The sequence below is a fragment of the Candidatus Acididesulfobacter guangdongensis genome (genome assembly GCA_004195045.1).
Lineage (GTDB): Bacteria > SZUA-79 > SZUA-79 > Acidulodesulfobacterales > Acidulodesulfobacteraceae > Acididesulfobacter > Acididesulfobacter guangdongensis.
The window spans coordinates 57,672-115,342 of record SGBC01000003.1 but is presented as its reverse complement, the minus strand read 5'-3'; the positions used below and the strand labels follow the sequence as shown (position 1 = coordinate 115,342).

Annotated in this window: 47 protein-coding genes and 1 pseudogene (2 of these 48 cut by a window edge); 1 reads left to right on the top strand and 47 read right to left on the bottom strand. The window is 33.1% G+C overall.

Features of this window, described 5'->3' with window-relative positions; translation table 11 throughout:
• The 41 genes from EVJ46_06925 to thiE all read right to left on the bottom strand — a co-directional run.
• Positions 1–1,867, bottom strand: the 5' portion of a protein-coding gene (locus EVJ46_06925; protein RZD15925.1) for an HD domain-containing protein. Its footprint begins 905 nt before the window's first position; the window shows 1,867 of its 2,772 coding nt (coding positions 1–1,867); the start codon lies at positions 1,865–1,867; its stop codon lies beyond the left edge, outside the window.
• 70 nt (positions 1,868–1,937) lie between these two features.
• Positions 1,938–2,201 carry a LapA family protein gene (locus EVJ46_06920; GenBank protein RZD15924.1) on the bottom strand — a complete coding sequence of 88 codons (264 nt, stop codon included), beginning with the start codon at positions 2,199–2,201 and terminating at the stop codon, positions 1,938–1,940.
• Between the two features lie 5 nt (positions 2,202–2,206).
• The gene (locus EVJ46_06915) at positions 2,207–2,695 is read right to left on the bottom strand and encodes an HIT domain-containing protein (protein RZD15923.1); all 489 of its coding nucleotides are present in this window, start codon (positions 2,693–2,695) and stop codon (positions 2,207–2,209) included.
• A gap of 39 nt (positions 2,696–2,734) precedes the next feature.
• Positions 2,735–3,658 (bottom strand): signal peptide peptidase SppA, encoded by a 924-nt coding sequence (gene sppA / locus EVJ46_06910; GenBank protein RZD15922.1) that lies wholly within the window; start codon positions 3,656–3,658, stop codon positions 2,735–2,737.
• Positions 3,659–3,866: 208 nt separating this feature from the next.
• Positions 3,867–5,474 carry a 30S ribosomal protein S1 gene (locus EVJ46_06905; GenBank protein ID RZD15921.1) on the bottom strand — a complete coding sequence of 536 codons (1,608 nt, stop codon included), beginning with the start codon at positions 5,472–5,474 and terminating at the stop codon, positions 3,867–3,869.
• Between the two features lie 78 nt (positions 5,475–5,552).
• The gene (locus EVJ46_06900; GenBank protein RZD15920.1) at positions 5,553–6,401 is read right to left on the bottom strand and encodes a 4-hydroxy-3-methylbut-2-enyl diphosphate reductase; all 849 of its coding nucleotides are present in this window, start codon (positions 6,399–6,401) and stop codon (positions 5,553–5,555) included.
• Between the two features lie 9 nt (positions 6,402–6,410).
• On the bottom strand, positions 6,411–7,856 hold the full coding sequence (gene aroA / locus EVJ46_06895; protein ID RZD15919.1) for a 3-phosphoshikimate 1-carboxyvinyltransferase: 1,446 nt from the start codon (positions 7,854–7,856) through the stop codon (positions 6,411–6,413).
• A gap of 16 nt (positions 7,857–7,872) precedes the next feature.
• Positions 7,873–8,832 carry a prephenate dehydrogenase/arogenate dehydrogenase family protein gene (locus tag EVJ46_06890; protein RZD15918.1) on the bottom strand — a complete coding sequence of 320 codons (960 nt, stop codon included), beginning with the start codon at positions 8,830–8,832 and terminating at the stop codon, positions 7,873–7,875.
• 147 nt (positions 8,833–8,979) lie between these two features.
• Positions 8,980–10,002 carry a 3-deoxy-7-phosphoheptulonate synthase gene (aroF, locus tag EVJ46_06885; GenBank protein ID RZD15917.1) on the bottom strand — a complete coding sequence of 341 codons (1,023 nt, stop codon included), beginning with the start codon at positions 10,000–10,002 and terminating at the stop codon, positions 8,980–8,982.
• Between the two features lie 186 nt (positions 10,003–10,188).
• Positions 10,189–11,289 (bottom strand): histidinol-phosphate transaminase, encoded by a 1,101-nt coding sequence (locus EVJ46_06880; protein ID RZD15916.1) that lies wholly within the window; start codon positions 11,287–11,289, stop codon positions 10,189–10,191.
• 57 nt (positions 11,290–11,346) lie between these two features.
• On the bottom strand, positions 11,347–12,009 hold the full coding sequence (locus EVJ46_06875; protein RZD15915.1) for a 5,10-methylenetetrahydrofolate reductase: 663 nt from the start codon (positions 12,007–12,009) through the stop codon (positions 11,347–11,349).
• Positions 12,010–12,079: 70 nt separating this feature from the next.
• Positions 12,080–12,964 (bottom strand): bifunctional 5,10-methylene-tetrahydrofolate dehydrogenase/5,10-methylene-tetrahydrofolate cyclohydrolase, encoded by an 885-nt coding sequence (locus EVJ46_06870; protein RZD15914.1) that lies wholly within the window; start codon positions 12,962–12,964, stop codon positions 12,080–12,082.
• Positions 12,964–13,872: a pyruvate ferredoxin oxidoreductase gene (locus EVJ46_06865; protein ID RZD15913.1), complete on the bottom strand. Its 909-nt coding sequence runs from the start codon at positions 13,870–13,872 to the stop codon at positions 12,964–12,966. Before EVJ46_06865 ends, EVJ46_06870 begins: the two co-directional genes overlap by 1 nt.
• A gap of 111 nt (positions 13,873–13,983) precedes the next feature.
• The gene (porA, locus tag EVJ46_06860) at positions 13,984–15,168 is read right to left on the bottom strand and encodes a pyruvate ferredoxin oxidoreductase (GenBank protein ID RZD15912.1); all 1,185 of its coding nucleotides are present in this window, start codon (positions 15,166–15,168) and stop codon (positions 13,984–13,986) included.
• Positions 15,169–15,348: 180 nt separating this feature from the next.
• The gene (locus EVJ46_06855; protein RZD15911.1) at positions 15,349–15,612 is read right to left on the bottom strand and encodes a 4Fe-4S dicluster domain-containing protein; all 264 of its coding nucleotides are present in this window, start codon (positions 15,610–15,612) and stop codon (positions 15,349–15,351) included.
• Positions 15,602–16,174 (bottom strand): pyruvate ferredoxin oxidoreductase subunit gamma, encoded by a 573-nt coding sequence (locus tag EVJ46_06850; GenBank protein RZD15910.1) that lies wholly within the window; start codon positions 16,172–16,174, stop codon positions 15,602–15,604. Before EVJ46_06850 ends, EVJ46_06855 begins: the two co-directional genes overlap by 11 nt.
• Before the next feature lie 163 nt (positions 16,175–16,337).
• Complete coding sequence (locus EVJ46_06845; protein ID RZD15909.1) at positions 16,338–17,216, bottom strand: 5,10-methylenetetrahydrofolate reductase; 879 nt, start codon at positions 17,214–17,216, stop codon at positions 16,338–16,340.
• 28 nt (positions 17,217–17,244) lie between these two features.
• Positions 17,245–18,318, bottom strand: a complete 1,074-nt coding sequence (gene pheA / locus EVJ46_06840) for a prephenate dehydratase (protein ID RZD15908.1) — start codon at positions 18,316–18,318, stop codon at positions 17,245–17,247.
• A gap of 206 nt (positions 18,319–18,524) precedes the next feature.
• Positions 18,525–19,781, bottom strand: coding sequence for an MFS transporter (locus EVJ46_06835; protein RZD15907.1), 1,257 nt, complete (start codon positions 19,779–19,781; stop codon positions 18,525–18,527).
• 7 nt (positions 19,782–19,788) lie between these two features.
• Positions 19,789–20,388, bottom strand: a complete 600-nt coding sequence (locus EVJ46_06830; protein RZD15906.1) for an alpha/beta fold hydrolase — start codon at positions 20,386–20,388, stop codon at positions 19,789–19,791.
• A 272-nt stretch (positions 20,389–20,660) separates the two neighbouring features.
• The gene (locus EVJ46_06825; GenBank protein ID RZD15905.1) at positions 20,661–22,277 is read right to left on the bottom strand and encodes an aminotransferase class V-fold PLP-dependent enzyme; all 1,617 of its coding nucleotides are present in this window, start codon (positions 22,275–22,277) and stop codon (positions 20,661–20,663) included.
• Positions 22,278–22,490: 213 nt separating this feature from the next.
• Complete coding sequence (locus EVJ46_06820) at positions 22,491–23,921, bottom strand: aminomethyl-transferring glycine dehydrogenase subunit GcvPA (GenBank protein ID RZD15904.1); 1,431 nt, start codon at positions 23,919–23,921, stop codon at positions 22,491–22,493.
• The gene (gene gcvH, locus EVJ46_06815; GenBank protein RZD15903.1) at positions 23,914–24,306 is read right to left on the bottom strand and encodes a glycine cleavage system protein GcvH; all 393 of its coding nucleotides are present in this window, start codon (positions 24,304–24,306) and stop codon (positions 23,914–23,916) included. Before gcvH ends, EVJ46_06820 begins: the two co-directional genes overlap by 8 nt.
• Before the next feature lie 196 nt (positions 24,307–24,502).
• Positions 24,503–25,741: a glycine cleavage system aminomethyltransferase GcvT gene (gene gcvT, locus EVJ46_06810; protein ID RZD15902.1), complete on the bottom strand. Its 1,239-nt coding sequence runs from the start codon at positions 25,739–25,741 to the stop codon at positions 24,503–24,505.
• 63 nt (positions 25,742–25,804) lie between these two features.
• Positions 25,805–28,240 carry a diguanylate cyclase gene (locus EVJ46_06805; GenBank protein ID RZD15901.1) on the bottom strand — a complete coding sequence of 812 codons (2,436 nt, stop codon included), beginning with the start codon at positions 28,238–28,240 and terminating at the stop codon, positions 25,805–25,807.
• Positions 28,241–28,359: 119 nt separating this feature from the next.
• Positions 28,360–30,381 (bottom strand): thioredoxin domain-containing protein, encoded by a 2,022-nt coding sequence (locus EVJ46_06800; protein ID RZD15900.1) that lies wholly within the window; start codon positions 30,379–30,381, stop codon positions 28,360–28,362.
• 184 nt (positions 30,382–30,565) lie between these two features.
• Positions 30,566–31,339, bottom strand: coding sequence for a 3-hydroxy-5-phosphonooxypentane-2,4-dione thiolase (locus tag EVJ46_06795; GenBank protein RZD15899.1), 774 nt, complete (start codon positions 31,337–31,339; stop codon positions 30,566–30,568).
• Between the two features lie 119 nt (positions 31,340–31,458).
• Complete coding sequence (locus tag EVJ46_06790) at positions 31,459–31,842, bottom strand: hypothetical protein (protein RZD15898.1); 384 nt, start codon at positions 31,840–31,842, stop codon at positions 31,459–31,461.
• 191 nt (positions 31,843–32,033) lie between these two features.
• Positions 32,034–32,966, bottom strand: coding sequence for a dihydroorotate dehydrogenase (locus tag EVJ46_06785; GenBank protein ID RZD15897.1), 933 nt, complete (start codon positions 32,964–32,966; stop codon positions 32,034–32,036).
• Between the two features lie 174 nt (positions 32,967–33,140).
• Entirely contained in the window at positions 33,141–34,127 is a 987-nt protein-coding gene (locus EVJ46_06780) for a dihydroorotate dehydrogenase electron transfer subunit (GenBank protein RZD15896.1), read from the bottom strand.
• A 1-nt stretch (position 34,128) separates the two neighbouring features.
• On the bottom strand, positions 34,129–34,665 hold the full coding sequence (rimI, locus tag EVJ46_06775; protein ID RZD15895.1) for a ribosomal-protein-alanine N-acetyltransferase: 537 nt from the start codon (positions 34,663–34,665) through the stop codon (positions 34,129–34,131).
• 80 nt (positions 34,666–34,745) lie between these two features.
• Positions 34,746–35,564 (bottom strand): acyltransferase, encoded by an 819-nt coding sequence (locus EVJ46_06770; GenBank protein RZD15894.1) that lies wholly within the window; start codon positions 35,562–35,564, stop codon positions 34,746–34,748.
• Between the two features lie 33 nt (positions 35,565–35,597).
• Positions 35,598–37,424 carry a translational GTPase TypA gene (gene typA / locus EVJ46_06765; GenBank protein RZD16231.1) on the bottom strand — a complete coding sequence of 609 codons (1,827 nt, stop codon included), beginning with the start codon at positions 37,422–37,424 and terminating at the stop codon, positions 35,598–35,600.
• A gap of 377 nt (positions 37,425–37,801) precedes the next feature.
• Positions 37,802–38,005, bottom strand: a complete 204-nt coding sequence (locus EVJ46_06760; protein ID RZD15893.1) for a cold-shock protein — start codon at positions 38,003–38,005, stop codon at positions 37,802–37,804.
• A gap of 141 nt (positions 38,006–38,146) precedes the next feature.
• The gene (rlmB, locus tag EVJ46_06755; GenBank protein RZD15892.1) at positions 38,147–38,896 is read right to left on the bottom strand and encodes a 23S rRNA (guanosine(2251)-2'-O)-methyltransferase RlmB; all 750 of its coding nucleotides are present in this window, start codon (positions 38,894–38,896) and stop codon (positions 38,147–38,149) included.
• A gap of 264 nt (positions 38,897–39,160) precedes the next feature.
• Positions 39,161–39,961 carry an orotidine-5'-phosphate decarboxylase gene (locus EVJ46_06750; GenBank protein ID RZD15891.1) on the bottom strand — a complete coding sequence of 267 codons (801 nt, stop codon included), beginning with the start codon at positions 39,959–39,961 and terminating at the stop codon, positions 39,161–39,163.
• Between the two features lie 159 nt (positions 39,962–40,120).
• Entirely contained in the window at positions 40,121–41,485 is a 1,365-nt protein-coding gene (locus tag EVJ46_06745) for a S41 family peptidase (GenBank protein ID RZD15890.1), read from the bottom strand.
• Between the two features lie 124 nt (positions 41,486–41,609).
• Complete coding sequence (locus EVJ46_06740; protein ID RZD15889.1) at positions 41,610–42,344, bottom strand: hypothetical protein; 735 nt, start codon at positions 42,342–42,344, stop codon at positions 41,610–41,612.
• An 11-nt stretch (positions 42,345–42,355) separates the two neighbouring features.
• The gene (locus EVJ46_06735; GenBank protein ID RZD15888.1) at positions 42,356–43,285 is read right to left on the bottom strand and encodes an FtsX-like permease family protein; all 930 of its coding nucleotides are present in this window, start codon (positions 43,283–43,285) and stop codon (positions 42,356–42,358) included.
• Positions 43,266–43,904 carry a cell division ATP-binding protein FtsE gene (ftsE, locus tag EVJ46_06730; GenBank protein ID RZD15887.1) on the bottom strand — a complete coding sequence of 213 codons (639 nt, stop codon included), beginning with the start codon at positions 43,902–43,904 and terminating at the stop codon, positions 43,266–43,268. Before ftsE ends, EVJ46_06735 begins: the two co-directional genes overlap by 20 nt.
• A 24-nt stretch (positions 43,905–43,928) precedes the next feature.
• On the bottom strand, positions 43,929–44,609 hold the full coding sequence (gene thiE / locus EVJ46_06725) for a thiamine phosphate synthase (GenBank protein RZD15886.1): 681 nt from the start codon (positions 44,607–44,609) through the stop codon (positions 43,929–43,931).
• Positions 44,610–45,207: 598 nt separating this feature from the next.
• Between thiE and EVJ46_06720 the strand changes: the two are divergent.
• Positions 45,208–45,318 (top strand): annotated as a pseudogene (locus EVJ46_06720) (HU family DNA-binding protein).
• Positions 45,319–45,393: 75 nt separating this feature from the next.
• Here the strand turns inward: EVJ46_06720 and EVJ46_06715 are convergent.
• The 6 genes from EVJ46_06715 to guaB all read right to left on the bottom strand — a co-directional run.
• Complete coding sequence (locus EVJ46_06715; protein ID RZD15885.1) at positions 45,394–47,091, bottom strand: cobyric acid synthase; 1,698 nt, start codon at positions 47,089–47,091, stop codon at positions 45,394–45,396.
• An 83-nt stretch (positions 47,092–47,174) separates the two neighbouring features.
• On the bottom strand, positions 47,175–49,331 hold the full coding sequence (locus EVJ46_06710; GenBank protein ID RZD15884.1) for an HD domain-containing protein: 2,157 nt from the start codon (positions 49,329–49,331) through the stop codon (positions 47,175–47,177).
• Between the two features lie 2 nt (positions 49,332–49,333).
• Positions 49,334–50,314: an acetyl-CoA carboxylase carboxyltransferase subunit alpha gene (locus EVJ46_06705; protein ID RZD15883.1), complete on the bottom strand. Its 981-nt coding sequence runs from the start codon at positions 50,312–50,314 to the stop codon at positions 49,334–49,336.
• Positions 50,315–50,368: 54 nt separating this feature from the next.
• Complete coding sequence (locus EVJ46_06700) at positions 50,369–54,493, bottom strand: DNA polymerase III subunit alpha (protein ID RZD15882.1); 4,125 nt, start codon at positions 54,491–54,493, stop codon at positions 50,369–50,371.
• A gap of 190 nt (positions 54,494–54,683) precedes the next feature.
• Positions 54,684–56,243: a glutamine-hydrolyzing GMP synthase gene (gene guaA, locus EVJ46_06695; GenBank protein RZD15881.1), complete on the bottom strand. Its 1,560-nt coding sequence runs from the start codon at positions 56,241–56,243 to the stop codon at positions 54,684–54,686.
• A 74-nt stretch (positions 56,244–56,317) separates the two neighbouring features.
• Positions 56,318–57,671, bottom strand: partial view of an IMP dehydrogenase gene (gene guaB / locus EVJ46_06690; GenBank protein RZD15880.1) — the 3' portion only. 104 nt of this gene lie beyond the right edge of the window; 1,354 of the gene's 1,458 nt are visible here — the last part of the coding sequence; its start codon lies beyond the right edge, outside the window — the gene reads right to left on this strand; its stop codon occupies positions 56,318–56,320.

The following is a 57,671-nucleotide window of genomic DNA, read 5'->3' as shown; positions in this document are numbered from 1 at the left end:
ATTCCACAAGGAGCATTTTTCTCCATGAATTAAACCTCCCTGGCGCAACTGCCATAGAATCGCACAGGCTTATAACGAATAAAAATTTTAAATGCTTTATATCTTTGCAAACATCTGCAATCATTTTGATAGTTATCGGGTCATGCAAATCCCTTCTTTCTGATGTGAGAGGCATTAAAAAATGGTTTAAAATAAGAAAATACATCATTTCATAAGACTTTTCTTTAATACCGAGTCTTTTTGAGATTTTTACCGCAATTTTAGAACCTATCTTTTCATGATGCGGAGCGTATCCTTTGCCTATATCATGCAGCAGCATAGATAAATTTAATATCAGCATATCTTCTTCATTAATATCGGAAACTATATTTTTTAAATCTTTATGCATCTTAAAATTTACAAATTCTTCCAGAATATGAATGCCGTTAAGAGAGTGGGCATCAACAGTGTAAATATGATATACATCATTGGTTGAGAGGGAATTAATCTTTTCAAACTCCGGTAATAATGCGCTTAGCAGATTAGTTTCGTGCATCAGTAAAAGAGTTTCGTACACTCTTTTTTTGCTTTTTAATAATTCAGTGAAAAAAACTATTGCAGTTTTATTATTGACTATATTATTTTTATGTAAAAAATAAGCTTTTTTTAAGAGATTAACAGATTCCATATCAAGTCTGCGTCCGGTTTTTAAAAATATTTCAAGCAGCAGAAAAGAGTTTTCCGGAACAGACAAAAACTTTTCTTTATTTTTGATATATATATATCCATTTTGTATTATTATATTATCTTGTGCGTTAACAACGCTTAATCCGTTATTTATTTTTTTTATTATTATATTCTTACTGCTGCCGCTTTTATCATTAGTAATATCTAATCTGTAATTTAATAACAATGGTTTTTTTATCAATTTATTTAGAATAATTTTTGAATTTATATGCAAATTTTTAGAATTTAAATAATAATCATGCATAAATAATTCTATCTTATTTAAAAATTTAATATCTCTGTAAAAAAAAGCAGATGCAACCTTTTCCTGTATATCAAAAGTTAATCGGTCAATTTTTTTACCTGATAACAAATGCATCATTATTCTAGTTTTTAAAATAAACTCCTTAGATTTTATAAAATATTTTATATCTTTAAAGTTTAAATCTGCATCGCCGTATAAATTTTCGTTGTTAAGAATACTGCTGTAGATATTATGATAATGCAGGAATTTTAGTGATTCAACAGGTTTATCTAAAATGTAATAAATCCATTCGCACCATGAATAATCCCTCAAACCGCCTATGCCGTCTTTTACGTCAGGTTCTAAAAGAAAAATATCGTTATCTACCAGCACGTTAATAAGTCTTTTTTTTCTGAGACTCTTCATTATTTCAGTTAAAAAAATATCTTTTGCTTTAATTTTTTTGAATTTAAATTTAAAATCATTATACAGTTTGATATTGCCGGTAATGTATCTGGCATTTATAAAAGAAGTATAGGTATTTAAATCTGTCTCCATTAAATCAACAGCTTCTTTTACCGTCCTCACGCTTTGAGAAAGATCCACCGCAGCATCCCAGAACAGATAGAAAAAATTTTTTAATTTTTTTGTCAGAATTTCATGGTCAGCCTCATTTTCTATAAGAATCATTAAATCTATATCGGAAAAAGGGCATAGTTCGTTGTTTGAATAGCTTCCTGCCGCAATTATGCATACATCGTCTGAAAAAATATTTTCATTAAACGCATCTATTATTATATTATCTATAACTGCGGAAATTTTTGCGGCAATATCGAATGACGATAAATCGAGCAGGTCTTGTTTTAAAAATTTGAACTCGGATGAAATCTTAGATTTGACAATAGAGGAAGTTAGCAAAGCAAATTATGTCCTATGCATATTGTTCTGTTAATTAATCTATTAATCTATTAATCTATTAATTAATCTACTAATCTATTTTTGGTTTTTGACTTTTATTTTTATCTGCCTCTTTTTTATTTTCTTTCTTTATTTTAAATAAAATAAAGAAATGGTAAACCAAGGCTATAGCTATTCCGAGTATAATCGAAGCAAATACGACAACAGACAGCGGCATCTTAATAGATTCGTAATTAAATAGCGTGACCCTGACAAGAGCATGATTATATATAGTAAAAACAAGAACAAATATTACAAATATAACTAATAATATAAAATTAATAATTTTTATCATATAAATTAAATTTCCATCTTTTTAAAATAGTCAATTAATTTTGCATATGTATCATCGAGAAGTTCAGAGACGACTCTTAGATCGGAGCACGCGGAATAAAAACTGACGTCTCCTTCCCACCTTGGAATAATATGAAAATGCAAATGCTTTTCAATGCCTGCGCCGGCAGCCTTGCCGATATTTAGTCCGACATTGATACCGTCGCATTTATACGCTTTCGTTAATATATCGCATGATTTAGAGATGAGCCGCATAACTTCAGCGCCTGCTTCATACGTCAGCTCACTCATTTCTTTACTGTGAACATACGGTATAACAAGCAAATGTCCGCAATTGTACGGAAACATATTTAGCTTTACGAAAGAATATTTGCCTCTGTAAAGCATATACTTATTGTCAAATGACTCGTCGTCAACACAAAACACGCATTCATTTATTTTAGATTTATCCTGCATAAGATAATCCATACGCCATGGAGCATATATAATTTTCATAATCTAATTATTTAATTTTTGCCAAATTATAAAATTATACTACAAATTTAATCTTAAAGAGGTTATAGCATCTAATCCCTGAAAACTGCTTTCCGTTCCAATTTTATGAATAAAGGTTTCAATAGCTTTTTTAATAAATGATTGAAAAATAGGCGATTGTTTCTTAATCGGATAAATAACCGTCGGTTTACCTTTAATATTGGATAATTTTGCAGCCAATTTAACAGCATCCTGAAAATCTCCGAGCTTATCTATAAGATGCAGCTTTAAAGCCTGTTCTCCGGAATAAACCATGCCGTTGGCATACTTTTTAACATAAGAAACTTTTAGATGCCTCGCTTTCGCAACGGCGTGAACAAACTGACCGTAAACGTTCATAACTACTCCCTGCATTTTTTTTCTTTGAGCAGGCGTCATTTTTTTAAACGGAGTGCCTATATCTTTATAAGGTCCGCTGACAATATAATTATAAGAAATACCTACCTTTTTAAACAGTTTATAAACATTAGGCATTTCCATAATCACACCTATTGAGCCGGTCAGGGTTCCTGGTTCTGCAACAATTTTATTTGCGGCAGACGATATATAATATGCGCCAGATGCAGCAACCGAACCCATAGATACAACCACTTTCTTATATTTTTTGAACTTCATAAGCTGTTCGTACATAGCCTGCGACGGTGCGACTTCTCCTCCCGGAGAATCCACTTTTATAACAATTGCTTTAACGTATGAATCGTGTTTATAATGATTTAATAGGGATATAAAATTAGAAGAAGATGTTATAGGACCGTCTAAATTTATTACGCCTATAGCATAAGCGGAAGTGCCGCGTACTACATTATATTCTGCGGACTTAGATTGAAAATTAAACAAAATAAAATATATTCCTAAACCGAAAACAGCGACAAAAACAATCAAAAAGACAAATCCCGTAATAAACGGATGCTTCGAATTACTCATATTATGAACACCTGCATATTAAAAATGGAATATATTTTACAATAATATCTTATAACAATTTTCTTATATTAAATATTACATATATAATATATTCCATTATATTTACATTATAAATAATAATACTATTCTTCCCATAATAACAGTAACAAAATATTTATTTAATCAAGTTAGTTAAATATAATAATTTTATATTGTTATTAATGATATTTTAACCGGCATTGACAAGCGAAAGGCCGATTTTCTGATCGTCAGATTCTATTGAAATTACTTCAGAAACTATATTGGAACCAATTTCAATATTATTATCTTTAATAAAATTTTCAGGAATTTTTGAATTATGTATTAATCCCTCTATACCTTCCTCGAGACATACAAAAACACCGAATTCCGTAATATTAGAGATTTTTCCTTCAACTTTTGCGCCGATAGAATACCGTTCATTGACAGTTTTCCACGGATTTTCCGTTAACTGCTTAATACCCAGATATATCCTCTGGCGCTCATCGTCAATACTGATAATAACAGCTTTAACGGCATCATTTTTTTTATATATTTCCTGCGGATGCTTAGGTCTTTTAGTCCATGAGATGTCGCTCTGTTTAATAAATCCGTCAAAGTTGTCTTCTAACTCGACAGATACGCCAAATTCAAATATATTTTTAACTTTTGTATCTACGATTGTCCCCACAGGATATTTGTTTTTAATGCTGTCCCATGGATTTTCCGTTAGCTGTTTCATGCTCAAAGACATTTTTCTGTTTTCAGGTTCAATGCTGATAATAGCGACTTTAATTTTTTCTCCTTTAGCAACAAACAGTTTGGGGTCGGATTGTTTCTTATCCCAAGCCATTTCGGAAATATGGATTAAACCTTCAACATCGTCTTCTAATTCTACAAAAGCGCCGTAATCAGTGATATTTATTATTACTCCGTCCACAACATCGCCTACTTTATGTCTTTCGGTAACATTTTCCCACGGGTCAGGGAAAAGCTGTTTATAGCCAAGCGATACTCTATTTTTCTCTTTATCGTATTTAATTACCTTGACTTTTATCTTTTCACCCAGATAAAGAATTTCAGACGGATGCGAAATTCTTTTCCATGAAACATCTGTTATATAGATTAAACCGTCCATACCGCCAAGATCGACAAAAACTCCGTAATCGGTTATATTTTTGACTATACCTTCTATTATATCGCCTTCGTTTACTTCCGTAACGACATTCTCTCTTATTTTTTTAAGATCGTCTTCAATAATCTTACGTCTGGAAAGAATAATGTTACATGTTTTCTTATTAAAATTTATTATTACAAAATCAAGCGTTTTACCTAAATAGCTATCGAAATCTTTTGTAAGTTTAATATCAATTTGAGAGCCCGGTAAAAAAGCGGTAACCCCGTTAAGGTCAACTATTAATCCGCCTTTAGTTTTAGATACGATAGTTCCCTTAATAATACCGCCTGAGGTATACATTTCCTCTATATCATCAAGAATAGATAAACTTTTCGCTTTTTCTTTAGATAGTCTCAAGTAGCCTATTTTATCGTCGTATTGACCCACAAACACATCAATTGTTTCTCCAACGGTGACCGTAATATCTGGTTGACCTTCTTCAGAAACAAACTCTTCTATAGAAATAATTCCGTCGGACTTATCGCCTACATTGACATATATATACTTGTCGTCGATGTTGATAATCTGCCCTTTTCTGATTAATCCGGGATTAGATAAATTATCATAAGATTCTAATAAAAGTTCAAACTCTGAAAGTTCACCGCCTGCGTTAATTCTCTCTTTAAAATTTTTTTGAGCCATATAGTAGTTGTAACCTCCTAAAATTAATAAATCTAATCTATCACACCTTTAATAATTTAGCAAATATTTTATTTTTAATTATAATACATCAAAACTTCGTATTTTTTCAACAACCTTTTCTATAATCCAATCCGGAGTGGAAGCTCCTGCTGTAATTCCGATATTTTCAGCGTTCTTAAACCATTTAGATTCAAGCTCCGCTTCAGTTTCAATATGATATGTATTATTTTGAATTTTCTTGCAGATATTTTTAAGTTTATTCGTGTTAGCGCTATTATATCCTCCTACTACTATCATTATGTCGGATTCTGAAGAAAGCAGGGCAGCTTCTTCCTGTTTAAGTTTTGTAGCATCGCAAATAGTATTAAAAACTATAATCTCTTTACTTGTTTTTTTAAATACCTCGCAAATTATAGACAGATAAAAATTAATATCCTGCGTTGTTTGTGAAATAAGCGCTATCTTTTCATTAAATTTTATCTGCTCAAGCTCTTCTATTCTGTTTACGACTTTATACCTTGCAGAATCTGCAAAACTTATAACGCTTTGAACTTCGGGATGCTTGTCGTCCCCGACCATTATTATAAAATAACCTTCCTGAAAGGCTTTTTTTATATATTCCTGTGACCTTTTTACAAATGGGCATGTTGCGTCGATTATAGTAATATTTTTTTGTAAAATTTTATCTTCGACGTCAGATTTAATGCCGTGAGACCTTATTATAACTTTATCTGATTTAATTTCATCTACGGTATCTACCGGAAATATTTTTTTGTCTTTTAACTGGCTGACGACTTGAGGGTTATGTATAATAGGTCCAAGCGTATTTAATTCGGAATCGAACTTTGATGCGCTGTCTATTGCAAGATTTATTGCTCTTTTTACGCCGAAACAAAAACCTGCGCTCGGAGCTACCGTTATTTTCATTATTAAAAATTAATCAATAATATTGTTTAATATATTAAAAAAATTAGGAAATGACGTATTTATACATCTAACATCCTTAACTTCCGTTTCTTTGTTTTTTAATAAAAGAGCCAAGATTATCATAGACATGGCTATTCTATGGTCGCCGTAAGATTTAATATAAAAGCCGGCGGCGTCTTCTTTTTCGGTCAAATTGTCTAACCCCGCAAAATTATTTGACTTATTTATAAGGGCAGGCTTTCGCTCGGAATTATTGAACTTATATAGTTGTCCTGAATAATCAGGATTGCCTTCTATTTCAAACCCGTCATCATATTCTTTGGATTTAATGCCGAATTTATTTAAATTAGCCGCTATAGCTTTTATTCTGTCCGTTTCTTTTACACGCAATTCTTTAGCGCCGCGAACAGCGGTGATGCCTTCGGCAAAAGACGCTATTACCGCAAATATAGGAAATTCATCAATCATATCCGGAACGTCTTCCTCGGTTATACTTATTGCCGAAAGCTTAGAATATGACGCTTTAATTGTTCCGACTTTCTCAAAATCTTCCTTATAATCAATTATTTCAACATTTGCATGCATTCTTTTCAGGATATTAATAAGTCCAACCCTTCTATCGTTTAAAAGCACATCTTTTATAGTTATTTCAGAATCTTTCAATAGAAGTCCAAGGGCAATAAAAAAAGCAGCGCTGCTGAAATCTCCCGGAATTTCGATATTAAAAGGCTTTAACTCTCCGCCGCCTTTTACATTTATTATATTTCCGCCGTCAGCCGTATCTTCTTCCGTAAACGGATAATCTTGAAGCGATAAAAATTTTTCAGTGTGGTCTCTTGTTTTATTTTTTTCATAAATGACGGTGTTTCCGTCCGCATATAATCCTGCAAAAATTAGACATGATTTGACCTGCGCGCTGGGAATCGGCACATCATAGTAAATAGGATTTAATTTTGAACCTATTATAGATAATGGCGGATAATTATTTTTTCTGCCGAAAATTTTAGCGCCCATAAGCGACAAAGGGTCTATTATCCTTGCCATAGGACGCGAATTCAAATATTTGTCGCCGGACAGCACAGAAAAAAAATCGTTTCCCGCTAAAATACCTGCGATAAGCCTTGTCAGCGTACCTGAGTTATATGTGTTTATTACGCTTTGCGGCTCTTTCAGTCCAAACAGACCGTTGCCGTGAACTTTTATTTTATTTTCCTTAGTCGTTTCTATTCTTATGCCGAGTTTTCTGAATGCTGCAACGGTAGCGAGATTGTCACGCGATACTGAAAGCCTGCCGACAATCGAATTTCCGTTTGCAATCGAACCAAGCATTACTGCTCTATGCGAAATTGATTTATCTGCAGGAACGGTTATTTCCGATTTTAGCGGTTTATCTAATCCTTTAACTAATACACTATTTGCATCGGTAGATAATTTAATCAAATTTCCTCCAGACATAATTTTTTTTAAATAGTCAGTTCAGCATTTTTCTTTGCTTAGATATTTCGGCAATTAGCGTGCTGAGAGCATTTTCATCGCTATTTTTCAGCAAGACTCTAAATTTATTAAGATTATTTATATAATTATCTAATGATGAGATTAAATTATCTGCGTTTAATAAAAAAATATCAGTCCAGATATTTTCTGAAGATGCGGCAATCCTCGTCGTATCTTTAAAACCGGAAGCTATATATTTTAAAGAATTTAAAGTTTGGTTTGCATCTGCGGCATCCAGCACTGTTTTACTGAGACAGAAAGAAACAATATGCGGTAAATGACTGGAATACCCTACCATATAGTCATGAAAACACGCATCGGCATATACAATTTCCATTCCTAACGCTTCCCAGAATAAAGTAATCTTTTCTATAAAATTTAAATCACAATAATTGTAATTATTTATTTTTGTTTCTAAATCAGAAAAATTATTTGATGCGTTATTATTACGAATATCATCGTCATTAGAATTTTTATTTAAATTATTTTCTCTGATTACAATGCATGTTTTGCCATGAAACATATTTATATCTGCATTTTCCGCTCCGCTTTTATCAGAACCGCACATAGGATGCGAACCTGCAAAATTATTTAATCCTATGCTTTTTGCGGTAGAAACAATTTCTTTTTTTATACTTCCTATATCCGTAATCAATTGAAATTGAGAAAGAAAATTTTTATGAACGGACAAAAAATTTAAAATTATTTTAGGCGGAATGCATAAAACTGTAATGTCTGACTGTTTCGGATTATATGCGGAAGGTATGTTATTAAGCAATACTGCTCTATCAATAAAGTTATTTTTAAAACAAAAATCAATATTTTTTTGATTTACATCGAGACCGTTAATAAAGATATCGGGTTTCAGAGATTTTAAAGCGCCTGCCAAGGAAGCGCCCATAAATCCCAAACCGATTATAGTAATTTCTTTAAACATTAATGATTAGTTTAGCCGCTTTAATTTCTAAGACAATATCGCCGCCATGAATCATTGCTTACATATTTATATTTATATGCCAGATATTGTAATATTTTATATATTATTGTTTTATGCTATATGCGAAATATTGTATAATATTGTATATTATATACTTCTTCCAACAGCCGCTGCAACTTTTCTGCCTTTAGTTATAATATCCTGAAAAGTGTCATATTTTAAAGATTGAGCTCCGTCGGAAAAAGCTTCTTCAGGAACAGGATGTACTTCAATCATGAGACCGTCGGCGCCTACGGCAATTGCGGCTAAAGAAAGAGGTCCGACATACTGCCAAGTTCCTGCCGCGTGCGATGGGTCAACTATAACCGGTAAATGCGAAAGTTGTTTTAATACCGGAATAGCGCTTAGGTCTAAAGTATTTCTCGTTGCGGTTTCATAGGTTCTTATGCCTCTTTCACAGAGTATAACCTCTTCATTGCCGTTGGACATGATATATTCTGCAGACATTAAAAATTCCTGAATAGTAGAACACAACCCTCGTTTTAATATAACCGGCTTTTTGACTTTTCCTACTTCTTGAAGAAGTCTGAAATTTTGCATATTCCTTGCGCCTATCTGCAATATATCAGCGTAAGAACATATAAGATCCAAGTCTCTAGGGTCCATAACTTCGGTTGCAATCAGCATACCTGTCTTTTCTTTAGCTTTCTGCATATACTTAAGTCCTTCTTCGCCTAATCCCTGAAAGCTGTAAGGGCTGGTCCTCGGTTTAAAAGCGCCCCCCCTTAATACTGCAGCGCCGGCTTCTTTGACGTGTTCGGCTATTCCTATAAGACCTTCAAGTGATTCAATAGCGCAAGGACCTGCTATGAGAACTATTTTTTCAGAACCGAAAGCTACATTATCGCCTACCTTAATAACTGTTTTTTCTTTGCCTATTTCTTTAGAAGCTAATTTATAGGGTTTTGTAATTCGTATAGCTTTGTCAACACCTGGTAAAGCCTTCGCCTCACTGAAAAAATCTTTAACGGCATCTTCAACACCTATGCAGCCTATTATAGTAACCTCTTCCCCCTTTGAAATGTGCGGTTTTAACCCTGCTGATTCAATCTTTTTTAATATATAATTAAATTCATTTTCCGTTGTATTTTTTTTAAGCACTAAAATCACGTTATCTCCTTAATATATTTAAGATTTTATTTATTCTCTTCCGTATATTATCTGTCAAATTATTTTATATATACAATTATATAAAATTATAAATATCAAACTGCAGCTAATTAATATACATTGTATATCAAACAAACAACTTGCGCTCTATTTATCATATTACATATTGAGATAAACTTCAATAAATTATTTTATTATAACTTCTTTCAGGGCATTTATCAATTTCAAGTTTTCATTATGTCTGCCTACCGTTATTCTTAGCATATTTTCATAGCCGAATCTGTTCATTGGTCTGACGATTACGCCTTTATTCAATAATTTTTCATTAATATCAACGGCTTTTTTATCTTTTAAATCAATAAGAATAAAATTGGCGCCGGTTTCAATATAATTTATATTTAGTATTTTAAAAGCATTGTAAAGATATTTTTTTTCAGTTTCATTGGATTCTATAACTTTTTTAATAAATTCTTTATCTTTTAAGGCTGCCCGTCCCGCTTCCAATCCTAAAGAATTTACGTTAAAAGGCTCTCTGACTCTATCCATAAGCGACAGCAGCTCATTGCATGCAATACCGTAGCCTATTCTTAATCCTGCAAGACCATATGCCTTTGAAAATGTTCTCAATACAAGAATATTGCTATATTCTTTAATAGAAATCAAATCTAATACAGATTCGCCGGCGATATATTCTATATAAGCCTCGTCAATGATAACCAATATATCCTTTCTTATATTATTAATGAATTTTAATATTTCTTTTGCTTTATAAAATGTACCTGTAGGATTATTAGGGTTAGACACAAAGATTATTTTTGTTTTATCGTCAACTAATGTCAGCATTGAATTTAAATCAAGTTTATAGTCAGCTGATAACTTTGAAATTTTTAATTTTATACCGAGCTGCTCCGCCGCGAGATAATAAGCGACAAACGACGGAAAAGGCGCAACGACATTTTCGTCGTTAAAGCAAAATGTTCTTACCGCAATATCTATAAGTTCGTTTGAACCGTTTCCGAGTATAAAATTATCCTGTTCTAAGTTAAAATATTCGCTTAAGTCTGTTTTTAAATAAAATCCCGAACCGTCAGGGTATCTATTTAAATTTTTCAAATGTTTCCTGATAGCTTTAACTGCAGACGGAGAAGGTCCGAGCGGATTTTCATTGGATGCAAGTTTGACAATATCCTTAATGCCTCTTTCCCGTTCTACTTCTTCTATCGGCTTTCCGGGAATGTAGGGCTCAATTTTATATATATAGTCCGGGGCTTTAATGTCAAAAGACATATTAATAAATATCCTTTTTTTTGACAAAAATTAAAATTATTTATAATACATAACGAATTAATGCGAACCCTTAAACTTAATCGCTCCGACAGGCTGTTTCACAGAATAGTCTTTTGGAGAAGCAATTTTTTTTATATCTTCTAAAGAATTTTGAATTATTGACCTTTCATAAATTTTAACCCAGGCGCAATCCAAATTTTCATCAACTTCGCACTTATAATTTTTCATCCCTCCGCAAGGACCGTTTAAAAGTCCTTTAGGGCATAATGTAACGGGACAGATTCCGGCTGTTTCATTTAAAACGCATTCTCCGCATAAAGAACACATCTCTTTCAGCGACGACAATGATTCTATATTTCCGATAAACATCGTATCTACGCCTGAAATAACTTTCTTAGTCTTATCTATTGAACTAAGCGAACTGACTGCGGACTGAACCCCGCTGCCGCATGACAGAACCAGAACAGATTCCGACAATTTTATACTTTCTTCGTTATCTCTCACCGCTTTTTTAACTTTTTGCAGGTGGCACATTGCGTCAATAATATAGGTACCGGTGACTTTAATATTATTATCTTCTAAAATTTTTCTCATAGCTTCAACTTCTTTGGGTCCGCCCGTTCTTGACGTATCGGAACATATTCCGCAACCGAATATAAAAGTAGAGCCTTTAATTTTTTTAATAATATTTTCTAATGTTTTCTGTTTTGTTACTATCATATGTAATTGGCTTTATACTTAAATATAAAACAGTTTTGCTTGAGGCGCTAAATCATTTTACTATTTAACTTTAATTATTTGATAAAAATTGCAAAGCGGCATTAACGGTATTTTCCATAAGTACCGCTACTGTCACGGGTCCTACTCCGCCGGGAACCGGCGTTATTTTTGATACCTTCTTGATAACACTGTTAAAATTAACATCGCCGCATATTTTACCGTTCAGTTTGGAGATACCGACGTCGACAACCACGCAGCCGTCTTTCACAAAACTTTCGTCTATGAGATGCGCCTTGCCAGTAGCGGAAATTAGAACATCAGCCATTTTAGTCCAGCATTTTATATTATTTGTATGAATATTAAGAACGCTAACCGTCGCATTTCTGTTCATAAGCATAATAGACAGCGGCTTTCCCACAATAATACTTTGACCTATTATGACAACATTTTTGCCTTTTAATTCTATATTTGAATAATCAAGCATTTTTATAATACCGAAAGGCGTGCACGGGTAAAAACTTGAATCTCCGGTAAATATTTTCCCCTCGTTAAACGGATGAAATCCATCAACATCTTTATTAGGGGAAATTGCTTCCATTATTTTATTTTCGTCTATGTGTAAAGGGATAGGAAGTTGGACCAGTATTCCATGAACCAGCGAATCGTCGTTTAATTCATTTATTCTATTTAATAATTCGCTTTCTGAAATATTAACGGGAAGAATAATCTTTTTTGACATTATGCCGCATCTATTTGCAGCGTTTTCTTTATTCCTGACATATATAACGGAAGCGGGGTCATCCCCTATAAGTATAACGTATATACAGGGGATAATCCCGTTATTTTTTAAACAATCAACTTTTTCCTTTAAAGATGACTCTATATGGGCAGCAATTTTTCTGCCGTCAATAATTTTATCTTCAAAGTCTGCAATACAGCTATCTTTGTCGGACATCAAAGCAAACCGTACTGTTCGATATTTTCATCGGCAATTTTTTGGATTTTTTCAATTTCAGCCTTGCCTGCTTCATTTTTAAATAAATGTTTAAACCTTCCCTGAAGCTTAAGATATTCTTCAACAGGGACTCTCTTGCTGATTTTTTTTACGGAAGTAATTTTACCGTATTCAGCTTCAAATAACGGATAAAGACCGCTTTGAACTGCAAGCTGAGCTATTTTAATCGAATATCTGGGTTCATATTTCCAACCCGGAACACAAGGAACATCTACCTGTAAATATTTAGGACCTTTTATAGATAAGGTTTTTTTTACTTTTTTTTGCAAATCTATAGGATATCCGGCCGAAGCAACGGCGGTATACGGTATTTTATGTGCCATAGCTATTTCCGGCATATATTTTTTAGGTCTGTTATTGCCAAAAGATATTTTGCCTGAAGGGCTTGTTGTAGTAAAAGAGTCATATGGCGTTAAACCGCTTCTCTGATATCCGGTATTCATATATGCCCCATTATCATAACAGACATAAAGTACATCATGTCCTCTTTCAAACATTCCGCTAAGAGCTTGAAGACCAATATCTGCAGTACCGCCGTCGCCGGCTTGCGACAATACGGTTGTGCCTTCTTTTTTACCGGTAATCTGCAATGCAGCTTCAATTCCTGAAGCAACGGCGGCTGAATTTTCGAACAAAGAGTGAATCCATGGAATATTCCACGACGATTCGGGAAACTTTGTAGAAAAAACTTCTAAACAGCCTGTAGCCGATGTTGCAATAGTATTTTTTCCAAGAACCTGCATAATAAGTTTTACAGCCATTGACTGTGCGCATCCGGAACATCCCGTATGACCCATTGTAAACAGCTGTTTATGCGTATCTTCTTTTGTTAGAATATTTGTTAGCATAATTTATATACCTCATTATTAATTTTAATTTCAGCAAAGATATAATACAAAAACACATCGTTAACCATTTTTTATGAATTTTGCCGCAAACAGTTTAAAATTTATTTAAATTTAAAAAACTTTGTTTAATAATTCATTATTTAAGCCAAAAAACTCACCATCTACATCTTCTTCTTTTTCAGCTTTAATTATGAGGTCGTATATGTTTTTTGGCGTTATATCCCTTCCTCCAAGTCCCATTACGTAACCATTCACATTAACTGAATTAATTCTGTGCTGGTATAAAGCGTCCCTGATTTCACAGGACAATATTCCGCCTTTTCCGAGGGATACCGCTTTTTCGATAACAATAGCATTTTTAATATTTTTTAATGCATTAACAATTTCATCTGTGGGAAAAGGTCTGAACGACCTTATTTTAAGAACGCCTATTTTTTTGCCGGACTCTCTTAATTCATCCACAACATCTTTTATAGTGCCGAGAACCGAACCCATAGCAACGATGACCGTGTCGGCATCATCCATTTTATAGGGGTCTATAAGCGCACCTTCATATTTTCCAAACATTTCTTTATAATCATTTGCAGCATCAACTATAACGCTTTTAGAATTATTTATAGCGTTTGAAAGCCTGTACCTTGTTTCAAGATATACCGAAGGCTCTCCGACAGTGCCGAAAGAAAATGGATTATTCACGTCAAGCGTGTACTTCATATTTAACGGCGGCAAATATTCCCTAACTTTTTCAATATGGTCAATAGTTTCGACAACTTCAAAGGTATGAGTCAATACGAAACCGTCAACGCACACCATAACGGGAAGCATGACATTAGGATTTTCAGCAATTTTATACGCTTGAATATGCATATCATAGGCTTCTTGATTGTTTTCCGCAACTAACTGAATTGCTCCAGAGTCACGCAATGCCATAGAATCCTGCATATCGTTCCATATACTGATAGGAGCCGATACGGCTCTATTGGCAACGGTTAAAACAACAGGCAGGCGCATACCTGCAATGTTATAAATAACCTCTCCCATATATAGCAAACCTTGCGATGCCGTGGCAGTATAAGTTCTTACGCCGCATGCGCTGGCGCCTAAAACAACGGAAGCAGCCGAATGTTCGCTCTCTACCATAACATAATCGGCTTTTAAATCTCCGTCTGCAACCATTTGAGAAAGATGCTCGACTATATGAGTTTGCGGAGTAATCGGATAGGCAGAAATTACTTTTGGTTCGGTCATTCTAATGCTATCTGAAATTGCCATCGAACCTTCCAGAACTTTTTTCATAATTATTTCACCATTTTTAAATTTTAAATAATATAGTAACGGTCAATTAACAATTTAGTTAGTCGGTTAGCCAATTAACTAACTGCATATACAAATAAGTAATTAACCGATGATTAGTTTATAATGAGCAAGAAACAATATTAAGCTTTTATTATGATAAGTATATAATTAAGTATATAATTATTTTTCTACAAGGAACATCTCAATATCGTCAACAGGGCATTCCTCAGCGCAAATTCCGCATCCTTTGCAATAATCATCATCAAAACTATAGGTTTTTGTCTTTTTATCGCCAAAAACTACACCCTCCGGACAATAATATATACATAGATCGCATCCTGTACATTTTTCATGTTTAAAAACAGGAATTTCACTCCTGAACGACCCTGTTTTATTTGAAAGTGCAGACCCCGGTCTGGCTATAATGCCTAATTTAAAGTCCAATTTTCTCTCCTTTAATGTAATCGTACGCAGCCTGAGCAGCATCGGCGTTAATTTTCCCTAACTTTGAACCAAATCTTGCTTCTATTTCTTTTTTGACAGAATCAATAGAAACTTCACCGGTAATAGCAGAAAAAGCACCGAGAAGAGTGGTATTGACTATCGGTTTGCCCAATATTTTCATTGCTATTTTTAAAGCCGGAAACAATATAATACTTGACTCGTTTATTTTATTATCGCCAAAATTTTTAATAATTTCTTTTAAATCTGTTTCAGTATTTATTATCAATTTTCCGCTGTCCTTAAGTCCTTTGGCGACCGGCACAGAAGCTATCAAAGTAACATCCTGAACTACAACATAGTCAGGGTCGTAAATTTGATGCCTTGTCCTAATCGGATTATCGGACACTCTCGCAAAAGCCTGAACCGGCGCGCCGGTTCTTTCGGAGCCGAAGGACGGAAAAGCCTGACAATACTTTCCGTCATCAAAAAAACTTAATGCAAGAATAGATGCCATAGTTACAGAACCTTGCCCGCCTCTTCCGTGTATTCTGACTTCTTTCATAATTTATATCCTTATTTTATAATTTATAATTATTTTATTCTATTTTTACATCACCGTTATAAAAATTATAACCTATTTAAAATCCAATGTCAATGCTAATATGTAAATTATTCAGCAGAAATTATTTTTTTTATAAATTAATTTTAATCAAATTTTTAAAACATTATTCTTTAAAACTTTTTAAAAAATCAGGTATAGAATCTTCTACTCCAAAAGCCATTATATGTAATCCGTTTACTTTATTTTTTAAACCTTTTGCAATTCTTGCAGATATTTCAATGCCGGTCTGTAATGGGCTGCTTGAATTTTCTAATTCGTCAATAATCGATTGCGGTATATATATTCCGGGAATATTCTTATTCATAAATCTTGCCACTTTTGCCGATTTTAATATAAATATACCTGCTATAATTTTTATATCGTTATAATTTTTATAATAATCATAAAATTTCTCAAAATTTTCAACGGAAAAAACTGCCTGCGTCTGAAAAAAATTACATCCTGCTTTGATTTTCTTTTCAAACTTCATAAGCTGCGGTTCTAAAGGGTTTGATTCCGGATTAACAGCCGCACCTATATAAAAATCGGTTTTGCCGTTTAAAATATTCCCGTTCATATCATGTCCGCTGTTCAGTCCTTTGATAATTTCTATTAAATTAACGGAATCTATATCGTAAACAGGTTTGGCATGTTTATGGTCTCCAAAAGTTATATAGTCTCCGGTCAGCGTAAGAACATTATTTATTCCAAGTGCCGAAGCGCCGAGAAGATCGGATTCAAGAGCCATCCTGTTCCTGTCTCTGCACGTCTGCTGAAAAATAGGTTCTCCTCCGATACTTTTAATAAATACGGAAGCGGCTAAAGAAGACATCTTCATATTAGCTCCCTGATTATCCGTGACATTAAAAGCCGTTATTTTGTCTTCTAACGATTTTAGAATAATTTTAATCTTGGATAAATCAGTACCTCTTTCGGGAGAAACTTCGGATGTATAAACAAACTCGTTATTTTCCAACTTATCTTTAAATCTATTTTTAGTCATATTATTTTTAGCTATGTTTCATTTATATTTATATAGTTGCGTATTCGTAAGAACCGAGTATTTTAACAAAAATAGTGTATTCCTTAATATTTTCAATTGCTTTTTTTATACTTTCTTCAGATTCATGGCAATCAACATCTATAAAAAATAAATAATCCCAGTTCGTTTTCTTTGACGGTCTGGAAATTATTTTCGTAATATTAATTTCATTGTCGTAGAAAGGTTTTAATATCTTATATAAAGCTCCCACTGAATTTTTTATGGAAAATAATATGGAAGTTTTATCGTTATTTGTTTTAACGGTCCTCTCCCCCTTAGATATTATCAAAAATCTTGTATAATTGTTGGTAAAATCTTCAATGTGGGAAAAAAGCGCATTAAGACCGAATATGCGCCCTGCCGCCTCTGAAGCTATTGCTGCCGTACCGGTTTCATTGACAGCTATTTTACAGGCATCCGCGGTTGAAAACGAATCTATTAATTCAGCATTTTTAAAATTTTCTTCAAGAAAATTTCTGCATTGTGCTAACGCTTGCGGGTGTGAGTATATTTTTTTAATTTTTTCTTTATCCGTTTCTTCAGAATACAGAAAATGGCTGATAGGAATCAGCTCTTCCCCTATTATTGTCACGTTAGAATTCACAAACATATCCAGAGTCGCGTTAACCATTCCTTCCGTCGTATTTTCAACCGGTACGACTCCGTATTCCGATAATCCTTTAACAACATTATCAAATACATTTCCGATTGTTTTGACCGGAATGAGTGTTCTCGACTGTCCAAAACGTTTGATAGCCGCAAGATGGGTAAACGTACCCTCCGGTCCGAAATAGCTTATCTTGATGCTTGCTTCAATAGATATACATGCCGATATTATTTCCCTGAAAATATTTACGATGTGTTCGTTTTTCAAAGGTCCTTTATTTAATAATCTGACATTTTCATATACTTCATTTTCTCTGGACGGATTGTAATAGGTTTTATTGTGTATAGACTTTATTTCTCCGATTTTAACGGCTATTTCTCCGCGCTTATTAAGAATATTGACTATATCCCTATCTATTTCGTCTATTTGATTTCTTAAATTGTCAAGTTCTTTCATAATTTAGTTTAAAATTTATCCTGCTATAAAACAGTGAAATAAAGAATAGTCTATTAGTAAATATATAATCCGCTTTTATTTTTTTCTTTAGAACGACAATAAAATTGAAAGAAAAATTAAAACAAAAATAAATTTAAACTATAATATTTTACATTAAATTATATTAAAAAGCAAAATTTTTATACCGATGAATTTAATCAATTTGGTTAATTATTGGGAACATAGTCAATGAATTTCATAAAAATACGTCCTAATATAAAAGCCAGCATTAAAAAAACGGCAAGCGATAAAAATACTAATTTTATTGAATATGCCTCTCCTATATAAGCAAGAAAAAAAGGACCTATAATACCGCCTATATCAAAATTGGACTGATATATAGTATTAGCGGCTACAATCTGTTTTACCTCGACAACTTCAGAAATTCGCATGGTTCCGATTGGAAAAATTAAAGCATGGGGTATACCGAGCAAAACAAGCGCCAGTGCATAAAAAATAATATTATTCGACAGGAACATAGCAGCAAAGGATAACGAAGATAATAAAATTGAAATATTCATTATATTCATTTTTTGTTTTATTTTACCCTTTTTAGTAAGAAATAAAAGAGCAATGCGCGTTAGCAGCGAAGATATGAAAAATATTGCGAATAACAACGTTATCAAAAAATAGGGCGCATTAAAATTGTTTCGTGCGTAAACACCTCCAAACGCTACTATAGAAGCAAAACATATACTGAAAACAGTATTATAAAAAATCACCTCAAGAAATTTTTTATTTTTAAAAAGTCTAAAAATTAACTTATCCTTTTTTTGCTTTATTTTTTGCGCTATATTTATATTATCATCATTATTATTTTGTTTAGATTCACCGTAGATTATATTGTTGTCCTGACACATTTTTGCTTTAATTTTATTTTTTGCAGTCTTATTGATTTTTATTGCAAAAAAAACACCTGCGGCGGCAAATACAAATAAAAGCAAATAAATATATCTTATATTTAAAACAGCAAGCAAAAGCGTGCCGAGAACAGGTCCTATTACAAGGGCAAGACTTAACATTAAGGAATATATGGTTAGATTTTTTTCTATATCTTTTTTATCTGAAACAAAATTAACTAACGAAAGCAGAAAAGGCATTATTATGGCAGTAGCAAACCCTGAAATAACAACAAACAGTAAAAATTCGAGAAGCGAATCTGAAAAAAAATATCCCAACATTGTCATAGAAAATAAAATCATTCCGACAATTATAAATTTTGTTATATGGACGGGCTTTACTCTAATACTTACGATATAGCGGACAGAAAGAGTGCTTGCGGCATAAACGGCGGTAGCTATTCCGACATAGACAAGATTAGTATGCAATATATACTTTACAAAGAGCGGATTGATGGATTGCACCATCATAGTATTTGCTCTTTGAAAAAGTATTACTATAAATACAAAAAATATAGCGGGCATTCTTATATTATTCTTTAATATAAGAAATAATCGTCGCCGTTAGTTCGTCTTTAAATTCCGTAGCAAAAATATTTTGACCGTGAGTGCCGCCTTTAAACAGATGCAAAGATTTTTTAGACTTTGTGCTGGCATACATATTTTTAATTCCTTCGGCAAATTTTTCGTCTTCGGAGCCCAGATAATGCACCGGAATATCTATAAAATTAACGCCATCCACAAATGTAGAAGAAAGCGCTATAACAGATTTTATCTCTTCAGGTTTGTACAGTTTAGCTGCGTTTAACACCGCATTGCCGCCCATGCTTGCGCCAAGCAATGTTATATTTTTAACAAAATCCTGGGCTTTCATAAAATTTATTGCGCCTATAACATCTTCTCCTAAACCGGATAAACCGCTGCTGCCGGCTTTTGATAATCCATAGCCTCTAAAGTCGAATGCCAATGATGTAATTTTATTTTTCAGAAGGATTTCGCTAAGATCATAAAAACTTTCTTTATTGAAAACTTTACCGTGAGCCAATATAACTGAATCAGAGTATGTGCCGAACAATGACCCGTGTATTTCCCCGCCGTCGGCGGCTTCAAACTGAATTTCTTTAAAATCCATATTTATACTCCTTTTGCAATAAGTTATCTGTCGGTTAGTTTATTAATTATGTATTTAATTGTATCACAAACCGCAGTTTTTTTCAACAGGAGCTGCAATACTTAATCCTGTTATATAATTTTATTTATTCGGAAAAGGTGTCTGACACCTTTTCCTGAGCAAAGAAATGCATAAATATTTTCTATTGCAGGATTAAATGCAGTATTTTTTATTGACTTTATTGCTTTTATATTATATCGCTGCAATATAAATAGTTACACTACATTAATTCACTACTTAAAAATTGGATTTTTATTGGCTAAAACTTCGTTAAGCCTTCCTGTCTTAGTGTTTTTAGGCGATTTTGAAGTATATTTATTACCTTTTTTCTTTATTTCTTTCATAGCGTTAATAAAACTATCCATAGTTTTCATTGATTCTGTTTCCGTTGGTTCAATCATAATTGCACCGTGAATATTTTTAGGAAAATATATTGTAGGAGGATGAAAACCGTAATCTATAATGGATTTTGCAAAATCTAAAGTTGAAATTCCTTCCGATTGAAAAACATTATCGTTCAGAACACACTCATGCATACATAATTCTTCAGGAAAAGGGTCGCTTTCAATAAAAGTGTCTTTAAGTTTCTTTTTCATATAATTTGCGTTTAAAATTGCTATCTCGCTAATTTTAGATATATTCTGTCTTCCAAGTGACAATAGATAAGAATATGCTCTTAAAATTACAGCAAAATTTCCGTAAAACGAAGAAATTCTGCCGATTGAATATTTTCTTTCATTTTTTAATTCGTAATAATAACTCTGTTCGTCATTCGCCGCCTGTTTATTGTTTGGTTCCTGTCTCTTAACGCTGATATATGGAATAGGCAAAAACTCTTTCAAAAAATCTTTAACTCCGACGGGTCCGCTTCCAGGACCTCCTCCGCCATGCGGTGTAGAAAATGTTTTATGCAGATTCAAATGCAGTATGTCCACGCCAAAATCTGAAACTCTGCAATTACCTATGAAAGCATTAAAATTAGCGCCGTCCATGTAAACCAGGGAACCGTTTTTATGCATTAGTTCAGCAGCTTCTCTGATATTTTTTTCAAATAATCCGAATGTGTTCGGATTTGTAATCATTATTGCTGCAACATCTTTGTTAATATATTTCTTAAGTTCGTTTATATTAATATATCCTTTAGGCTTATTTTTTATATTAGCAAACTCATTGTCTTTAGCGCTTTGCGCCTCTTCCCGAGTACCATGGCTGTCATGTTTATCAGCGAGGAATGTTTTAATTTCAACCGGTGTAAAGCCTGCTATATAGCTGCTCGCAGGATTAGTTCCATGGGAACTGTCAGGAATTAAAACAATATTTCTTTTCTCATTTTTAACTTCAAAATATTTTTTAATAATCTTCATGCCTGTAAATTCACCGGCTGCGCCTGCCTGCGGACTAAACGTAAATTCATCCAAACCTGTTAATCCGCACAACAACCTGTTAAATTCATAGATTATTTTCAAAATGGGCTGAATATAGCCTGCCGGCAGCATCGGGTGCAAATTTTTTATATTATTTAAAGAGGCTATAGTTTCGTTAATTTTTGGATTGTATTTCATTGTACATGACCCTAACGGATAAAAAGCTGTATCTACGCAGATATTCCAGCTTGAAAGACGCGTAAAATGTCTTACAGCCGTGGATTCAGACACTTCAGGAAGCAGTAACGGAGATTTTTTTTCATTTCTTAAAAATTTTGCGTCAATGTAATCTTTAGCAGTTTTACCGATATGAGCTCCGCTTAAATTATTTGAAGGCATACTTATGCCGCTCAGTCCTTTTGAACTTTGATTAATTAATAAATCTTCGTTAAAAACGAGACCTTTCGACCCTGGAAATTTTTTCATAATTTTAATTATTTAAATTATCAATTAAAAACAAATTATCAATTATCAATTAGCTCAATTATTTTAAATTAAGAATAGACACCTATTTATATTTATATAAAATATTTTATAAAATAGCCGATAAAGTTAATCGGCTGCAAACACCTGTTCTTCAAAAAATAAACAACCGTATATCCTTATTTTTTTTAATATTCCAAAATTTTATATAGTAGCTCAAGAGAATATTTCAACTGCACGCTTAACGTAATTGTCTATATCTTTAATACCTGTTTTTTCAGTTACCGCTATTAAAACTTCATTGCCGCCGTCTTCTAAGGAAATACCGGCTAATATGCCCTTTTTCATCATTTCGTTTATAAATACCGATGCATTCATTTTTTTATTATTTATTTCTATAACAAATTCATTATAAAAATTTCCTGCATATTTGAGAGAAAACAAACCGGTATCTATCAGTTTTTCGCATAAAATATGAGATAACTTAAGATTTAGAAGCGAGATTTCTTTAAACCCTTCTTTAGAGCACAGAGATAGATAAACTGCCGCTCTTAAAGCATTCAATGAATTGTTTGTGCAAATGTTAGATGTTGCAGCCTGCCTCCTTATGTGCTGTTCCCTGGTTGCAAGAATAAACAGGTATGCGTCCTGATTTTTGCTATCTTTAGACTTGCCTGTAATTCTCCCCGGCATTTGTCTTATAAATTCTTTCTTTGCGGCAAAAAGACCTAACAGCGGTCCTCCAAAATTCATATAATTGCCAAAACTGTTTCCTTCCCCTGCAAAAATATCGGCATTATAAAATCCGGGGGGCGCAATCGTTCCGAAACTGAAAGGTTCTGACGAGCAGACGATCAAATGCGGCTTTAAAGATGAGTCTGATTCTTCACTGTGGACTATCTTTTCAATAAATTCTAAATCTTCTATGATTCCGAAATAATTCGGCTGCTGAACTATAAAAGCGCAAATATTTTTATTTTCTTGTAATTTTTCCGCCAAAAGAGCAGCGTCGGTATAGCCTTTTTCAGAATCAATATCTATAAATTCTATAACAATATCTAAATCTTTGATAAAAGTTTTAACAACTTCTATATAAGTCGGATTAACACTTTTAGAAACAAGTATCTTAATTTTTTTGTTATTGCCGGTATCGGAATCGGTTTGGCGGTTCTGGCGATAAATCCGCAGAGACATGAGCACTGCCTCAGCCAAACTTTCTGCGCCGTCATACATTGAAGCATTAACGGCATCCATTCCTAAAATTGATGCAAGCATAGATTGAAATTCAAAGAGCGCCATTAAGGTTCCCTGGCTGACTTCAGGTTGATACGGTGTATAAGGGGTATAAAATTCCGCTCTCGACATTATCGCATCAACTGCGGACGGAACATAATGATCGTATATGCCTCCGCCTGCAAAAACCGGTATGCTGCCGCTGCCGCGCAACTTATCGTTTATATCGGAAAAATACTTATAAAGCGATAATTCATCCATTTGGTCAGGCATAAAATCAAGTTCTTTTCCCTCGATTAAAGAAATATCGCCTATAATTTTATGAAATAATTCTTTTTTATCTTTAATGCCGATAAATTTATATATTTTTTTTATTTCTTCATTCGAAGCGGGAATATAGCGAAAACTATTCATGGTTTGATTTTACAAAAGATTCGTAGGAATTTTTATCCATTAAAGACGACAAATCCGAAGGATTATTTAATTCTATTTGGGCAATAAATCCCTCTCCTAAAGGTTCATTGTTAATTAATTCCGGAGTCTCATTTAGTTTGGAATTTACGCCTTTTATCGTTAAATCCGCAGGAGCATAAATTTCCGAAACAGACTTGACGGATTCTATTTCGCCTATTTTTTCATCTTTTTTATATTGCTTTCCTACTTCGGGAAGCTGAACATAAACTACATCGCCTAATTCTGATTGCGCAAAATCCGAGATGCCGAGATTATAAACATTGTTTGAATCAAGACTAATCCATTCATGAGATTTTGCAAAATAAAACTTACTATTATCCGCCATATTTTTGCAGCTCCTTCAAAATTTATTATTTTTTAATATTATCTAAATGTTACCTTAATATTATTTTAATTTTTACTTTGCTTATCTATATAATAGCCTGCAGATAGTACCAACCGCAGCACAACTTCTCTAATATTATTTTATTTTATCCTGTATTATAAATCTAATTGTTTGATTTGTTTATTCCTATTGCTATTTACTTTTTTGTTCTATGAAAAGGGGGCATGACTACTTCCGCTTTTTCAAAATTACCCCTTATATCTATATAGAAATTCTTTAACATCGAAGGGGTTACATTAGAATCTGAAATGTAAGCGCTGCCTATCGGCATTTTGTTTAACGGGCTGTACGTTCCGCTGGCGACGCACCCTATCGGTTTAAGATTTTCATCAAGTATCCTCTGCAGATGTCTTGGAATCTGTTTCCCTGCCAGTTTAAAAAATATTAGTTTTTTTTCTTTATTTTTAATTTTTTCAAGAGCTTCTTTACCGATAAAATCTTTATTTTTTGATAAATATTTTTCTAATCCAGCATCGTATGGGGTTATAGTCTCGTCAAGCTCGTGACCATATAGGGGTAAAGCCGCTTCAAATCTTAATGTATCCCGCGCTCCAAGTCCGACAGGCAAAAGATTTGAAAGCTCCTTATGCTCAATAATATAATCCCATAATTTGCCGACGTCATCCGCATCGGTAAAAATTTCAAAACCGAATTCGCCTGTATATCCGCTTCTCGATATAACGGCTTCAATTTCTATTTCTTTAAATCTGACGCAGCTAAATTCAAAATGATTAAGTTCTTTTAGAGATTTAATATTATATTGAAAATTAAATATATTGCAAAAATTATTTTCACTCCTGCCGTAATTATCTGAAACGTCTTCAACCAGCGGATATATTATATTGCGCGATTTCGGTCCTTGGACTGAAAGCAGACCGATTTTCTCGCTATAATTGTCAACCGTTACATTTTGAAACATATACTGACCGTTATCAGTTTTTGTTTTTTGCAAATTGAGCATTTGTGTGTGAATCCATGCAAAATCCTTTTCGGTATTAGCGGCATTAGCCACAATCATATAACTTTCATTAGAGAATTTATAAATAGTCAAATCATCAATAACGCCGCCGTTTTCATTAAGGATAAGAGAATACGTTATCGTATTTGGAAAAATAGAAGATATATCAGCCGTAAGAACATAATCCAAGAATATACCTGCATCTTTTCCTTTTACGATAATCTCTCCCATATGCGATATATCAAAAAGTCCTGAATTATTTCTGACGTTAAGGTGTTCATCTATAATACTTTTATAATATAAGGGCATCGAAAAACCGGCAAAAGAAACAATCTTGGCGCCGAGATTACGGTGTTTATCGTAAAGCGGGGTCTTTTTATCTTCGTTTTCGTTATTATCTGCATTTTTATCATTCATGTTTTTATTATACCAAATATAAATATAAAGTTAAATAAATAAAATTAAAAACTATTAAGAAAATTATTTAAAAATAATTTTTTTTCCGCAATCTGAACCTGCTATTCTGTTTTTTCCGTTAGATTTTGCTTCATATAAATAATCATCGGCTATGTTGATTAACTTATCGATTGTATTTATTTCTGCAATATTATCTGCAGAGCCCGCAGCATCAGCGCTCCTTAAAGCGCTATTATCCGAAGTACTAAAGCTGCCGCTTCTTAAAGCACTATCATCGTTAATCAGAATATCGGTTTTACCGGTTTTTAAAGCATTATTGTCCACCGCATCAGTTTCGGTTTCGGCAATGCTTTTATCTGTATAATTTATATGATTTGCATAATTTAAATGATTAAACTCTTCGCATTCTGGATAATTAGCAATACCGATAGAGATAGTGATGTTTTCAACTAACCCTTTAAATTGATGCTGCGACAATTGTTCTTTAATCTTTTTTGCAACTTCAAAACTGCCTCCGAAACCTGTTTGCGGAAGCACTATTGTAAATTCTTCTCCGCCGTAGCGGGCGCCTAAATCTGTTGCCCTTATATTATTATTAATTATCTGCCCTACCGTCCTCAAAACCTCGTCTCCGAGCTGATGACCGTAAAAATCATTCAGATGTTTAAAATCGTCAATATCCATCATTAATAATGACAGTCTGGTGTTATGTCTTTTAGCTAAACTAAACTCCCTTTCCAGAAATTCATTTAAGTATCTTCTATTGTATAATCCCGTCAATTCATCGGTGATACTTAATTTAGCCAATTTCTGATGCATTCTTGCGTTATCTAACGTAATAGAAAGCTCTTTTGCGGCATGCTCCAAGAAACTTATATCTTCCTTTTTAAATCCCTTGAGACTTGATAGCATAATGACACCTAAAGGTATTGAAATTTTAGATGAAGATTCTATATATAACGGAAGCCATACTATATCCTTTGGAAAAACCTCGCAAAAACCGTAATCTATAGTTTTTCCGTTTGCTCCGTCGCTCAAAAGCTGTTCTTTAAGCAGAATCGCATTTTCCGGTATATCGTGAAACCATATAATTTTCTTTTTAGTAAGACATTCTCCCACAATACCTTCATCTGTATCAAATTCTTTAGCAACAAATTTTCTTATGCCGTAATATTTTTTTGGAAGCAACCGAGGTTTGCCGGCTATTTCCACAGCCTCGTAAATAATTCCTGAAACTGAATCGGTCAGTTCTTCAAGTTTATCTAATGTTCCCGATAAAATATGGTTAAAATCCAACGATTTAGTTAAAAAATCGGAAAACTCATTATATTTAAGCATCCTTTCTTCTCTATCGTGAACGTTTACCGCCATTTCGGTAAAACCTTCACCTATCTTTTCAAATTCGTCATTTGTTTTAATTATTAATCTTGTGTCAAGTTCGCCGGATGAAAATTTTTTAATAGCTTCCAGCGTCATATATATCGGATTTAAAGTATCTTTAGATGCAAAATAGGTAATAATTAAAGATATAAGCAGCCCGAAGATAATAATTAAAATTGAATAGACGGCAGATTTTTTTAATAAAGTCGCATATTCATGATTTGAAATCAAAACACCTAAGGAACCTACGACTTTATTATTTATATCTTTAATCGGATGAAATGCTACAAAAACATTTTTACCGTCATAATTCATTTCATTTATAAAATTTTTACCGAAAGATATTTTTTTATATATCGAAAAAGGAAGTTTAGAACCGACGCCAAATACGTTACCGGGGATATTCATAGTAGAAATAGCCGTCTGAGTCTGAAAAATAGAACTGAATATTGCCGGATTCATATGATAATCGTTATAAATAGTTCTGGGAATATAACCGTCTTTATACAAATTAATAAATCCTAAAATGCCCCCTACTACTTTTGCTTTATATGTAATAGGAACAACCGTCACCAAAAAAAGATTATTTATAGAACTGCCGATGTTATTATAATTTAATCCAAGTTTTTTCTGTGTGTAGTTTTTAATATACACTGTTTTTACAATAGGAGTATCTCTGCTGAATGATTTATCTATTAAACCGTTTAAAATTAATTTTATATTGCTTTTGCCCCTGCTTGAAGCTAATATCATCTTTGACCGGCTAAGCACGCAAATTAAATCGGCGTAATTAAAAGCTGTTTTGTAAGAATAAACTAAACTGTTAAGAAACCGGCTGTTTTTAGTTATTAAAGATTTTGTAAAATACGGATTATAATTGCTTATAAGAAATGCATTTTTAAGCTGATTTGCCTGAGCATAATAAATTCTTTCGGCGCCTTGCAGAGTGATTCTTACTTTTGATAAAGCATCTTTTTTTGCCTGAGTTTTAAATATAACGGTATTGGCAATAGCAAGAATAATCAGAGGTATAACGGTAGCGGAAAGAAAAGAAATTAGGAATTTCTTCTTTATGCTCATTTTAGGACGCGGACCGGGAGAATATATTATATCTGGCATAATTTAATGTTGCTACGATAATATCTTTTTTATTAGCTTTATTAGCATTGTTATATTTGCATATACCATATACCGCATCTTTTAAATAAAAACAACAAAATAAATAACAAAACTTATGTTTAATTATTTTTCTTATAAACGGAATATTCCATAATGCCTGAAATAAACCCTGCAATATTATGTTTATAAACTGAAGCATAATTAATAAAATACCCCGCAGAAGCAGACACTACCCTTTCAAAAACATCATCTCCGGTTAACTGAAATAATTTTGCAATTCCTCGCAGCGCCAAAGCATTAGAAGAATAGCTTCCGTAATCCAATATTGATTTTTCTTTAAAATTCAGAAATCCTATCGGCGGAGTTTTTGAAGTTTTTCTTATGTCATAAAAACCGCCGTTATATCCGTCGTAAAAATTAATTATTATGTAATTTCCTATTTTTTTAGCATATGTCAAATATTCTTCCTTTAGCGTAATTTCATACAATCCTGTTAAAGCCGACAGCATATAACTGTTATCTTCGAGATTTGATTCGGTATATTCGCCTAAAAATCTTCCTATGTCGCCGTTCTTATCAAAAGATTCAATGAAAGGCGCAATACTTTTTTCAGTTATTTCCTTTAATTTATTCATTGATATTTCTTCGTTATCATTTAGCCGAACATTATTATTCTTGTCGGCATTAGCAACTCTGTCTTTTTTAAATATTTTGTAGACTTCCGTCAGCGCATATATTATATTGCCGTTAACAGAGGCGTATTTTAATTTGTCTATAAGCGGTAATTTTCTGTTATCCCTTGATTCTTTTAATTTATTAATCAAAGAAATTACTTTACCGTAATTTTCTTTTTTGAAAACATTTTCCTCAAAATAAAGTACTTTTCTTCCATCAGGCATTATGCCGTCATTTTTGTTAAAATTTAAAAAAAACTTTGCTTCGTTAATGTTTGATTCGTTATGACTTAAAGTCGCATCGTTTGAATAAACTGTATTTTTAAGTTCTTCCTCCGTCCATGTATAAAAACTTCCGTCATCGGTTATAAGCTCTCCTGAAACATCTGCGCTCATACTTGAATAAAACCCTCCGTTTCTGCGGTCGTATAATCTTTCTGTTAAAAAGTTTAAAGTTTTGTTTATAACATTTAGCAGCAGCGATTGAAATTCATCTGTATCTAAATTTAAATTTAATCTTAGACCCGAATATATTTTTACAAGACTGTAATATTTCATATAAACTCTTAAACCTGAAGCATTATCGGAAGCCAACTTTTCAAAATGCGGAATGAGCCATTTCTTGTCGGTGGAATATCTGTGAAAGCCTCCCTCAACCTGGTCAAAAACACCGCCCAGCGCTATTTTAGCCAAAGTAAAAAAACCTGCTCTCAGAGATTCCTTATTAGAATTTAGTAAATAATCATAATACAGCATTTCAAGAACAGGGAAATAATAAAATTTAGGCGCTTCATCAAGTCCGCCGTTTTCATTGTCAAAATGGAGTAAGAATTCTTTAGCGCTGTCCGATGCAAGTTTTTTAACCTTTTTTTCCGCATCTTTTAAGCTAAAATTATAATTGCCTGCAAAAATATGCTTTAAATCGTTAGCCTGATTAAGCAAATTTACATTTTTTACCGCAAAACCTTTTGTTTCATCGAAAAGTTCATGATAAAAATCTTTGCTCTGTTCAATAACAGATTTTTCATTTTCAGCATAATATTTTGAAATCTGCAATAATACTGTTTTGAAAGCCGGCAATCCAAATTTTGATTCTTTCGGAAAGTACGTGCCTCCATAAAAAAAATAACCTTCGTATGTCAGAAACGCCGTCAAAGGCCATCCGCCCTGACCTGCAAAAGCCGTAACGGCTTTCTGATACCGGCTGTCTATGTCCGGACGCTCGTCTTTATCTACTTTTATTGCAATAAATTTATCATTTATGATAGCGGCAGTTTCTTTATCTTCGTAGGATTCTTCATCGATTACATGGCACCAGTGACACCATACGGCACCGATATCCATTAGAATCGGAAGATTTTTTTCCCTTGCTGTTTCAAACGCTTCATTGCACCAGGGATACCAGTTTACCGGCTGACTTACCGCAGACTGCAGATATGCGCTTTTTTCGCTTTTTAATTTATTCATATATTTTTATAAATTATATAGTACGGATAGTTATAACATCTTCTTGTATTATTCGTTTCTTTTTAAGTTTATACAGCAGTTATAATATCATTGCCGGTTTCTTTTTTAAACTTATTATTTATATAGTTATAAGATTATGCATCGGATATTTAAAATATCTTTCTGCCGATTAATTTATATTAATTTATTTAGAATATCCGATAAAAGCGTTTTTTGGATCTGAGCCGTCATGAACAACGCTTTTTACGGCTTTTATCATAGACAAAGGCTTTTCAGATTGAAATATATTTCTGCCCATATCGACGCCTGAAGCTCCTTTGCTAACGGCATTATAAGCAAGCTGTAAAGCTTCCTGTTCCGTTGTTTTCTTGCCGCCTGCAACAACGACAGGTACAGGACAAGTTCGTATAACTTCTTCAAAATTATCGCAATAATAGGTTTTAACGATATTAGCGCCTGTTTCGGCAGCAATCCTGCATGCCAGCGACAGATAGCGGGAATCTCTATTCATATCTCTTCCTACCGCCGTTACGGCAAGAACTGGAATACCGTATTTATAGCCTTTATCTACTAATTTAGAAAGATTTATTATAGACTGTTTTTCATGCGCCGAACCAACAAAAATAGACAGCGCAACTGCGCTGACATTGAGCCTTACGGCATCCTCCATAGATACTGAAATATCTTCATCGGATAAATCTTCTTTTAAAATACTGGTACCGCCGCTAACTCTTAAAACAATCGGAGTATTAAACTCAGGGCTAATTTTCGTTCTTAAAATACCCCTTGTAAGCATGAGAGAATCGGCAAAAGGTATAAGGGGCGAAATTGTCTTATCAGGTTCTTCAAGTCCTCCGGTCGGTCCCATAAAATAACCATGGTCAATGGCAAGCATAACCGTTTTATTATCTTTTGGACTGATAATGCGGCTAAGCCTGTTTTTCATTCCGTAATCCATATTTTTGCACCTCCGATTTTAATTAAAAAGAAAAACTAAAGCAGATTAGATTTAGAATTTAGAATTTAGAGCAAAAATTCAGCACTTTGAACTTAAAACTTTGAACTAATCAGTATTTTTTACCAGCTTATAATTTTATCGCTAATAAAAATAAGTTCAACAAGCCCGTCGTAAGTTATAAACTTAGCTGTTTTAGATGTTTTAATAATATTGAACAATAAAATACTGCTATCTACCGAGCAGCCGGCGTCACTGTCTATTTCTTTATCGCGACCTCTTGCATCGGTATTATTCTCATTTTTTATGCCTGCTGTATCTATATTATTTTTATTTATGTTTTTATTTATATTTATATTTCGAGGATTACTATGCCTATTAGTTAGATTATATTTTTTATAATTTAATAATGCAATATATATTTGATTGCCGTCTTCAACGTGAGAATTTATAATATCTTGCAATGTATCAGGCAAATTTTCTTTTATTATATATAGAATATTCATAAATAAACCGATAATTTTATTAATATATCTATTTTTGCGCTGCCAGTGATGTCTGCGCTGCACGTTGCGCAGAATGTTGAAATGCACATCTCTCCCGATAAAAAGGCGAAGATTCTCAGCGCTTCTTAAAACTGAATTTATAGCATTAAATTTGTCAGATAAAATTTATACAATTATTAATTAATTATCAATTAATTATTAACTATGCCTATTATATCATAAATACTGCTAAAATTATTTTCCTGCAGAAATTTTTTAATACCGGAAGTTATTTGGGGGATAAGATAAGGATTGTTAAACGCACCCGTTCCTACGGCAACCGATGTAGCCCCTGCCATAAAAAACTCTACGGCATCTTCCCACGAGCTTATGCCGCCCATGCCTATTACCGGAATTCTGACAGCTTTGTAAACATCGTTGACTAATTTAACCGCTATCGGTTTAATTGCCGGTCCGGAAAGTCCTCCGTATCCTCTGCTTAATTTAAATTTTCTTTTATTTATATCTATGCTTGCAGCGGGAAAAGTATTTACTAATGAAATAACGTCCGCTCCGGCTTTTTCGGCAACCTCCGCAATCAATGCAATATCGCTGACTAACGGGGTTAGTTTAACTATTAGGGGGAGGTCTGAATAATTTTTTATTGATGCTACAATTTCATAAACAATTTCAGGGTCGGTTCCGAAAGCCCTGCCTCCTTCTTTTACGTTGGGACAGGATATATTGGCTTCTATCGCCGATATCCCGTCAATGCATGACAGTTTTTCAGCCATAACAGCGTAATCTTCAATGCTTCTGCCAAAAAAATTTACAATTACCGGCATATTAAATTTTTTCAAAAAATCAATTTTTTCATCTTTGAATTTTTCAAAACCGACATTTTCAAGACCGATTGAATTGATTAATCCGCACGGAGTTTCGCATATGCGCGGCATTTCATTGCCTTTGGACGGCTCTAAAGATATACCCTTAGTAACTAAAGCTCCGAAAAGAGAATAATCGGTAATTTCACTAAATTCCTCTCCGTACCCGAATGTTCCCGATGCCGGCATTACCGGATATTTAAGAAACAATCTGCCTAATTTAACGGACATGCTGATATCTTTTGAATTTTTTTCTTCCATTGTCTACCGAATATTAATAAATACTAAAATTGCAAAAATCGTTCTAACTGGCAATTGGCAAGCAACAATTAACAAGCGAAATAAATGTTTCGCGTCATACACCGCAACCGCACACGCGCACACTACGCACACACACTACGCGCGTACTATATAATAACTCAGAATAATTAACGCTTAACAATAATTATGCAGTTCAGACGCATTGAAAACAGGTCCGTCTTTGCATACCCTTTTAAAAACAAAATTATCGGAATTATCAGAATTTATTTTGACGACACATCCAAGGCACACCCCTATCCCGCATGCAAAATGTTCTTCAAGCGAAACTTGAATAGCATATTTATTTAACATATCCTTGTTTGAGTTTGGCATATTTAACTTGTTATACACTTCAAATTTATTAATTAAATACGAAAGCATAGGTTTTGGTCCGCAAGCGTAAAAATTTACATTTAACTGCTCTGCAGATTTTTCATTTTGCTTACGGTAATCATTTATATTCCTGAACAAAAGGTCAACTATGTTGCCTTTATATCCAAAAGAACCGTCGTCCGTCGCAAAATAAACCTCATCGTAATCCGAATGAATACTGTATCTGAAATACAATTCTTTTTCAGTTTTGCTGCCGTAATATAAAATAAATTCATCATCGTCCGCACCATCTATAACTAAAGGATTTAGCGTTGACTCATTGACTTTTCTTTCTTTATTTTTTATAAAATCGGGCAAAGAAAATAATGGCGCTATTCCTATACCGCCGGCTATTAGAACATGTATATTTTTAACAATTTTTGCGCCGCTATCGTTCTGCAATCCTTGAAAATCAGACAACGTATTGAATCCGTTACCTAACGGTCCTGTTACGGAAACATAATCTCCTTTTTTAATATTGCTTAATAAATCCGTGCCCTTGCCGCAAACCCTGTATAAAATTTCGAATTCATTTTCATTGAATCTCCTGAAAATTGAAAACGGTCGCGCCAGCAAAGGGTCGGAATACCCGGGATTATGTTTGACCATTGCAAATTGTCCGGGAATAAAATTTTGCGGTATGAAATTATTTTTAATTCTTAAAAGGTATGTATTTTCCGTATCTTTAATTTTTAAATTTACGGTTACCTCACAATTTCCGTTTATTATTTTTTTTGTTTTCATAAACATTTTAGCCGTTCAATTCTTTGACCATACATAAAGCATCTTCTTTTTGATCGCCGTCATAATAATTTTTTCTGACCATAAATGTTTTAAAACCCAGTTTTTTATATAAATTTGCGGCTCTTAAATTAGAAATTCTAACTTCTAAGAATATAAATTTAATATTTTTATCGGCAAATTTATAAATAGCGTAATTTAGCAGATAGCTTCCTATGCCTCGGGACTGCATTGTCTTAGATACCGTTATATCCAAAATATGCATTTCGTCTAATACGGTATAAAAAATTATAAAACCTGTTATCTGCGAATTTATATTAAATTCTTTTAAACCGTTGTTGTTAAAATAGGATAGCAGAAAATCAGAATTTTCTTTTTTTAATTCATCTTCAAATAATTTTCTGTTCCAATTTGTTTTAGATGCTTCAAGATGAATGCTGAACACTTCGTCTATAATATAATTAAATAAATCCCTATTTTTTATCTCATCAATATCATTTTTCTTATAATATATATCTTTTAAATTGATAATATTTATAACATTCATATAAATAATGCAATAAGTATAATAAATACAACTGCACCGCTCAAATTTATTTTATAGAAAAAAATACATTTATTTATTCCTTACAGGACATTGTAAATTCCGCTTATTCTGTTTTCAAGGAAAGGCCACACTTTTCTTGCCCTTTCAATCTCATATGTATCAATATTATAAATAAGTACACATTCGTTTAATCCTGCAAAATCGTCAACAAGGGAACCGTCCGGCGCGGAACAGAAAGACTTTCCGTAAAAATCCAATCCGCCGTCTTTTCCAACCCTGTTAACCCTGACTATGTAAACACCATTTACGAAAGCATTGGCAGAAATACTCAAAAACCATTTGCTGTTTGTGTTAAACGCCGATGCCGTAGGAGCAAAAATTATATTTGCCCCTTTAAGAGCAAGCGTTCTGGATATCTCCGGATAAAAATTGTCCCAGCACATCTGAATACCGATTGTAGCAAACTCCGTTTTGAAAACCGGTATTTCAGTGCCGTTAGAAAAATATGATTTTTCATAATAATTAGATATTTCGGGTAAATATATCTTTCTATAAACACCTAAAATTTCACCGCTGCCGTCAATAACGGCAGCGCTGTTAAAATATAAACCGTTATGAGTTTCAAAAAAAGGAACTATTATAACCATCCTATACCTGCAGGCATATTCCCGCATAATATTTATTGTTTTGCCGTCAAGCTGTTCTGCAAGTTTACAATTTTCTTCCGCTTTTCCGTTTTCTTTAGATTGAACAAACCATGTGTTAAGAAAAAGCTCCGGAAAACATACGATGTTCGCACCATTTTTTGCAGCCATAGACAAAAAAGAAAGAGCTTTATCCATAGACTTATCAATATCTGGTGATGGCGACATCTGAATTGCGCAAACTTTTATTCTCATAATATTTAAATTAATAATAAAATTATATTTATTTTATTTGCCGCCGGACTTCGAACTTTTGCCTTTCTTTCTATCGCTTTCGGTTAACAGTATTTTGCGCAATCTTATAGATTTTGGCGTAAATTCAATCAACTCGTCGTCTTCTATAAACTCAAGCGCATATTCTATTGATAATTTAATAGGCGGAGTTAAAGCTATCATTTCATCGGAAGCCTTAGAACGCATATTGGTCAGCTGTTTTTTCTTACATGGATTAACAGTAATATCGCCCGGTTTAGAATGCTGTCCTATAATCATGCCTTCGTAGACTTCATCCTGCGGATTCACAAACAGACTGCCTCTATCCTGCAGATTGTAAAGACCGTAAGAATTAGCTTCCGCTGTTTCCATTGAAATCATAACCCCGTTTTTCCTTGGCGAAATATCAAAAGCGTATTCTTCAAAATTATAAAAATTATGATGCATCGTACCGGTACCCTTAGTCATAGTAAGGAATTCATTATGAAAACCCATTATACCTCTTGAAGGTATTTTAAACTCAAGGTAGGTCATACCTTTATCATCTTTTGTCATATCAAGCAGCTGCCCCTTCATTCCGGACAATCTTTCCAGAATAGGACCTGTAAATTCATCCTTTATGGTAATATATAAAAGTTCATAAGGTTCCATCTTTTTGCCGTCTATCTCTTTTATAACTCCCCTCGGTTTGGAAATAGCAAATTCAAAACCTTCTCTCCTCATTTTTTCAATTAGAATAGACAGATGCAGCAGCCCTCTTCCGTACACGTCAAAAACGGTTTCATCGCTTGTATCGGCAACTTTTAATCCTACATTGTTAAGAATTTCTTTATGAAGACGCTCTCTCAATTGTCTTGTAGTAACCATCTTGCCCTCTTTACCGGCAAAAGGACTTTTATTGACAATAAAGTTAACAAGTATAACCGGCTCGTCTATTTTTATTCTTTGCAGCGGATTAACAGGCTTTTCTTTAACTAAATAATCACCGGCTTTCACACCGGTAACGCCGGCAACCAGAGCGATGTCTCCTTCCTGAATCTCGTCCGTTTCTATTTTTGTAAGACCCTCGAATACAAACATTTTATTTGGTCTTGTTTTCACCAACTCTTCATTTATATTATATAAATAAATCTGGTCGTTAGATTTTAATTTACCGGATTTGACTATTCCGATAGCCGTAGCGCCTAAAAAATCGTCGTGTCCTATGCTGGTAACAAGAAATTCTAAATCTGTTTTATTTAATATAGCAGGATGCGGCAAAGAATTTACGATAGCCTCAAATAAAGCCGTAAGACCGTTTTTTCTGACTTCTTCAATATTTTCTTCAAGGTCTGCAGTAGCATAACCTTCTTTAGCGGAAGCATATATAACCGGAAAATCTAAGTTGACGTCTTCGCCTCCAAGTTCCATAAAAAGCTCATAGACCATATCGAGGACTTCTTTAGGTCTTGCGCCGGGTCTGTCAATTTTGTTAATAACAAGCACTACTTTTAAGTTATATTCAAAACATTTTTTTAAAATAAATCTTGTCTGCGGCATGGGACCGTCAAACGCATCTACAAGAAGAAGTACCCCGTCAACCATTGCGAGAACGCGCTCTACTTCACTTCCAAAGTCACCGTGTCCCGGCGTATCTACTATATTTATTTTATAATTTTTGTAATTTAAACCTGTGCACTTAGATAAAATTGTAATGCCGCGTTCTTTTTCAAGGTCATCGCTGTCCATAGCCCTTTCCGGCATCATTTGCGAATCTCTGCTCGTGGAACTTTCCTTAAGCATTTTATCTATCAAAGTTGTTTTACCGTGATCAACATGCGCTACTACCGCAATATTTCTCATCTTTTCTTGATATAGCAATTATTCTCCTCCCGATTTGATACTGCCGAATAATAAGATTTTTATCTAATTATTTCTATTTATATTATAGTTAACATAATTATTATTTTATTGTCATAAATTTTTAATATAATAATATAATTATTTATATATCAAAAAAATAGCTTAAAATAAAAAACCCCAATAAATTTAATTTACTGGGGTAAAATGGATTGACCGACAACTAAAATTTCGCCTTTAAATTAAACTATACATTTACATTCATTGCATATAATTTTAAATCAATGATTTTTTGAATTGAATGAAATAAATAATATCGCTTATCAATTTTTACAAGGCTTCTTGAGTAACTTAAAAGAAACTTAAGGGCAATAAATAACTTAGACCTTAGAAACATTAACAGCCTGAGGTCCTTTTGCTCCATTAGTGATTTCAAATTCCACTCTCTGACCTTCAGTTAAGGTTTTAAAACCATCCTGTGTAATTGCGGAATAATGAACAAAAACATCCTGTCCGTTTTCTTGTTCAATAAATCCAAATCCTTTGCTGTCATTAAACCACTTAACTTTTCCTTGGCACTTCATAATACACTTCTCCTTACTTCTTTTACAATTTGTTTCTGATACAATTTACAATACAAACTGTAATACGTTAAAATTAGATTTTTATCTAAACACTTAGATAAATAAATATTATACTAAGCATACAATACTAATTTATTCTTGTCAAGTTTTTTTTGATATACTCCGCTGTCTGAAAATTTCGTACGCAGAAACGGCAAAACTGACTGAAGCATTAAGCGAATTTATGCTTCCCGCCATCGGAATGCTTAATATTTTCTCGCACCTTTCCTGAGTAAGCCTTCTCAGTCCTTTGCCTTCAGAACCTACAACAATAGCAACGGGAATATCAAATTTGAAAGAATATATATCTTCTTCCGCTTCGCCTGAAAGTCCTATAACCCAGATGCCCATATCTTTGAGATTTTCTATAGTTCTGGCAATGTTCGGAACCCTTACGACATCTGAATAAAAAACAGCGCCCTGAGAAACATTGGCTACGGCGGAGGTTATAAAAACAGAGTTGGATTTAGGCAGAATAATACAGTCCGCCCCGACACAATTTGCAGTTCTGATTATTGAACCTAAATTTTGCGGATCGTTAATATCGTCTAATATTACATAAAACACATCAGCTTTTCCTGCATTTTTGGCGATTACGTCTTCAAAAAAAATTTCATTATAATCTGCAACTGCTGCAATTCCTTTTATTAATGCTTCGCTTCCAAATTCTTTCATAAAAAACTGCTCATTTTTGACGGTCATATTTAGTTCGTGTTCTTTTATAAGTCTAAAAAGAGCATTGTCTATATGACCATTTTTATGCTTTTTTTCACTAATAAAAATATCTGAAACTAAATTGCCTGAATTGATAGCTTCTTTTATTGTGTTCGTCCCATATATTTTAAGTTCCATATCATCCTTATAGTAATAACATTATTTATTTTATTTAATTTATTTAATTTAATCAAATTTATTCAATTTATCGAAAATTGTCGTAGAACACATTGCCCTGGCAATGGAAATATAAGGCAAGGAGTTGTTTGTTGTGCTTATGTTCACAATTAAGAATAATAATATATTTAAACAAACGGTTTAAATATATTATTGAATATATCATTGAATATCCTCGGATATGATATATATAAAGAAATAACGCGATAGCTTTTCTAAAATATGTCAGCCGATTTCAATTTCCCTGTAAATATTCTTAAGCGACGCGAGCGGTTCAGGAGCATGAGTAATCGGTCTGCCGACGACAATATAATCCGCTTTATTTCTAAAGGCTTCAGACGGGGTCATTATTCTTTTCTGGTCATCATGCCGGTTTTTTACAGCATTTTCTTTTCCTAAAGCGTTTTGTTTTTTTATATTATTTTCTTTTAGCCTGATGCCCGGGGTTATTGTTTTAAAATCTTCCCCAAACATTTTTTTAATGCTCAGAGATTCAAGAGGAGAACAGACGACGCCGTCAAGACCGGATTTTTCGGCAAGACCTGCGAGATGCAGCGCAATACTTTCGGCTATATTTTCCGGATATCCGTTATGAGCAGAATTGTCATGAAAATCAAAAACTTCTTTTATATCTTCTGAAGAAAAACTGGTCAGAACAGTAACGGCAAAAAGTTCAATTTTTTTGCCTGCCGTTTCCTGAGCTTCAGATAGACCTTTTTTTGCCGCTTTCATCATTTCTATTCCGCCGGAAGCATGCACGTTTATTATATCCGCACCTAACAATCCGGCTGATTTTACCGCATTATATACTGTATTCGGAATATCGTAAAATTTTAAATCCAAAAAAATTTTATACCCTGATTTTTTTAGAAATACCAGAATTTCATTGCCGCAATTTAAAAAAAGTTCCAGTCCAATTTTGTAAATATAAGCTTCTCCTTCAAGTTTGCCTATTAAAGTTTTGGCGTCTTCAATATTATTAAAATCTAAGGCTACTATTACTTTTTTTTTATAATCGTTGAACATATATTAATGTTATTTATGAGGACTAAGTTGGACTAAGTTATATTATCCGCAATGATAAAACTTGGCTTAACAAGATTTTTTCATTCGGCTAATATTATATTTCTGTAGAGTTTAATAAAAAAAATTATAAGCCCTCTCATTAAAATTCTTATATCAAGATTAATAATTCTTTAAAGTATTCCAGCTTTTTAAAAGTTCATAAGCAAACTTTAGCTGATTGTCTTTTTTAAAATACACCGGCAATGCATTCTGCTTTATTTCCTTTTTGATTTTCAGACTTTCCGGATTTTTAAAATGGTGCCTTAAATCAATTTCCCTTAATTTTGGCAAAGGTTTTACAAATATAAAATCTTTAGATGAATGAACGATAAAGTTAGGAGTAACTCCGGTATTTTGAATAGAAACATGATTCGGAAGAAAATAAAAAGCCGTAGTCAAACCCATGCCGGTACCCTCAGGCAAGTGATAAACTGTTTGTACGGAACCCTTTCCGAATGTTTTTGTTCCTATGACGACAGCCCTTTTATGAGCCTGAAGACTTCCGGATGTAATCTCCGCAGCGCTTGCAGTTCCAGCATTAACAAGCACCGCTATAGGATAATCCGGCTGTAAATGCTGCTGCAGAGCATAATATGTTTCATCCTGAGATTTAATTCTGCCTTTAGTGTAAACTATTACGCCTTTACTAATAAAATCGCTGCAGACTTTGACAGCTTGATTTAATAAACCTCCGGGGTTATTCCTTAAATCAATTATTAAGCCTTTAAGTCCGTGTTCTTTTTTATTTAATATGCTAAGCGCATTTAACAGCTGACTGTTAGTGTGAGCCTGAAAACTTGAAATCCTCACATAACCTATATGGTCAGGCATAACCATATATTTTACGCTTTTTAACAAAATACGTTTCCTTTCTATTATAAATGTTTTAGGTTTTTTAAAACCTTTTCTCATGATTAAAAGGTTGACTTTAGTGCCGGGCTTACCCTGAAGCAGTTTAACCGCTTTCATAATACCCATTTTGAAAGTCGATATTCCGTTAATTTTTTCTATAATATCCCCTGACTTGATACCTGCTTTGTAAGCCGGCGTACCGTCGATAGGAGAAATAATTACTATATGATTATTTCTTGATGAAATTTTTATTCCTATTCCGACAAATTCTCCGGTAGTTTCCTCTTTCATTTGTCTGAATTCGCTTTTAGTTAAAAAATAGGTGTGCGGGTCTAATGTTGCCACCATGCCTTCTATTGCACCGTAAATTAATTTTTTAGAATTTTCATTTTTAACATAATTCTTTTCTATTAAGGTATAGACTTTAGAAAACAGTCTGATATTCTTTAAAGCATCTGCAGATATATCTGCTTTTTTCAGATAATGCTGCGGTGTTTTTGCTGAAGCGGCATTTTTTATATATGTTTTTGTTTTAATAGTATTAACATTGCCTGCCGCATCAGAACTTACAGGAAATATTAACGGCAATATCGCAGCAAGAAAGAAAAACAGCAAAATATTTTTATTTTTCAATTAAATTCCTCCATATACCAATACTGATAATTACAACTTTTATTTATAATTTTATTTTTATTTTACGATTCTTATTTTTATTCTTATCTCTATGAATTTATTTTATAACATTATCCCTATAAATTTATTTTATAACAATAAATTTTATATCATGATGGCTTTTGCTTTTTATCTTATTTTTGATTTTATGAATCAATTTTATAACTTTCTTTCTCAAAAATCTACTGTTTTTATTATTTGTGCGAGATTCTTCAGTTTTCATTCTATTAATATTATTTATATAATTTTGCGAATCCGCAATAATTTTTTTTAATTTTAATTTTGATTCGGATAGACCGTCTATTTCTTTTTTAAGCTTCTTTCTTTCAAAAACTATTTCTTTATTAATTTTAGCAAATTTTTTATCGCGGTTTATCAATTTCTTCAATCTGTATTCTTCATGGTTAAGCAAATTTTTTAGAATATAATTAGAAATGACATAATTGCTATTTTTATCGGATAAGTTTATTATATCGGCATCTCTTTCTTCGTTTATTACAAAAATATCTTTCAAAAGCCGCGTAACGATAAAACCTGAATTTTTAATTTTTTTTTTCAATTTTTTTAATATTATATCCGTATATTTAATTTTATGATTTAATTTATTTGATTCTTTTTTCTTTTTTTCTAAATCTTTGTAAAGTCTATTTAACGATAATTTATATAATTTTAATTTATTAATTATCGATGATGAACTTTCATAAAATATATGCCTATGCTTAATAAACGGAGATGCGAACGCCGCAGATTTTGCCGTCCCTGTAAACAGTATAAAAAATACGGCTATAAATAAAATTCTTTTGAGTCTTTTTAATTGCATTTTTTAATAAGTTAGAAAAATTTTCTTGATGAAAAATAAGTTCCCAAAAAACCGGACAGTAAGGCAATAAAAAAAATAATAAGAACATCAAAGCCGTTCAAAAATATAATATTAATTTTAAAGAAAGAAAGAAATTTATTAAATTTATAATATATAAAGATATTAAATATAGCGGATAGCAAAATCAGCGATAAAATAAACGCTATCACCGAACCCATAGCGCTTTCTATATACATCGGAATTTTTATATAATTATTCGTAGCGCCTATCAGTTTTAATATTTCAATATCGTTTTGTTTTCTTAATATAATAAGTTTAATGGCGCTGTAAGAAACAAAAACGGACGAGATAAATAAAAACAGCAAAACAATAAATCCGATCATTTTAGTGAAAAAAACAAATTGATTTATTTTATCTTCCATAAGTTTGCTGTAATAAACAAATTTTATATGCCTCATAGATTTTAAACGCAGATATATATTAGACAGATATATTTTGCTTATATAATTCGGTTTAAAATATATTTTAATAATACGGGGAAAATACGACGGTTTAATCTTAGCTAAGATAGTTTTTATATTAGGCGTGTGTTTGAGCATAAATTTGTATGATAATTTATTGGAATAGTACTTAACTTTTTTCACGCCTTTAAATTTTTTTATTTTATTTATAATATTAGCTGCCGTTATTCTATTAGTGAGATTTGCTCCATTACTGTGCGTATTTTCTAAATTTTTTAAAAAAATTATCATGGTATTATTTTTTTCGAATGAAAGCATATAATTATAAATATTAATATAGCTGAGCATAAAAAAAAGCATAATAAAAAAAGAAAATGACATTATGCTTAAGGCAAAGATATTCCCTGCGATATTTGATTTAATATTCAAAAACGCTATTTTGATATAATTATTTAAATAATTAATTTTTTGTGATATCAATTACCCTTGCCCTTCCTAATTCAATTAAAGTTTTATCATGCGTTGCTATTATCATTGTCGTTCCTTTATTATTGAACGATTTTAATATATCTATTATAATTGATGCCGTCTCGAAGTCAAGGTTGCCGGTAGGCTCATCCGCAATAAGCACAGACGGATTCTGCACAAGGGCTCTTGCTATAGCAACCCTTTGCTGCTCGCCGCCTGAAAGACTCAGCGGATATTCGTCTTTCTTCTGGTATAATTCAACGGCTTTTAGAATTTCTGTAACGTTTTTAGCAATAATAGAACCTGAAACTCCGGAAATTTCAAGTCCAAGCGCCACATTCTGAAAAACGGTTCTGTTAATGAGAAGTTTGAAATCCTGAAAAACAAATCCGATTTTTCTCCTTAAAAAAGGAATTTGTTTAGGATGAATGGCGGAAATATCCTCATTAAAAACATTAATTTGACCGTGCGTCGGTTTTTCCATAGCAATTACCATCTTCATAGTGGTAGTTTTGCCTGCGCCTGACGGTCCGGTTATAAAGACAAATTCTCCTTTATATATATTGAAGGATAAATCCCTTAAAATATAATTTTTATCATAAGATTTATAAACATGCATAAATTCTATCAAAATAGTTAAACCTCTTATCTTATCTTATCTTATCTTATATTGTCTTATATTATTAAACTTTCTAGCCGCATCCAGCGGGTCTTCGGCTCCGGCAACGGCGCTTATAACCGCAACGCCTTTAATACCGGTGTTTATTATTGTTTCTACGTTGTCTAAGTTTATCCCGCCGATGGCTATAACCGGTATTTTTACGGAACGGCATATTTCTGCTAACATGTCAACGCCTATCGCTTTACCGGCATCCGATTTTGACGATGTATTAAAAACAGAACCTGCGCCGACATAGTCCGCACCTTCAGTTTCTGCTTTTTTGGCTTCGTCAGGATTTTTAACGCTGACGCCTGCAATTAATTGAGGATATATTTTCTTAATATAGGTCAGCGGCAAATCGTCGTCTCCGACGTGGACGCCATCAGCTCCTGAAAGAGCTGCTATATCAGCACGGTCATTAATAATTACGAGGGGTTTGTTTTCCTTGCAGCCGCATAAACTAAAAAATTTTATCAATTTAACCGCAATACAATACAAATCTTTACCGTTTATATTTTTATTTCTGAGCTGAAACAGAAAAGTTTCGCTCTTAACGGCAATACTGCCCAGATTAATAATTTCATCGGCGACATCTTCAGCGCTGCCGGTATATTCAGGGGTTATAATGTTCAATATGAATTGTTTATTAAAAGTATTCACTTTTAAAAATGACATAATTAATTTTATTTTTTTAAATATTTATTTAGTGTATAATAAAAATGAAAAATCAAGACTGAAAAATAATCTTAAAAAATACACATCGGTAATATGCCTCTTGGCAATACGATTGTATAATCTATTATTATATATAAAAAATTAATATATTACTATAATATAAATATACCTCAATCCTGCAATAGAAAATATTTATGTATTTCTTTGCTCGGTTAAGCAAAATATAAGGAAAAGGCGTCAGATTTTATTTTTATTGCATATGGAATAGTTCAATTAACAAAGAAAATATTTGCAAAAAAATTAATCTGACACCTTTTCCGAAACAGGCAGATTATTTTAAAATTGACAAACTGACCTTATTTATATTATAACAATACAATATTACAATATAAACTATTTTTAATTATTGTAAATTTTCCTTGACAAAAGTCATAGCTAAAAATAGAATAAAATATATTAAAGGAGGTGATTAATTTTGAAGAAGCTTACAGTGTTAATCGTAGGAATGTTTTTGGTTTTATCTACTTTAGCATTTTCCGGATGCGCCAAAAAAGCGGCTGCTCCCGCACCAAAAGCGCCTGCTGCGCCTAAAGTAGTAAAAAAGGCACCTATGGCACCTAAAAAAGTGGTTAAGAAAACAGCTAAAAAGACAGCAGCTAAAAAGACAGCTATGGTAGCTAAAAAGACAGTAACAGCTAAAAAGAAATAAGCTAACTTATTTTTATTAATTTATTTTTAAAAGTTTATGCCCATAATTTTTCATAAAAAAGTTATGGGCATTTTTTTAGAATATTGATTCAATCGAAGTCATATTTATATTTTTTTCTAAGACATCTGCTAATAATTCAAAATTATAATTTTTAACTTTTTTATAATGGAAATCATGGTGCCGGACGGTATTTTCATTAATAATTAAATTTTTATCACATTTATTTCTGCAATTTTTATCATTTTTATCATTTATTTTCTTTTTTACCAGAGCGGAAACTATAATATTTCTGAATATATCATTTTCAAACAAACCATGCACATAAGTTCCTATTAAAATATTGCCGCTATCTCGAGATATAGATATAATTCCTTTTCCTGTAAAATCACTGAATATTTCTTCCGTTACGATATTCGTTTCTTTTACGCCGGCAGTATTGAAGGTGAAAGACGACACCCCGTTATGTATTTCATAGCCGTCAAGCACTATCTCTTCATAGCGTTTATCTGTAAAAAAATCTAATTTATTATTTATTTTATACTTCCGGTTAAAAAGTATTTTTTCTTTTTTTATTACGGTTTCCATATCAAAAAAGCCGAAGCCTTCGATACTTGATTCTTGAGATTCCAGCCGCATAGGGTCATTTATGTCCTTTCCCATCATTTGGAAGCCGCCGCATATACCAACTATAATACTGTCTGAGTTATGACGATAATTTTTAATGCAGTTAAATAACCCATTTTTTTTAATTTTTTTTAAATCTGGAATAGTAGATTTTGTTCCGGGGATAATAATTATATCAAATTCGTTTAAATATCTTGCTACATCGGCATCCTGCACGGGTACATTTTTAATAAAAGACGCGTCAAATCTATCATCAAGAAAAAGAGGGTCAAATTCATTAAAATTTGAAATACTGTCTAAATACACTATTCCGATTTTAAACCTGCCGTTCTTATTTTTCCAAGTTTCAGATTTAAATTGTCTGAATCCGTGAGCTGTAAAATTATTCTTATCGGATATTATTTTTTTAATTCCGTCGTAGTATTCCAAACTCAGGCTGTCTTCAGCTTCTATATATAAATTCTCTATATACGGCACAACTCCTAAACATAAAATACCTATTTTTTTTTCTATTATTTCAATCCCCGGTTTAAGAATTGATACGTCTCCTCTGAATTTATTAATAACAAATCCTTTTATTAATTTTTTCCATTTATCCGGTAAAAGCATTATAGTACCGTAAATAGACGCGAATACGCCTCCGCGTTCTATATCCGCTACGAGTATCACGGGGATATTATAAATCTCGGCAAAACCCATATTCGCGACATCGGCGTCATAAAGATTTATTTCTGCGGGACTGCCTGCTCCTTCAATAATTACAATATCATTTTTATCTGACAGGTATTCAAAACTTTCTTTAATTATTTCGACAAATTGAGCTTTTTTAGAATTATACTCCTGAAAAGTCATATTGCCGAAAAATTTTCCGTTTACAATCAAATGCATCAGGTTATTTTCAGAAGGTTTTATTAAGATAGGGTTCATAAACTTTGTGGGTTTTATGCCGGCTGCTTCAGCCTGCATAGACTGAGAACGCGCAATTTCAAAGCCGTCATCCGTCACATAGCTGTTTAAAGACATATTTTGAGGCTTAAAAGGCGAACAGTTCAAACCTTTATTTGCAAAATAACGCAAAAAACCCGCCGTTATAGAACTTTTACCGGCGGAACTTGATGTTCCCTGAATCATAAAATATTTAGCGCTCATTAATTATTATTTTACAATTTTTATAATTATAAATAATTGGGGTTGACACCATATTGTTTTATTATTTTTTTCGCTCTATTTTTTTATTGTTCTTTTAACGCCGTTTCTTCTTCAGAAACGACCTTAAAAAAAATATCTACTATATTCGGGTCAAATTGCGTCCCTGAACATTTTTTTATTTCAAGCAGCGCTTTTTCTTTAGGCATAGCTTTTCTATAAGGACGGTCAGTGGTCATAGCGTCAAAAGTATCTATAACAGCTATAATTCTTGAGCCTACCGGTATCGAATTGCCTCGCAATCCCTCAGGGTATCCTTTTCCGTCGTATCTTTCCTGATGATGTAGAACAATATTTGCTACAGGAGCTAAAAATTTTATCTTTTTTAATAAATTAAAACCTATTTCAGGATGTTTTTTTATTTCTTCATATTCTTCATCGGTAAGTTTGCCTTGTTTATTTAAAACAGAATCTCTTATACCGATTTTACCGACATCGTGCAGTACTGCGCCATATTTTATATCCCTTATAGCAGTTTCGCTTAAACCCAATTTTGAGGCTATTAATGTCGCATATTCTACAAGCCTGTCTCCATGGTTTTTAGTATATTCATCCCTTGCTTCTATCGCTTCGGACATAGAATTAATAGTTTCAAAATGCGCTTCTTCTACCGCATTAAGACTTTCGGCATTTGACAGCGCCACTGCAATGATGTCTGAAACAGCCGATAAAAAATCTAAGGAGTCTATCAAACCGGCAGCATTGTTTGGCTTATTATTTGCATATTTCTTTTTATGCTCGCCGTGATTATCTTCTTTTTGCAAGTTTTCATTTTCAAGACTATTCTCATTTAAAAGAAAAATAAATCCAATAAAATTTTTTTCCGTTTTAAGTGGAATTATTATCTCGCACAGCTCAAACAAATCCTTAAAAGATTTATCATTTTTTTCTTTTCTGCTTTCTTTTTTGTATATATTTTTACTGCCGTTATTTTTATTGCAGTATGCTGATGCTGCGCCGTTCTTGTTATAATTGTTATCATAATTATCGACTTCGAATGAGGAAATTATTCCTGCGCGTTCAAAAATATTTTCATTAAGATTTCTGATGACGGGTTTAAAAATTTTTAGACAGTTTAAACATAATTCTTCCCCCGCAACGAATGAGGACGGCAAAGTAATAAATTGTGGCGGCGGCGCCGGTTTGCCGTCAACATTTTCGGTTTTGCCGAAAGCATACGTCGTAGCTTCTTCAACGTCATTGCGGCTGAAATTTCTATTATCTACTATGCTTTCCGCTTCGCGTGTTTTACCTTGTTCTCTTATATACAATTTTAATAATTTGAGGCGCAAACTTCTAAAATAAGGACATTCAGTGCATTTAGAGAGAATTATATCTGATTTTTCGCATTTGCAAAGGTTTGAAATTTCGTTAATATGCGCGCATTGAAAATTTGGGGACGTGTAACATTGCAGTGTGCTGTTATATAATTCGCATTCCGGTTTACTGCAATTAAAAAATTCATAGCAAAATTTATTCTCTTCTTTATCCACAAAATATACTGCGGCTGCGCTTACGCCGGTAAATTCTATTAATTTATCTGCGCTTAAGCTTAAAATGTTCGATAAATCCAGCGAGGACGATACTAAGTTGGATACTGAAAGAAGAGTGCCTATTTTTTCATTCTGCTGTTTTTGATTAAGATATAAAAAATTTGCATTTTCAAATAACGTAGAATTATAGATAAATATTCCGCCTATCAAGGCGATAAAATTACCGATTTCTTCATCCTGTTCGGAAAATTCGTAAATATTTTCAGAATAAATATTAAGAGCTCCCAGCACAAGCGGTCCGGCAAAAATAGGTATGCTCAGAAGAGACGTCATTCCTGAAAACTGTTTCTCAACTTCATAGTAAGCATCGGTTAAATTTTCTTTAAAATCTTTAATAACAATGGGTTCGCCGTTTTCAATAACGGAACCGATTATGCTTTCTCCAATATTTAGCGTAAAATCTTCTTTTATAAATTGATTTTTTTTATAGTATTTTACGCAATCTATTTTATCCGATAATTCCGGACCTCCCGGTTTAGTGAGTTCATCATTAACAACAAATATTGTAATTAAATCGCTTTTTATAAATTTTGAAGCAGTTATGGCAATTTTTTCATAAACATCTTCCTTTGAATTTTTTGACAATAAATCTTTGGACATAAAATATGCAATTTCAGGAAATTCTACCATAATCAGCCTTTATTTACCCTATCTATGTTTATCCATTTTTTAATTCTTTCTTCCCTTATAATATCCGGTTTTTTATTTTTTAAATCGTTTATAGTTTCTATTATTATATTTTTTAAACCGGCAGCCGCATCAAGTTTATTTCTATGCGCTCCGCCCGGAGGTTCCTGTATTATTCCGTCTATAATACCCAAACCGAGTAAGTCTTTAGAGGTAAGTTTAAGCGCATTTGCGGCGTCTTCGGTTTTAGATATGTCTTTATATAAAATAGAGGCGCATCCCTCGGGAGATATTACGGAATACATAGAATATTCGAGCATAAAAACTTTATCTGCAGCTCCGAAAGCAAGCGCTCCTCCGCTTCCTCCTTCGCCTATTATTATAGCTATGACGGGCACTTTTATATTAAGCAGCGTGTAAATTGAACGGGCAATAGCTTCAGATTGTCCTCTTTCTTCAGCTCCGAGTCCCGGGTACGCACCTGGAGTATCTATGAAGGTTACGACTGGAATTAAATATTTTTCAGCGAGTTTAAAAAGTCTTTGAGCTTTTCTGTAACCTTCAGGGTTAGGCATACCGAAATTCCTCTGCATTTTATCTTTAGTCGTTCTTCCTTTTTGATGCCCGACTACAAGAACTCTTTGCGGTTTTGACGCAGCATTGTCTTTTTTGATAAATCCGAATCCTCCGACAACGGCTCTGTCATCCATAAACGCCCTGTCTCCATGCATTTCTATAAAATTATCGGTAATAATATCTATATAGTCTAAAGTGTGGGGTCTGGAAGGATGCCTAGAAAGCTGAGCAATCTGCCAGCTATTTAAATTTTTAAATATTTCATTTATAAGCTTGTCTCTTTTAAGTTCAAGGTTTTTTATTTCTTCGTCCGCATTCGCCGTACTGTTGATATTAAATGTTTTCAGTTCTTCTATCTTATTTTCAATTTCGCCTATCGGTTTTTCAAAATCTAACAAGTATGCTGCCATAATTTTTACAGTATATTTATTTTAATTTATAAATTATTAATAAGATATTTTATATTAGATTATTCTTATGCTTTGCGCAATATCTGTTTTTCTCAAAGCTTCTATATCAACTAATATATCATCATTTAGTTTTATCTCGATATTTTTTGCCTTTATTAAAACCTTTGATGTGCCGCTGCAATTTATAAATCCGATTTTTAGCCGATTTATGAAATTTTTAAATTCTTCTTTGTTTTTATCATATATATTTTGCGGTGAAATTTCAATAACACATAGCTTATTGCTGTCAATATTATTAATGTTTTTATTATTGTTATTTTTACTATCGTTAATGCTATTATTATTTTTATTAATACTATTGTCATTTTGCGCATTCTTTAAGCTTTTATTGTTTTTAATAATATAACTGTCTAATAAATCGATTGTATCCCCGATAATTTTAATATTATAATCGCGCGCGTCAAAATCTGCATCGTCAGTAAAATTTTTGCTATCTTTATATTCATTTTCGCTATTTTCACTATCTTCATAAGAACTATTATTTTTTTGCACGGCAGAATCTTTTTTTGATGCAGCCGAACTTATCTGGTCAGACGACTCGTCAACCCTGCCTGAAATAACCACCGGTTCCGAAGTGTTGAATATATTTTCATATTTTATATAATTTTTAGGAAAAAAAACAACTTCAACCGATACATCCGCATCGCTTAAAACAAATGACGCCATTTTTTCATTATTTCTAGTATTATGCACCTTCAGCTGATTGACAATCCCGCATAAAACATACTTTTTTTTATCATTTCGATTATATTTTTGTTTATAATTCAGATTTTTCACGACGTCCCGATTAGACCCGCTGCCGTCATTATTTTTATCATCGCCCGCGCTTGCATTTAATACACATTCTTTTATAAAAGATGAAATGGAATAATCAGTAATAAGACTTATTTTTTCTTCATAACCGTCTAAAGGATGTCCTGAAATATAAAAGCCTATCGCTTCTTTTTCATAAGCTAAAATCTCTTTCTTGTCATACTGAATTGCTGCTGCATCTTCAGCAGATAGGATATCCTCATTAAACCCTTTGCTCCAACCGCTATTAAACTTATTAAATGAAGAAGAAAAATGTCCGTCATCCGATTCCATATTAAACAGCAGCGGCAATTCAAACTGATCAGATGATTTCTTTTGTCTAATAGAAGCGGCTTCCTGCATTACCTGTTCCAATTTTTTAAGCATGCTTCTTCTTGTTTCATAGCCGTTAATATCTAAGGCTCCGCTTTTAATTAGATTTTCTATAGTTCTTTTATTAACTTTTCTGGTATCTACCCTTGAACAAAAATCAAGTAAATCCTTATAGTTACCGTTTTCTCTTTCAGATAAAATGGATTCGATAGCCGCGTCTCCGACATTTTTTATTGCTCCCAGTCCTATCTGTATAACATTTTTTTCGTTTAGATCAACTGCTGCAGAGACAATATCTGCGGCATATTTTGACGCATTTTTAATTAAATTTTCTTTAATATCGGGATGATTCTTCAGCGGTAAAACGGTAAAATGTTTTGTAGAATAATTTACGGAAGGCGCAATTATTATTGATTGATTAGATTCATTAATTATTTTTGCAAGTTTATCCGTATTTGACATTTCGCTTGAAAGCAATGCGGCAATAAAATAATCTGGATAATTAGCCTTAAGATATGCAGTCATATAAGCTACAAGAGCATATGCGGCAGAATGGGATTTATTGAAACCGTATTCTCCGAATTTTGTTATAAGCGAAAATATTTTTTCGGAAATGCTATTGTCGATATTATTATTTTTGCATCCTTCTATAAATTTGTTCCTCATTTTTTCAATAAGTTCTGCATTTTTCTTACCTACGCCTTTTCTTAAAACATCGGCGTCGCCCATGGAAAAGTTAGCTAATTTAATAGCAATCTTCATTATCTGTTCCTGATATAATATTACGCCGTATGTTTCTTTAAGAATATCCTCTAATAGCGGATGCAGATATTTAATTTTTTTAACGCCGTTTTTAGCTTTAATAAAATCATCAACCATGCCGCTGCCGAGAGGACCAGGTCTGTATAACGCCACAAGAGGGATAATATCTTCAAGCGATTTTGGAGCCAGCTTTAAAAGCAATTCTTTCATTCCAGAACTTTCAAGCTGAAAAACACCTGTCGTATCACCGCTTGAAAGAAGTTTAGATGTTTTTAAATCTGCTAAATCTATATTATAAATATCAAATTCTTCTTTTATGCCGTTATTTTTATTTGCTTCATTAATAAGATTTATAGCTTCTTTCATGACGGTTAAAGTTTTAAGACCTAGGAAGTCGAATTTTATAAGACCTATTTTTTCAACGCCTTCCATAGTATACTGGGTTGTAACAACATCGCCGTCTTTAGAGCCTTTATACAGAGGCAGATATTCATTAAGCGGTTTATTTGCTATAACAACGCCTGCGGCATGGGTCGAAGCATGCCTGGTAAGACCTTCAAGTTTTTTTGCTATTTCAATCAACTTTTTTACTTTATCGTCGTTCTGTATCATCTCCCTCAGCTTAGGCTCCTCTTTTATAGCTTCGTCAAGAGTTATCTTAAGCGTATTAGGTATTAGTTTTGCAATTTTGTCCACGTCGCTGTACGGCATATTTAAGGCTCGTCCGGTATCCCTGATGACGCCTTTTGCAAGCATTGTTCCGAAAGTAATTATTTGCGAAACATTGCTTTCTCCATATTTTGCAGCAACATATTTTATAACTTCGTCTCTTCCGTTAATGCAAAAATCGCTGTCTATATCAGGCATACTTATTCTTTCCGGATTTAAAAACCTTTCAAACAGCAAGTCGTATTTTATCGGGTCAATATCTGTAATTTTTAAACAATATGCGACTAAACTTCCGGCTGCAGAACCTCTTCCGGGTCCGACAGGAATATCGTGTTCTTTTGAATATTTGATAAAATCGGAAACTATTAAGAAATATCCTGCAAACTTAGACTTTTTTATTACGTCTATTTCTCGCTCCAATCTCTGTCTGTATTCTTCTATGCGCGGTTTATAGACCTCTTTGCTGTTTATTCTTTCTTCAAATCCTTCTCTGGCGTCATGTTCAAACAATTCTTCCATATTTTCGCTATTTTCAGCAGCAGGAATGCCGTCGCCGTTAACAGCCGATATTGATGATATATTATTAGCGCTATCTGCGCTAATATTAGCAACTTTCTTTGGTTTGTAAGCCGGAAAATGAAATTCGCCTAATTTGAAATTGAAATTAATTTTATCGGACAAATCGGCAGAATTTGTTAAAACGGATTCGGGATAATCCGAAAATGCATCATACATTTCATGTGCAGACTTGAAATAAAGGTCTTTGGTCGTAAATCTCATCCTGTCTTTATCATCTACTTTTTTACCGGTCTGTATGCATAATAAAATATCGTGAGCCTCATAATCTTCTTTTAATAAATAATGGCAATCGTTTGTCGCAACCACAGGTATGGAATATTTCTGTCCTAATTCAAGCAGTACTTTATTTATAATATTTTGTTCTTTAATTCCATTTTCCTGGACTTCCAGATAAAACCTGTCGTTATTAAAAACTTTAGAAAAAAATTGAACGCTTTTAACGGTTTCTTCAACATTTCCGGATAAAATTTTTTGCGGAATTTCGCCTTTAAGACAGGCGCTTAAAGCAAAAAGCCCTTTGTTATATTCCTGCAAAATTTCCTTGTCTATGCGCGGTTTATAGTAAAACCCTTCTAAATAAGCTTTTGATACAAGTTTGCATAAGTTTTTATATCCTTCGTCGTTCATGGCAAGAAGAATCAGATGATAAGAATGTTTCTCATTCTGATTTTTAGCAAACCTCGAACCTGGAGCAACATATACTTCGCATCCTATGATAGGTTTTACTCCTTTTTTTACTGCTTTTTCATAAAACTCCAGCGCTCCGAACAAATTGCCGTGGTCGGTAATGGCAACGGAAGGCATATTAAATTCTATAGATTTATTTATTATATCGTCTATTTTATTTGCGCCGTCAAGCAGACTGTACTGCGAATGAAGATGGAGATGCGCAAATTTTAAAGCCGCTGCCGCTTTGTTTGCGGCATCTGGAACCTTTACTGCGGCAGGGTTTTCGTTATTAGCTTTAATTACGGCGATGTCCATTTTTTTATTTTTATTTTCGTTTATATCGGTTATACTAAGTTTTAATTTATAATCGATAATATTAATTACTATATAAGTTTTAACATATCGATTTTTATTTAATTTATATTTATTATTATTTAATTATAATATATTTACCGCTATCTGTCTCATCTTATACACTTATTGTTTTTTTGCTGCTTCGCTCTTTTTACTCCCACTCGATAGTCGAAGGCGGTTTTGAAGATATATCATAAACGACTCTGTTGACACCTTTGACTTCGGATATGATTCTTGAAGATATCTGTCTTAATATTTCATAGTCCAATTTTGCAAAATCTGCTGTCATCCCGTCCAAAGACGTCACTGCCCTTATAGCGATTAAAGATTCATAACTCCTTTTGTCGCCCATAACGCCGACTGTTTTAACCGGAATAATTACCGGAAAAGACTGCCATATTTTGTTATAAAGGTTATTTTTTTTAATCTCTTCGGCTACTATTGTATCGGCTTTTCTCAACATTTTCAAACTATTCTCTGTAACTTCGCCTATAACCCTTATTGCAAGCCCGGGTCCGGGGAAAGGCTGTCTTTCCGTTATCGCATCCGGAATATTTAGTTTTTTGCCTATTAAACGGACTTCATCTTTGAATAATTCTCTCAGCGGTTCTATCAGCTTAAAATTAAATTTTTTTGGGAGTCCGCCGACATTATGATGACTTTTGATTATGCTTGAAGAACCATAAACGGGGACGGATTCTATAACATCCGGGTAAAGGGTCCCCTGAACTAAAAATTTTGCGTTTTTTATTTTATCAGCTTCTTTTTCAAAAATATTAATAAATAATTTTCCTATGATTTTTCTTTTTTTCTCAGGGTCGCTTATGCCTTTTAAGGCGCTTAAAAATATTTTTTCGGCTTTTACCAATTTTACGTTTAAAGATAAATTTTCCTTATAAAATTTAAAAACATCCCTTGCTTCATTTTCTCTTAAAAGACCGTTATCTACAAAAATGCAGACAAGTTTATCGCCTATTGCCCTGCTTACTAATACTGCCGCTACAGTAGAATCTACGCCGCCTGATAATGCGCATATGGCGGCATTATTACCGTTAGTATCGGGAGATATTTCCGTTTTAATTTCTTTAATCTTGTCTTCAATGAAATCTGATAACTTCCAATTTTTTTTAACTTCTGCAATATCAAATAGAAAATTATTTAATATTTTATGTCCGCATATTGTATGCGCAACTTCAGGATGAAATTGAAGACCGTATATTTTTTTTTCCTCATTTTCGAAAGATGCGATATTGCCGTTTTCAGTTTTTGAGGTAATAATAAAATCATTCGGAGGCGAAACTATTATATCGCCATGACTCATCCATACCGGATCATCATCGCCGCATCCGGCAAATAATTTGCTTTTTTTTGCAATTTCCAGTTTTGAATAACCGTATTCTCTGTTTTTTGCGGGTTTTACTTCACCGGATAATAAATAGGCGATAAGCTGCATGCCATAGCATATACCGAGAAAAGGCACATCTATTTTAAATATTTCATTTGATATTAGAGGCGCGCCTTTATCGTAAACAGAAGATGGACCGCCGGAAAGAATGATGGCCGCCGGATTAAAATCTTTTATTTTTTCTATCCGGCTTGAAAAAGGATATATTTCGCAGTAAATACCGCTTTCTCTGACTTTTCTCGCTATAAGCTGCGTATATTGCGAACCAAAATCTATTATTAATACTTTTGACGAATTTACCTTCATGTTTTATTATAATTTATTTTATAAGATATAATTTTTTTATTTATTTTATTTATAGAATATTATACAGGCTGCAATCAATCAAGTCTGTAATTTGGCGCTTCTTTAGTAATTATAACATCATGCACATGGCTTTCTCTCAGTCCGGAAGAGGTAATTTTCATAAATTTTGTTTTTGTTCTCATTTCTTCTATTGAATGTACGCCGGAATATCCCATGCCTGCCCTTAATCCTCCTATTAGCTGATGTATAGTTTCCGATAAATTACCCTTATAGGGAACTCTTCCTTCAATTCCTTCAGGTACGAACTTAGATTCTTCGTTCTGGTGAGACTGAAAATATCTGTCCTTAGAGCCGTTAACCATAGCGCCTAATGAGCCCATTCCTCTGTAAACTTTATAACTTCTGCCCTGATAAATTATAGTTTCTCCGGGACTTTCTTCGGTTCCCGCAAAAAGATTACCCATCATAACAGAATTTGCTCCGGCTGCCAGAGCTTTGCAAATATCTCCTGAAAACTTAATACCGCCGTCAGATATGACGGGAATACCATATTTTTCATAAATTAAAGAACATTCCATAACCGCCGAAAGCTGAGGAACGCCGACGCCTGCAATAATTCTGGTAGTGCATATAGAACCGGGTCCGATTCCTACTTTAATTGCGTCTATTCCGGCTTTCGCAAGCGCTTCAGCAGCATCGTAAGTAGCAATATTACCGGCAATTAATTCACAATTAAAATTCTTTTTTATGTATTTTATCATATCTATAACACCTTTGGAATAGCCGTGAGCAGTATCTATAACTATGGCATCGGCTTCGGCCTCAAGCAGAGCGGCGACTCTTTTTTCCGTTTCTTTTGAAGTTCCAACCGCGGCAGCGGCTCTCAGTCTTCCAAGCGAATCTTTGCAGGCGCTGGGATATTTCTTAATTTTCTCTATGTCTTTAATAGTTATTAGACCTTTCAAATTATAATTTTTATCGACTACAAGAAGTTTTTCTATTTTTCTTTCGTGCAGTATCTTTTTAGCTTCTTCCAGCGTAGTGCCGACCGGTACTGTTATGAGATTTTCTTTAGTCATAATATTTTCTATTTTTTCGTTTGTATTCTCTACAAATCTTAAATCCCTATTAGTCAAAATCCCTACAAGTTTTTTGTCCATTACTACCGGCAAACCTGAAATCATATATTTTTTCATTAAATCCAAGGCATGAGAAACTGTTTGCTCGGCAAAAACAGTAACAGGATTAGTTATCATACCGCTTTCAGATTTCTTAACTTTATCCACTTCTGTTTTTTGTTCTTCAACGGTCATATTTTTATGAATAACGCCTATGCCGCCTTCTCGGGCAATAGCTATTGCAGTTCTTGATTCTGTTACCGTGTCCATCGCAGCGCTCACAAACGGTATGCTTAAATTGATATTTCTG

What these genes read in the sequence shown, in the direction of transcription:
- EVJ46_06920 (RZD15924.1), bottom strand. Translation starts at nt 2,201, where the DNA reads ATGATAAAAATTATTAATTTTATATTATTAGTTATATTTGTAATATTT.
- EVJ46_06915 (RZD15923.1), bottom strand. Translation starts at nt 2,695, where the DNA reads ATGAAAATTATATATGCTCCATGGCGTATGGATTATCTTATGCAGGAT.
- sppA (RZD15922.1), bottom strand. Translation starts at nt 3,658, where the DNA reads ATGAGTAATTCGAAGCATCCGTTTATTACGGGATTTGTCTTTTTGATT.
- EVJ46_06905 (RZD15921.1), bottom strand. Translation starts at nt 5,474, where the DNA reads ATGGCTCAAAAAAATTTTAAAGAGAGAATTAACGCAGGCGGTGAACTT.
- EVJ46_06900 (RZD15920.1), bottom strand. Translation starts at nt 6,401, where the DNA reads ATGAAAATAACGGTAGCTCCGAGCGCAGGTTTTTGTTTCGGCGTAAAA.
- aroA (RZD15919.1), bottom strand. Translation starts at nt 7,856, where the DNA reads ATGTCTGGAGGAAATTTGATTAAATTATCTACCGATGCAAATAGTGTA.
- EVJ46_06890 (RZD15918.1), bottom strand. Translation starts at nt 8,832, where the DNA reads ATGTTTAAAGAAATTACTATAATCGGTTTGGGATTTATGGGCGCTTCC.
- EVJ46_06880 (RZD15916.1), bottom strand. Translation starts at nt 11,289, where the DNA reads ATGTCTTTTGACATTAAAGCCCCGGACTATATATATAAAATTGAGCCC.
- EVJ46_06875 (RZD15915.1), bottom strand. Translation starts at nt 12,009, where the DNA reads ATGATAGTAACAAAACAGAAAACATTAGAAAATATTATTAAAAAAATT.
- EVJ46_06870 (RZD15914.1), bottom strand. Translation starts at nt 12,964, where the DNA reads ATGTCCGACAAAGATAGCTGTATTGCAGACTTTGAAGATAAAATTATT.
- EVJ46_06865 (RZD15913.1), bottom strand. Translation starts at nt 13,872, where the DNA reads ATGCTAACAAATATTCTAACAAAAGAAGATACGCATAAACAGCTGTTT.
- porA (RZD15912.1), bottom strand. Translation starts at nt 15,168, where the DNA reads ATGAAAAAAGTTCTGGAAGGTTCGATGGCAATTTCAGATAGCATTAGA.
- EVJ46_06850 (RZD15910.1), bottom strand. Translation starts at nt 16,174, where the DNA reads ATGAAAGAAGTCAGAATACACGGAAGAGGCGGGCAAGGTTCTGTAACT.
- EVJ46_06845 (RZD15909.1), bottom strand. Translation starts at nt 17,216, where the DNA reads ATGACTAAAAATAGATTTAAAGATAAGTTGGAAAATAACGAGTTTGTT.
- pheA (RZD15908.1), bottom strand. Translation starts at nt 18,318, where the DNA reads ATGAAAGAACTTGACAATTTAAGAAATCAAATAGACGAAATAGATAGG.
- EVJ46_06835 (RZD15907.1), bottom strand. Translation starts at nt 19,781, where the DNA reads ATGCCCGCTATATTTTTTGTATTTATAGTAATACTTTTTCAAAGAGCA.
- EVJ46_06830 (RZD15906.1), bottom strand. Translation starts at nt 20,388, where the DNA reads ATGGATTTTAAAGAAATTCAGTTTGAAGCCGCCGACGGCGGGGAAATA.
- EVJ46_06825 (RZD15905.1), bottom strand. Translation starts at nt 22,277, where the DNA reads ATGAAAAAATTTCCAGGGTCGAAAGGTCTCGTTTTTAACGAAGATTTA.
- EVJ46_06820 (RZD15904.1), bottom strand. Translation starts at nt 23,921, where the DNA reads ATGAATAGTTTTCGCTATATTCCCGCTTCGAATGAAGAAATAAAAAAA.
- gcvH (RZD15903.1), bottom strand. Translation starts at nt 24,306, where the DNA reads ATGGCGGATAATAGTAAGTTTTATTTTGCAAAATCTCATGAATGGATT.
- gcvT (RZD15902.1), bottom strand. Translation starts at nt 25,741, where the DNA reads ATGAATGATAAAAATGCAGATAATAACGAAAACGAAGATAAAAAGACC.
- EVJ46_06805 (RZD15901.1), bottom strand. Translation starts at nt 28,240, where the DNA reads ATGCCAGATATAATATATTCTCCCGGTCCGCGTCCTAAAATGAGCATA.
- EVJ46_06800 (RZD15900.1), bottom strand. Translation starts at nt 30,381, where the DNA reads ATGAATAAATTAAAAAGCGAAAAAAGCGCATATCTGCAGTCTGCGGTA.
- EVJ46_06795 (RZD15899.1), bottom strand. Translation starts at nt 31,339, where the DNA reads ATGGATTACGGAATGAAAAACAGGCTTAGCCGCATTATCAGTCCAAAA.
- EVJ46_06790 (RZD15898.1), bottom strand. Translation starts at nt 31,842, where the DNA reads ATGAATATTCTATATATAATAAAAGAAAATTTGCCTGATACATTGCAA.
- EVJ46_06785 (RZD15897.1), bottom strand. Translation starts at nt 32,966, where the DNA reads ATGGAAGAAAAAAATTCAAAAGATATCAGCATGTCCGTTAAATTAGGC.
- EVJ46_06780 (RZD15896.1), bottom strand. Translation starts at nt 34,127, where the DNA reads ATGTTTATGAAAACAAAAAAAATAATAAACGGAAATTGTGAGGTAACC.
- rimI (RZD15895.1), bottom strand. Translation starts at nt 34,665, where the DNA reads ATGAATGTTATAAATATTATCAATTTAAAAGATATATATTATAAGAAA.
- EVJ46_06770 (RZD15894.1), bottom strand. Translation starts at nt 35,564, where the DNA reads ATGAGAATAAAAGTTTGCGCAATTCAGATGTCGCCATCACCAGATATT.
- typA (RZD16231.1), bottom strand. Translation starts at nt 37,424, where the DNA reads ATGAGAAATATTGCGGTAGTAGCGCATGTTGATCACGGTAAAACAACT.
- EVJ46_06760 (RZD15893.1), bottom strand. Translation starts at nt 38,005, where the DNA reads ATGAAGTGCCAAGGAAAAGTTAAGTGGTTTAATGACAGCAAAGGATTT.
- rlmB (RZD15892.1), bottom strand. Translation starts at nt 38,896, where the DNA reads ATGGAACTTAAAATATATGGGACGAACACAATAAAAGAAGCTATCAAT.
- EVJ46_06750 (RZD15891.1), bottom strand. Translation starts at nt 39,961, where the DNA reads ATGTTCAACGATTATAAAAAAAAAGTAATAGTAGCCTTAGATTTTAAT.
- EVJ46_06740 (RZD15889.1), bottom strand. Translation starts at nt 42,344, where the DNA reads ATGCAATTAAAAAGACTCAAAAGAATTTTATTTATAGCCGTATTTTTT.
- thiE (RZD15886.1), bottom strand. Translation starts at nt 44,609, where the DNA reads ATGTCATTTTTAAAAGTGAATACTTTTAATAAACAATTCATATTGAAC.
- EVJ46_06715 (RZD15885.1), bottom strand. Translation starts at nt 47,091, where the DNA reads ATGAGCGCTAAATATTTTATGATTCAGGGAACATCAAGTTCCGCCGGT.
- EVJ46_06710 (RZD15884.1), bottom strand. Translation starts at nt 49,331, where the DNA reads ATGGTAGAATTTCCTGAAATTGCATATTTTATGTCCAAAGATTTATTG.
- EVJ46_06705 (RZD15883.1), bottom strand. Translation starts at nt 50,314, where the DNA reads ATGGCAGCATACTTGTTAGATTTTGAAAAACCGATAGGCGAAATTGAA.
- EVJ46_06700 (RZD15882.1), bottom strand. Translation starts at nt 54,493, where the DNA reads ATGGACATCGCCGTAATTAAAGCTAATAACGAAAACCCTGCCGCAGTA.
- guaA (RZD15881.1), bottom strand. Translation starts at nt 56,243, where the DNA reads ATGAAGGTAAATTCGTCAAAAGTATTAATAATAGATTTTGGTTCGCAA.